Raw genomic sequence first — 57201 nt, forward strand, 5'->3', positions numbered from 1 at the left:
GGAGACCGGAGCGCTCAAGGCGATGAGCAGTCCGGCCAGACCCAGCGACCAGCCGAGCCACGAACTGGCGGAGACGCCGCCGGGGAGGTCGTCGCCGACGGCGTCGGTGAGATAGACGGAGAAGACGAACGTCAGGATGACCGCCTGGAAGGCGGCGCCGCCCCAATCCCACAGGCCCCACGCCGCGATCTGCTTCCTGGACACCGTGCCGGGACCACCGACCACCACCATGCTCGCAGCATAGGTCGCGACGGGGACGGCTCGATTCCGGTCCGGCGCCGCGCCTCGTCCCTAGACTCGGCGACCGTGACCGACACCTCGCAGGCGCACCGGTATCCGACGCTGCTCACCCCGATCACGATCGGCTCGGTGACCCTGCGCAATCGCGTCGTGATGGGCTCGATGCACACCGGGCTCGAGGACCGTGCGCACGACGCCGGCAAGCTCGCCGCGTACTTCGCCGAGCGAGCCCGCGGCGGGGTCGGCCTCATCGTGACGGGCGGGTACGCCCCGAACCGGCGCGGATGGCTCCTCCCCTTCGCGGCCAAGCTGACCAACCGTATCGAGGCGCGCCGGCACCGCCGCATCACCGCCGCGGTGCACGACGAGGGCGCCCGTATCGTGCTGCAGATCCTGCACGCGGGCCGCTACGCCTATCACCCCGGCGCCGCGTCGGCGTCGTCCCGGAAGTCCCCCATCTCCCCGTTCCGTCCGTGGCGGCTCACGGACCGCGGCATCGAGCGGCAGATCGACGCCTACGTGCGGTGTGCACGCCTGGCACAACGAGCCGGCTACGACGGCGTCGAGATCATGGGCGGCGAGGGCTACCTGATCAATCAGTTCCTCGCCCCGGCGACGAACCGCCGCACGGACCGCTGGGGCGGCTCGGCCGCGCACCGCCGTCGGCTGCCGGTGGAGATCGTGCGCCGCACGCGGGCGGCCGTGGGTCCCGACTTCCTGCTGATGTTCCGCCTGTCGATCGCGGACCTCGTGGCGCACGGGCAGACCTGGCCGGAAGTGGTGGCCCTGGCCCGCGATCTGGAGGACGCGGGCGTCGATCTGCTCGACTCCGACATCGGCTGGCACGAGTCCCGCGTCCCCACCATCGTCACGTCGGTCCCGCGCGCCGCGTTCGCCGACGAGATCCGTCGCCTCACCGACGTCGCTCGCGTCCCGGTGGTGGCCACCAACCGCATCTCCATGCCCGAGGTCGCCGAACAGTTGCTCGCCGACGGCGACGCGGACCTGATCTCGATGGCCCGTCCCATGCTGGCGGACCCGAACTGGGTGACCAAGGCGGCCGAGGGCCGGCGCGACGAGATCAACACCTGCATCGCCTGCAATCAGGCGTGCCTCGACCACGTCTTCGTCCACCGCAAGGCCTCGTGCCTGCTCAACCCGCGGGCCGGCCGGGAGACCGAACTCGTTCTCGCGCCGACCCGGCGAGCCCGAGACGTCGCCGTCGTCGGGGCCGGACCGGCCGGGTTGGCCGCCGCCGTCGAACTGGGTCGACGCGGCCACCGCGTGACGCTTTTCGAGTCCACCGACCGCATCGGCGGCCAGTTCGAGATCGCTCGCCGCATCCCCGGCAAGGAGGAGTTCACGGAGACCATCCGCTACTTCACTCACTCGCTGGAGCGCGCCGGCGTCGACGTCCGCCTCGGCGTCACCGCCACCGTCGACGACCTCGTCGGCGCCGACCACGTCGTCCTCGCGACGGGCGTCGTCCCGCGGGTGCCGACGATTCCCGGAATCGACCACCCCAGCGTGGTCAGCTACGCCGACGCGGTCCTCGGCCGCGCCCCGATCGGCGATCGCGTCGCGGTGCTCGGGGCGGGCGGCATCGGTGTCGACGTCTGCACGTTCCTCACCACGACGTCCTCGCCGACCCTCGACGTCGCACGGTGGCGACGTCAGTGGGGCGTGACCGACGACCCGGCCGCGCGCGGCGGGCTGACCGAACGACGACCCGAGAGCCCGCGACGGCAGGTGTACCTGCTCCAGCGGACCGAAGGACGCATCGGCACCCGGCTCGGCAAGACCACCGGATGGGTCCACCGCGCGCATCTCGTCGACGGCGGCGTCGAGCAACTCTCCGGCGTGACCTACCACCGTATCGACGACGCCGGCGTGCACATCTCCGTCGACGGCCGACCGCGCACCCTGGCCGTCGACACCGTCGTCGTCTGCGCCGGTCAGGAACCCGTTCGGACGCTGCTCGACGCCGTGACGACGGCCGGGATCGGTGTCGACGTCATCGGTGGGGCCGAGCGCGCCGCGGAAATCGACGCGAAGCGGGCCATCGAGCAGGGGACGCGGGTGGCCGCACGTTTGTGACCTCTCCCGGTGCCGGACCTCCGCCGGCTTCGCTAGCCTGAGCGGTCGTGAGCCTCCCCGCACCCACCGTCGATGCCCGTGCCGTCGTGACCGGAGCGTCGTCCGGCATCGGCGAAGCCCTCGCCGCCGAGCTCGCCGCTCGCGGTCACTCGCTGATCGTCGTCGCGCGGCGCGGTGACCTGCTGAACGCCCTCGCCGACCGCCTCACTCGTGAGCACGGTGTGGCCGTCGAGGTGCGGGTCAGCGACCTGTCCGACCCCGGGCAGCGCCAAACCCTCGCCGACGAGCTCGCCGACCGCGACGTCTCGATCCTCTGCAACAACGCCGGCATCGCCACCTTCGGCCCGGTGGCGAAACTCGATCCCGACTACGAGCGCGCCCAGGTCCAGCTCAACGCGGTGGCCGTGCACGACCTCACCCTCGCCGTCCTCCCCGGCATGATCGCGCGCGGCGCCGGCGGTATCCTGATCACCGGCTCCGCCGCGGGCAACATGGCCATCCCGAACAACGCGACGTACGCCGCCACCAAGGCCTTCGTGAACACCTTCTCGGAGTCCCTGCGCGCCGAACTCGCCAGCACCGGCGTGCACTGCACCCTGCTCGCGCCCGGCCCCGTCCGCACCGAGACCCCCGACCCGGCCGACGCGTCGATCGTCGACAAGCTCGTCCCCGACTTCCTCTGGATCGACAGCGCCTACACCGCGCGACTGTCCCTCGACGGGCTCGAGAAGAACAAGATGCGCATCGTACCCGGCATCCTCAGCAAGGGCATGTCCGTTGCGGGACAGTACAGTCCGCGTTTCATCACCGCGCCGATCGTGGGCAGCTTCTACAAGAAGCTCGGCGGCGAGTGATCACCGCGGACGTCGCTATCTCCGGCTGACCCGACTGCCGTCACCGCCGGCGGCGCCCCGTCCCGAAGATGCTCCGCGAGATCTCCCGCCCGGCCGCGCTGGCGGCCGACCGCAGGAAACTCTTCACCGCCGGATTGCTCATGATCCGCTCCGCGGCGGACGGGCCGGCCGGCTCGGGAGCCGGCAGCGGCGGCAGGTCGTACGTCTGTGGCAGCGGCGGAAATTCGGGCTCGGCCGTCGGCTCCACCGGAGCGGGCGCGGGGGCGAGCCGGGCGGACAGGCGCTCGTACGCCGAGTCGCGATCGACGGTCTCCGCGTACGTCGCGTGCAGCGAACTCGCCGTCGCCGTGGCGGCGATCGCCTCGGTGCCGATGGTGTCCATGAGCGACTGCGGCGGCCGAATCCTGGTCCACGCCACGGGAGTCGGCGCGCCACGCTCGGACAGCACGGTGACCACGGCCTCGCCGGTCCCGAGCGTCGTCAACGCCTCCTCGAGGTCGTAGTCCTCGCTCGTGGGGTACGTCCGCACCGTCTTGGTCAGCGCCTTCTGATCGTCCGGGGTGAACGCACGCAGCGCGTGCTGGACGCGCGCCCCGAGCTGGGAGAGCACCGGCCCGGGAACGTCGGTGGGCAGCTGCGTGCAGAAGAAGATGCCCACCCCCTTCGAGCGGATGAGCTTGACCGTCTGTTCCACCTGTTGCAGAAAGGCTTTCGACGCGTCCGCGAACAGCAGGTGCGCCTCGTCGAAGACGAACACGAGCTTCGGCTTGTCCAGGTCGCCTTCCTCCGGCAGCGTCTGGAACAGGTCCGCGAGGATCCACATGAGGAACGTCGAGAAGAGAGCGGGCCGGGCCGCGAGCGGGCCGAGCTCGAACAGCGACAGCACGCCGCGCCCGTCCGGCGTCACCCGCAGCAGGTCCTCGGTGCGGATCTCCGGCTCGCCGAAGAACGTGTCACCACCGTCCGCCTCCAGATTGACCAGCGCCCGCAGGATCACGCCGGCCGTGGACGACGACACTCCGCCGATGCCCTTCAGATCCGCCTTGCCCTCGTCACTGGTCAGGTGCGTGATCACCGAACGCAGATCCTTCAGATCGAGCAACGCCAGACCCTGCGTGTCCGCCCAGTGGAAGATCAACCCCAGCGTGGACTCCTGGGTAGCGTTCAGTCCCAACACCTTCGAGAGCAGAATGGGACCGAACGAGGTGATCGTGGCGCGGACCGGAATCGCGCCGCCCTCGGTGCCGAGGGAGAGGAACTCCACCGGGAAGGCGCCCGGCTGCCACCCCTCGGCGGCGGTCTCGGCGGCGCGAGCCCGGATCTTCTCCGAGTCTGCGCCCACCTGCGACAGACCGGACAGATCACCCTTGACGTCCGCGAGCACCACGGGAACGCCTGCGAGCGAGAGCTGTTCGGCGATCACCTGCACCGTCTTGGTCTTGCCGGTACCGGTGGCGCCGGCGACGAGGCCGTGCCGATTCATCGTCGCCAACGGCAGCCGCACCCGCGCCGACGGGTCCGCCGCGCCGCCGAGCACCACGCTCCCGAGTTCGACGGCCGCGCCCTCCGTGGCGTAACCGGCGGCGATGGCAGCGGAGCGGGATGCGGCATCGGTCATGGGACGACCCTAGCGCCGAGGTCTAGGGTGAGCGGGACAACGGCACCGAACGTGAGGCACGACGTGAGCAAGGATTTTCTGGTCTGGATCGACTGCGAGATGACGGGTCTCGACTTGGCCTCGGACAAGCTGATCGAGATCGCCGCGCTGGTGACGGACAGCGACCTGAACGTTCTCGGCGACGGGGTCGACATCGTGATCCACGCCGACGACGACGCGCTCGCCGCCATGCCCGACGTGGTCACCGAGATGCACGCCAAGTCGGGACTGACCGAGGAGGTCCGCCGCTCGACGGTCACCCTCGAGCAGGCGCAGGAGCAGGTCCTGGCGTACATCCGGGCCCACGTGCCGGAGAAGGCCGCCCCGCTCGCGGGCAACTCCATCGCCACCGACCGGGGATTCCTGGCCCGCGACATGCCCGAGCTCGACGGCTACCTGCACTATCGGATGATCGACGTCAGCTCCATCAAGGAACTCTGCCGCCGGTGGTACCCCCGAATCTACTTCGGTCAGCCGCAGAAGGGCCTCGCGCATCGAGCCCTCGCGGACATCGAGGAATCGATCCGGGAGCTGAAGTACTACCGGCAGACGGCGTTCGTGGCCCCGCCCGGCCCCAGCACCGAGCAGATCGGGGCGGTCACGCGATCCCTCACCGACGGGGACGCCTGACATCGGCCGGCGGCGGGGACCGATTGGCTTCCGGCCGCCGGGTCAGGCTAGTATCGAACGCGCTGCGCGCCCGGTGGGTGCGTCGCGATGGTGGGCGTAGTTCAGTTGGTAGAGCACCAGGTTGTGATCCTGGCTGTCGCGGGTTCGAGTCCCGTCGTCCACCCCATACGCGAAGGGCCCCGTTCATCCGACCGGGGCCCTTCGTCGTGTTCGGCTAGTTCTTGTTCAGCGTCTGCGCCTGCGCCGACTCCTCGAACTCCGGCGTGTCGAAGGTTTCGTCGCCGAGGGGATCGGTCGGTTCGGCGTCCGCGACGTACTGCGCCTCGCCCGTCTCGGCGTCGACGTCGACAGCCGACTGCGGCACGTCGTGCACCGCCAGCAGGACGTGGTCGTTCCCAGCCGGGGATGCCACCCCGTCCGTCGACGGTCGGAGGCCGGCGAAGGTGGCGGAGAAGCCTCCCGACCCGGTGCGCGTCGATCCGGGCTGTGCCACGGCCTCGCCGCCCGCCTGGGTCACGCGGATGTAGCGCGGGGTGGTCGCGACGTCGTAGCGGAATGCCTTCAGCATCGACACACAGGCGAGCACCAGCACGATCGAGAACGGCACGGCCGTGGCGATGGACGCCGTCTGCAGGGCTGTCAACGATCCCGCCCCGCCGATCAGCAGGAGCACCGCGGCCGCCACACCTTCGAGCACGGTCCAGAACACCCGGGTGATCTTCGGCGTCTCGAGATTGCCGCCGCTGGAGAGGATGTCGATGACCAGCGACCCCGAGTCGGACGAGGTGACGAAGAAGAAGACCACCACCAGGATCGCGAGCACGCTGGTGAAGGTCGCGAGCGGAAACCCGTCGAGCAGCTGGAACAACGAGGTGTCCGTGCCCACCGTTCCGTCGGGGAGCAACATATCGCCTTGTTCGCGCTGACGGAGAATCGCGGCGTCGCCGAAGAACGTGAACCACAGCGAGCCGATCACGGTCGGGGCCAGCAGAACACCGAAGACGAACTCACGAATGGTGCGGCCGCGGGAGATCCGGGCGATGAACATGCCCACGAACGGCGCCCAGCTCATCCACCATCCCCAGTAGAAGATGGTCCACGCGCCGGCCCAGCCGTCGTCGGCGAACGGGGACGTCCGCAACATCAGGCCGGGGAACGCCTGGATGTAGCCGCCCAGGTTCTGGACCCAGGTCTGCATGAGGAAGAGCGTCGGACCAGCGATCAGCACGAACAGCGCCAACATCGCCGCAAGTCCCATGTTGATGTTCGACAACCACTTCAGGCCCTTGGACACACCGGAGACGACCGAGAACGTCGCGAGTCCGGTGACGAACACGATGAGGGCGACGACGAGCCAGTTGGTGGTCTCGATCCATCCCAGGAAGTCGAGGCCCGCGGAGATCTGCTGGACTCCGAAACCGAGGGACGTCGCGACACCGAAGAGAGTGCCCACGATTGCGACGACGTCGATCGCGTGGCCGATGGGGCCTTCGATGCGCTGCCGTCCCAGCAGAGGTTCGAGCAACCACCGCACCGAGAGCGGTCGGCCCTTGCGGTAGGTCATGTAGGCCAGACCCAGGCCGACGACGACGTAGATTGCCCAGGCGTGCAGACCCCAGTGATACAGCGTCAGCTGCATCGCCTGGTTGGCGGCGGCATCGGTGGCACCGGCGACACCGCCGGCCTCGGGCGGATCGATGTAGTGCGACAGGGGTTCGGCCACCCCGTAGAACACGAGGCCGATACCCATACCGGCGCTGAACAGCATCGCGAACCACGAGAGCACTCCGAATTCGGGAGACTCGTCGTCGCGACCGAGCTTGATGTTGCCGATTCGACTGGCACCGCAGTAGATCGCGAACGCCACGAACAGGGTGGCCACGAGGATGTACCACCAACCGACGCCGTTGGTGATGGCGGCGTTCAGTTCCTCGAAGGCTCCCTCGGCCGTGGACGCGAACACGACGGAGAACAGGATCATCGCGACGATGATGACGGCGGCCGGGACGAACACCGGTTTCGTCAGACCTCGCCACGCGGACCTGATGGACGACATGGTGATGGGACCTCGGTTCTTCTCGCAGGAGCGGGCGCGTTGGGACCCGATGGGCAGGGGAACGCTATCCGTTCACCCGACCGAGTCACCAATCCGGCCGTTTTCCAAACCGGTCGGTCACGCCGTCACCTGCGTGACGTCACCGCAGCGCGTCGAGATCCGTTTCGAGCAGAAGAACTTGGTAGGACGAGTACTGGGACGCGGTGAAGTACAGCTTGTCACCCGAGGACCGCGGGTGGACGAAGGGCGCGTACAGGCCGCCGCCCGGGTAATTGCCGATGTCGTTGTTGGTCACCAGGGTGGTCGGCGCCGACCACGGACCCTGCGGCGACGGGGCGGTGCGGGCGAGGATGCGGCCCTCGACGTCGTTGCCGTAGAGCATGACGAACCGACCGAGGTAGTCGTTCCACGTCACCGACAGCTCGCCGACGGGCTGCTCGACGACGGGAGCCGCCGCGGCGACGTCCGGGGACCACCCGGATCCGTTCCAGTACTCGAAGCGCTGCAGGTTCAGGATCTCGTTGGGCGCGACCCGGCCGAGGTAGGCCGCGCCGAGGCGACCGTTCGGAGTGCCGTACTGGTAGACCATGCCGTCCCGTCCGCGCACGAAGGCGGACTGCTGGAACTTGCCGTCGAGCTGCTCGGCGCCCGGCAGCGTGACCCCGGTGTTGTATCGGGTGGTGCTCGGCTCCGGCGTCCACGTCTGGCCGTTGTCCCGCGACGTCGCGGTGAAGGCGTAGTTGGTGGACCAGACCGATCCGTTCCAGCCGCGGACGGACATGAACTGCAGGTACTGCACCCCGTCCACGGCGATACCGGCCGTCGGCACCACCGTTTGCTCCACCGGCGCGAGTCCCAGCGCCGGAACGGCCTGCTGGGCGAACCGCGGTTCCGAGCCCGTCACCACCGCACCCGAGCGCACGTCGCCGGGTGCGGCGTCGTGCACGGTCAGACCGTCGGCGAGATTCGCGTCGTCACTGCGCAGCACGACGTTGTGCCGCCACTGTCCGCCGGGAACGACGCAGCTGCCGAAGGTGTCACCGAAGGCGAGCAACGTCTGTCCGGCGCCGTTGTCCCAGGAGACGCCGAGATCGGTTCCGGTGACGCCGAAGCGGTCGAAGGTGCGGTTCGGCCCGGCCTGTCCGCTGACCCAGTCGACGATGCGGGTGTTGGGGCCGTCGTATCGCGGGGGTGCGCCCTGCGGTCCCGCGGCCTGCTGTCCGAGCCCACCGATCCCGGTGATGCCCGTGCCGGAGATGCCGCCGCACGGTTCTGCGGAGGCGACCGCCGGTCCGACCACCGCCCCCGTGATCAGCGTGCCGACCACGATTGCCGTCGTCGTCAGAGCAGCGGCCAGCCTGAAGTTTCCGCGCACGTTCGGTCGTCCCCCACGTCATCCCCGGCCGCGCCTCGGTCCGAGACGCGGTTCTGCCGCTCAGATGATGGCACGACATTCGCCGCATCACGTCGTCGACCCCGTTTCGCGAGACGGTCTCGGATCGACTGCCGGTTACGAGCGCATCACGCCGACCGCGCGAATTACGGTGATGTAATTGGGCATTGGTGTGACCGCGAGATACTTCTGTGACGTAAAGTGGCCGCTGGCGCTCTTGGGGAAGGTGCGCCGCACAGATACTCGTGTTGTTCGTGAGACCTGTCGAGTGTGGATGTCGAGGGAAGGACATCGACGTCGACCGGCCTCGTGCGTCCGTCGGACCTCACGGTCCCGACGGTCGTCGGCGACGTCTGCTCGGCTCACCTCCTCCGTCTGCGCCGGTCGTATCGACGACGCCCGCATGCGGGCGCAACCGGAGGTAGCACGTGCATCACGAAATCGACACGTCCACTCGGGAATCGGGGTCCCGTTCCGTCACCACCCGCCGGGGAAGGCGGGCGATCGGGGGCGCCGTGCTCGGCGCAGCGCTCACGGGAAGCCTCGTCCTGGGGGCCGCCCCGGCCACCGCGGCACCCGCTCTGCCGCCCCTGCCCGCGATCCCCGGCCTGCCGGCGATTCCGGGTCTGCCCCTCACCGCGAAGCAGCAGGCCGCGATCCTGGCCGCCGTCTTCGACGCGACGGGCGTGTTGGTCCAGGAGGTCGCGGGGCTGGTGCTCGGCGATCAGTTCCTGACGCCGCCCAGCGGATCGGCCGGGCCCGGCGCCGCGCCGGCGGTACCGCCGTTCACGTCCACCCCGGGCATCGGGGGCTCGCGCCTTCCGCTCGCGCCGGGATCGTTCGAGGTGTCGTCGGGCTTCGGAGGACGGGGCAACCCGACGGGCGGCGGCTGGCAGAACCACCAGGGCATCGACTTCGCGGCGCCGTCGGGCACCACGATCTTCGCCGTCACCGGTGGAACCGTCACCCGAGCCGGCGACAACGGCGACGGCTACGGCAACCTCGTGATCGTCAAGAAGGGTGACACCGAGGTGCTCTACGGCCACCAGAGCCGCATCGACGTCTCGGTGGGCGACACCGTCGCTCCCGGCCAGGCCATCGGCGCGGTCGGCAGCACCGGCGATTCCACGGGTCCGCACCTGCACTTCGAGGTACGGCGCGGCGGTGAGGCGGTCGATCCCGTCGGCTACCTGACGGCGCTCGGCCTTCGGGTCTAGACGACGTCCGCGATTCGAGTTCAGACGGACTGGGCGTTACCGGCTTTCCATTCCTCCCACGGAATGTTCCAGTCGCCCAGTCCGTCCGTGCCCGGCAGCGTTCCGCCCACCGTGTTCTTCACGATGGTGATGTCCCCGCGCTTCATGTTGTCGTAGACCCACTTGGCATTGGCCGGGCTGAGATTCAGGCACCCGTGGCTGACGTTCGTGTATCCCTGCGACCCCACGGACCACGGTGCGGAGTGAAAGAAGATGCCGGAGTAGGACATTCGGGTCGCCCAGTCCACGGGAGTGCGGTAGCCCTGGGCCGAGTCGACCGGCACGCCGTAGGTCGACGAGTCCATCACCATCGAGGCGAACTTGTCGCCGATCGTGTAGACCCCGTTCGGGGTCGGGCTGCTGTTCTTGCCCATCGACGTCGGCATGGTCATGACCTGCTCGCCGTTGACGGTGAAGGTGACCTGCTTGGTGGCGTCGTCCGCCACCGCGATCACCGCGTCTCCGATGGTGAACGACGACCGGGCGTTCTCCTGGCCGAACAGTCCGTCGCCGAGGTCACGACCGAACACGTCGACGGCCACGTCGACGGTGGTTCCGGGCACCCAGTAGTTCTGCGGCCGCCAGCGCACCTCCTTCTGGTTCACCCAGTAGAAGGCACCCTCGACGGGCGGATTCGTGGTCACCGTGATGGCGTTCTGCGCCGCGACCTTGTCCGGCACCGGCTCGTCGAACTGCACGGCGACGGGCTGACCCACACCGACCACCTCGCCTTCCGAGGGCAGCAGGTACGGCTTGGTGAGATTCCCGGGTGAGGTGGTGGTGAACGAGGTCGTCGACGTCGCCTCACCGCCCAGCCCGTAGGCGCGCGTGTCGACCGTGTAGGTCTCGTTGTAGTCCAGGGGTGCCGTGGCGGTCCACGAGGCACGGTCGGCGGCGAGGGTGCCGTCGACGGCTTGCCCGGCGGAATCGGTGAGAGTGACGCGCGACAGGCTGCCGTCGACCACGGACACCGTCACGGGAGCGGAAGGAGAGAAGCCGACCGACGCGTCGGGGGCCGGCAGCGTGACCTTCGGCTTCATGAGTTCCGACAACGGATTCGAATCGATCGGCGCGGGCGGCGCAGCGGCGTCGTCACCGGCGCCGGCGGTGCATCCCGCCACGACGAGCGACATCACGGCGGCCGACGCCACCAGCACGACACGCCCGCGAGCAGCAGCGACGGACGGGAACACCTTCACGAGAACCCCACTTCGACACGCACGACCACCGACCCGCTGCACATGATGCCAGCCACCAGCGGAGAGTCACCACTCCCGCGGCGGAATCGGGGGTCACGGTCCGGTACCGAACCGGCAGTGGCACGTCACAGCGGCCACTCGACCGGCCGAGTGAGAGAAGGGTGACGGCGCCGGCCGTGCGCCTCTCGGCAGAAGGCCGCTCGCAGCGGCGAAAGGGGTGGTACCCGGGGCATGGATCCGGCGCCGTCGACTTCCACAACGCACCGTCCCCACCGATCATTCCCGCGCCCGCGATCGTCACTAGTGTGGGTCGGGTGAGAGCACGAGCGGCGTGGGGACCGTGAGGACACTGCCCCGGTGGGTCCTCCTGCCCGCTGCGGTGGGCCTCGCGCTGGTGGCCCTGCCTCTGGTCGCGATCGTGCTCTCGGTCGAGTGGTCTCGCTTCCCGTCTCTCGTCACCAGCGAGTCCTCGCGCGAGGCGATCCTGCTGAGTCTCCGCACGTCCGCGGCCGCGACCGGACTCTGCGTCCTGCTCGGCGTTCCGTTGGCGCTGGTGCTCGCCCGGTCGCGGGGGCGTGCCGCCGCGATCACGCGCGCGGTGGTGCTGCTGCCCCTGGTCCTGCCGCCGGTGGTGGGCGGACTCGCACTGCTCTACGCGTTCGGCCGGCGTGGTCTGCTGGGGGACCGCCTGCAGGCGCTGGGAATCGAGATCGCCTTCTCCACCACGGCGGTGGTGCTCGCCCAGACCTTCGTCGCGCTGCCGTTCCTGGTGGTCGGACTCGAGGGTGCGCTACGCACCGCCGGAACCCGATACGAGAAGGTGGCATCCACTCTGGGTGCCCCACCCACCACGGTCCTGCTGCGGATCACCCTTCCGTTGGTCCTCCCGGGACTCGCGTCCGGGGCCGTGCTCGCCTTTGCCCGGGCGCTCGGAGAATTCGGCGCGACCCTGACCTTCGCGGGGTCGCTGCAAGGCGTCACGCGCACCCTCCCGCTGGAGATCTACCTGCAGCGCGAGACCGACCCGGACGCTGCGGTGGCCCTGTCGGTCGTCCTCATCGTGGTCGCGGTCGCGGTGGTTTTGGCCACCGGCGCCGGGCGACCCCGGAAGGTCCGGTGAGTGCCGTGACCGGGGACACGGGGACCGACACCGCGATCAGCGTCCGTGCTCGCGTGCCCGTTCGCGGACTGGACCTGTCCGTCACCGCGCCGGCCGGGTCGGTTCTCGCCCTCCTCGGACCCAACGGTGCGGGAAAGTCCACTCTGGTACATGTCGTCGCCGGGCTCGTGCGGCCCGACGACGGGACGGTGCGGGTGGGCACCCGCACCCTCACCGACACCGCGAGCCGCGTTCACGTCCCGCCGCATCGCCGCGGGGTCGCGCTGCTCGCCCAGGACCCACTGTTGTTCCCGCACCTCACCGTTCGCGAGAACGTCGCCTTCGCGCCGCGCGTCCGGCACGATCGCCGGCGTGCGCGAGCGATCGCGGACGACTGGCTGGCGCGGGTCGAGGCCCACGATCTCGCGGATCGTCTGCCCCGACAGCTGTCGGGCGGTCAGGCCCAGCGGGTGGCCCTGGCCCGCGCGCTCGCGGCGGACCCGGACGTGCTGCTACTGGACGAGCCGTTCGCCGCGATGGACGCCGACGCGACACCGGCCTTGCGCCGACTGGTCCGGGACGTGGTGAGCGGAAGCCGATGTACGACGATGGTGGTCACCCACGACCGCGTGGATGCGCTCTCCCTCGCGGACGACGTGGTGGTCCTCGACGGCGGGCGGGTGGTCGAGGAGGGGCCGGTGGCCGACGTCCTCGCGACCCCGCGCAGCGCCTTCGCCGCGGCGCTCGCCGGAACCACGGTGATCCACGGCGTCTTCGGCGACGGGGACACCCTTCGTGCCGAGGGCGACGTCGTGGTGCACGGGAACGCGATCGATCACCCCGGTCACGGCCGGCCGGGGATCGCGTCGATCGCGCCGACCACCGTCTCGGTGTTCGCCGTGCGACCGGTCGGCAGTCCCCGCAACGTCATTCCCGCTCGGATCGTGGAGGTGGACGCCGTCGGGTCGGGCGTGCGGGTGACGGCTCGGGCAGCCCCGGGCGTCCTCGCGGCCCACATCACCTCGGCCGCGGCCACCGAACTGGACCTGCGGCCGGGATCCGAGGTGTTCCTCGTCGTGAAAGCGACCGAGGTACGGCTGTACCCGACGCGGCGGTGACGATTGACAGCCGATTCGCGGGGTACGCGACAGACATGACCACACCCGAGAACGACCACGACACACCGACTCTCGACGACGTCATCGTTCCGACGGAGACTCCGCACCCCGATCGGCACGAGCACGGCAAGATGCCGCACCCCGTCGACGACGCCGAACTCGAGGAGCGCACCGCACACGAGCGCGAGGAAACCGGCAGCGCCTGACGCACCGACCGGAAGGCGGGCCGGGAGCACTCCTGCTCCCGGCCCGCCTTTCTGCGTCCGACGTCAGACGCTCTGCAGGAGCGTGAAGGAGCGGTCTCGCACCAGCAACGTGGCGGGCTTCTCCCCCACCTGCTGGTCGGGGTCGCTCGAGATGGCGAGCGTCCACGACTCGTCCGGCAGCGTGAACTCGACGGGCGTCTCTGCGGCGTTGAGCAACCACAGGAACACGGTGTCCTCGGCGGAGGACTTGTAGAGCACGGCGAGGGACTTGCTCGCGCCGTCGTTCCAGTCCTCGTCGCCCATCGCCGCGCCGTCGGCACGTTGGAAGTCGACGGTGTCGCGATCACCGTCGGACTCGGCGTGGCGGTACCACACCGGACGCAGCCCGGGGTGGTCACGACGCAGGGTGATCAGCTCCGTGGTGAAGGCGACCAAAGCGTCGTCGGCCTTGGCCCAGTCGTACCAGGAGATCTCGTTGTCCTGGCAGTACGCGTTGTTGTTGCCGCCCTGGCTGCGGGCGAGCTCGTCGCCGCCGAGGATCATGGGGACGCCCGCCGAGAGCAGGAGGGTGCCGAGGAAGTTCCGGCGCTGACGATCACGCAACGCGTTGATCTCCGGATCGTCGGTGGGACCCTCCGCACCGCAGCCCCAGGATCGGTTGTCGGACTCGCCGTCCTGGCTGTCCTCGCCGTTCTCCTCGTTGTGCTTCTCGTCGTACATCGTGAGGTCGGCAAGGGTGAAGCCGTCGTGCGCGGTGACGAAGTTGACGCTGGCCAGGGTGGGACGCCGGTCGTTCTCGTAGACGTCGGGACTGCCCGAGACGCGTTGTGCGAGAGCGGGAAGCGCACCGTCGGTGCCGCGCCAGAAGTCACGGACGTCGTCCCGGAACTTGCCGTTCCATTCCGACCACCGTGCCGGGAAGCCGCCCACCTGGTAGCCGGCGGTGTCCCAGGGCTCGGCGATGAGCTTGACCGGCGCCAGAACCGGATCCTGGTGCACCATGTCGAGGAACGCCGAATGCCGGTCGAGGTCCTCGTCCTGCCGGGTGAGGGTGCTGGCGAGGTCGAAGCGGAAGCCGTCGACGTGCATCTCGGTGACCCAGTAGCGCAGCGAGTCCATGATCAGGGCCAGCGCGGCGGGGTGACCCACGTTGAGGCTGTTGCCGGTGCCCGTGGTGTCGAAGTAGGCGCTGCGCTCGTCCGGCACCAACCGGTAGTGCGAGCCGTTGTCGATTCCCTTGAGCGACAACGTCGGTCCCAGGTGGTTGCCCTCGGCCGTGTGGTTGTAGACCACGTCCAGGATCACCTCGAGACCGGCGGCGTGGAGCGCCTTGACCATGGCCTTGAATTCGGTGACCTGACCACCGGTGTCGCCGGCCGAGCTGTACTCGTTGTGGGGTGCGAGGAACCCGATGCTGTTGTAGCCCCAGTAGTTCCTTCGCCCTTCCTCGAGAAGGTGCGAGTCCTGCACGAACTGGTGGATCGGCAGCAGTTCGACCGAGGTGATGCCCAGCCGGGTGAGCTTCTCGATCGCCGCGGGGTGCGCCAGTCCGGCGTAGGTCCCGCGGATGGCCTCGTCGACGTCCGGGTCGAGGGCGGTGAACCCCTTGACGTGCGTCTCGTACACGACGGTCTCGGACAGGGGAACACGCGGCGGTTCGTCGTCACCCCAGTCGAAGTCGTCGTCCACCACCACCGACCGAGGCATGAACGGTGCGGAGTCCGCGTCGTTGCGCGTCTCGGGCTCGTCGTGGTGGTGACCGAAGACCGCCTCGTCCCACTCCACGGCGCCCGTGATCGCCTTCGCGTACGGGTCCAGGAGCAACTTGGCGGGGTTGTGCCGCAGACCCTCGGCGGGATTCCAGGGCCCGTCGACGCGCAACCCGTAGCGAGTGCCGACGGTCATCGGGACCAGACCGTGGAACACGTGGCCGGTGTACTCGGGAAGTGCGGTCGACTCGAGCTCGGATCCCGACTCGTCGAACGTCACCACCGTGACGGTCTCCGCCGTCTCGGAGTACACCGCCACGTTGGCCGTGCCGTCGGCACGAAGGGAAACGCCGAGCGGGTACGGGGTGGACGCGTGGGAGGGGCGATCGGCGGAACTCACGAATGTCTCTCGATTCGTCGGCGAAGCTGCAGGGACGGACCGCAGGCTTCTACCCGCGTCCGTCGGACTCGAAACGATTGGCCGACCGTACGGGCGGGTAACGACAGGCCATGCCGCACGCCCTGACCTTCGCGAGCGTGTGGCCGGCACTGGTGCGGTCCCGCGTCGCGATCCGGTCCGGCATGCGTCGCCGGATGGCGTCGCGGGACACCGCCCTCGTCGCGGCGGGCGTCACGTTCTACGGCGGAATCGCCGTCGTGCCGATGCTGCTGCTCGGCCTGAAGGCGACCGCGGTTCTTCTCGGCACCCCGACGGTCCTGCGGTACGGCGATGCGATCGCCTCGATTCTCCCCGACCCGGCGGGGGCGCCGGAGGCCGTCCGCGCCCTGTTCCTCGCCGGGACGTCGATCGGGTGGATCGGTGTCGCGGTGGCGATTCTCCCGGCCACCTTCTACGGGGAGGGCATGCGCCGCGCCCTGCTCGTCTACGCACCGCACGAGGAGACCTACATCGGGTGGCGGGGCCGCGCGTTGTCGCTGCCGGTGCTGGTGATCACTCCCCTGCTGACCGTGCCGGTGCTCGTGGTCGGGAACGCGCTGGCCTCGATCGACGGCGGTGTCGCAGGGGGCCTGTTCCGGGTGTGGCTGGGCTTCGTGACCGTCTGGCTCGTGCTGTCCGTGCCCCTCGGGTGGACGTTCCGCGTGGTCGCCCCGATCGCCCTGTCCCGGCTGGCCGTGGTGGTGGGCACCCTGACCACGGCGTCGTTCGTCGCCGGCTTCCTCCAGGGCTACGTTCTGTTCCTCGCGATCCCGATCGACTGGTCCGGCCCGTTCGGGGGCCTGGAACCGGTGGGCGCCGCCGTCGCGACGGTGTTGTGGCTGTTCCTTCTGCACGTCATCGTGCTGATCGGCTGGGTCTTCACGCTCGAGTGCGACCGACTCGTGGTGCGTCGTGACCCCGCAGCCGCCGCCGCACGGTGACCACGAGCTGACCGAACCCGATCAGCGCCAGCGCGGCGGAGACGGCGGTGCCGACGGCGGCGAAGAGTGCGGTGTCGCCGACGAAGGCGCAGCCGATCAGCGTCACGGTCACCGCGATGACCCGCGAGGGCCGCTCCCAGACCGTGACCACCCCGATGTCGTCCAGTCCGGCGGACACGGCCCGCGCGCGCAGGGTCTCGTGGAGCAAGGTGAGCGCGGCGACCGCGAGGACGGCGGCCACGGGCCCGCCGAGCACGAGGAGGACGCCGAGGGCAGCGAGATCGGAGATGCGGTCGGCCACCGAGTCGGCCACGTAGCCCAGGGCGCTCGACCGTCCGCGCAGGAGCGCGACCGCCCCGTCGAGGCTGTCGGTCAACGCGCTGAGGATCAGAAGGACGGCCGCGAACCCCGCCGACCACGGCCCACCGAGCGCGGCGACGCCGAGTGCGGCCAGCGCCATCAGAACCCCGGCGGTGGTCACGGCGCCGGGTGTGACGCGGCCACGCACGAGAGGCCGCGCCACCCGGTACGTCAGACCGAGCCAGCCGCGCACCAGCACCGAGGACTCGACGACGTAGTCGCCGTGCAGCGCCGACCAGGCCCGAAGGTAGGAGTCCCGGTCCGTCGGGACGGGCTCGACGGGACGGCGACGGCGACGGCCGGAGAGAGGATCGGACCCCGGCGCGCCGGGGCCCGAGATCGCATCGTGGTCAGTGACCACCGGGGTCCAGGAGGGACTTGCCCTCGGAGGCCTTGACACGCTTGCGTTCGAGCAGCACCACGGCGAGTCCGGCCAGCAGCAGGACCGGCGAAGCGATGCCCGTGATCAGCACCCAGCCCTCGAAACCACCGCCCGCCGCCGTCAGGGCCAGGCCCAACGCCGCCAGACCCAGGGCCATCAACACGTACCCCGGCCAGTTGCGGCTGTCGGTGATGGCCTCACCGGCGTGCGCGCGGATGGTGCGCACATCGTCCTGGGGGTGCTCGTTCTCGCGCTCGTAGTCGGGCACGACACTGTCCCTTCGTCTGGTGATCACCGCAACGCCGTCGGCTGCGGGGTGCCCCGGCCTCGGTGCCGGGAAACTCCGCATCGTGGGGAGTTCACCGGCGTCGGGAGGGACGCACACGCTGTATTCGGATCCGGTCCGGTTGCGGTCGCCGTTGGCCCGTGGCGTGTGACACCGACGACAGGCCACGAGCCGCCCACACCCGTGGGTTAGGGTCGGCTAATGGCGATCAGCGGCGGAGGGGTTCTGCGCCGCGCGCTCGTCCGACATCGCGCCCGCATGGTCGGGTCGTCGCTGCTGTTCTGCCTCCACCAGTTCTGCGAGACCATGGTCCCGGTCGCGATCGGCATCATCGTCTCCCGCGCCGTCGAAACGGGTGACGTCACGGCGATGCTCCTCTCGCTCGTCGGGCTCGCGGCGTTGTTCGTCGTCCTGTCCTTCGCGTACCGCATCGGCGCCCGCATCATCGTCGTCGCGATAGAGCGCGAGGCGCACCTGCTGCGCGTCGAGGTCGCCCGCACCGTGCTCGACCCGCGCGGGATCGACACCGAATTGTCCGCGGGAGAACTGCTGACGGTGGGCACCTCGGACGCGGAGAAGACGTCGTGGATTCTCGACGTCGTGGCCCGCTCGGCGTCGGCCACCACGGCGCTGGTGGTCACCGCCGTGGCGCTCCTCGTCGTCGACGTTCCCCTGGGCCTGGCCGTGGTGATCGGCACCCCCCTGCTGCTGCTCGTTCTGCAGTGGTGCGCCCCCGTGCTGACCCGCGCGGCGACCGCCTCGCAGACCGAGATCGCCCGCGTGTCCGGGCTCGCGACCGACCTCGTCGGCGGCGTGCGGCCCCTGCGGGGCATCGGCGGCGAGGGCGCGGCCGCTCGGCGCTACGCCGAGGCGAGCCGACGCGCGCTGGACGCCACCCTGCGCCTGGCCCGCGGCAACAGCGCCTACCTCGGCCTGTCGGCGACCGTCGGGTCCCTGCTCGCGGCGGGGGTCGCGGGCGGCGCCGGTTATCTGGCCCTCACCGGACGGCTCACGCTCGGCGAACTCGTCACCGTCGTCGGCCTCGCCCAGTTCTTGGTCGAGCCGCTGTCGTCGCTCTCCCGGCTGCCCGGTGTCACGGCCGTCGTGCGCGGGTCCGCCGACCGTGTCGCCACGGTCCTCGGGGCACCGCCTCTCGTCGAGGGCGCAGTGCCCGACCCCGACGCCGCTGCCACCGACGCCCGCCCGTCGGTCCGCGCGCCCCGGCTCGATCTCCACGCCGTCGCGCACGGCTCGCTCCGCGGTATCGATCTCGACGTGGCGCCGGGCGAGACCGTGGGAGTGGTCGCCTACCGCCCGGCCGACGCGGAGTCCCTCGTCTCGGTGCTTTCCGGTCAGGTTCCGCTGGACCCGTCGGCGGGCCGTGTCGGCGTCGGCGGCACCGACGTGCGCGAACTCCCGTTGACCGAGGTCCGTCGCACCGTGCTGGTCGAGCCGCACGCCGCCGACCTCTTCGCCGGAACCGTGCGGACCAACATCGTCACCCGCGCGGCGGACGAGGCCCGACTGGACGCCGCCGTGACCGCCTCCGCGGTGACCGACCTGATCGACCTGCACGAGGCCGGCCTCGACCATCCCGTCACCGACCGCGGTGCGAGCCTGTCCGGGGGCCAGCGCCAACGCGTCGCCCTCGCCCGCGCCCTCGCCGCCGATCCCCCGCTCCTGGTGCTGCACGATCCCACCACCGCCGTCGATTCGGTGACCGAGCACGCCATCGCCGACGGCATCCGCACCCTGCGAGCGGGACCCGACCGCGCCACCGTCGTCGTCTCCACCAGTCCGGCTCTGCTCGCGGTGACCGATCGCGTCGTCGTGATCGACGACGGTCGGGTCGTGGCGCGCGGCACCCACCGCTCGTTGTCGACGACGGACCCGACCTACCGCGAGCGGGTGTTGCGATGACCGGGACCGAGTTGCTCCCCATTGCGTCCGGCGCCCGCTCGGGCCGATTCCTGCTCCGCGAATTGGCTGGACATCGCGCCGCGACGCTCGGCGCCGTCGTCCTCGGCATCGTCGCCGCGGCCGCGACGGTGGTCCCGGTGTACGTGTTCGGCGTTCTCGTCGACCGGGTGACCGAGGGTGCACCGGCGTCGACGATCGTCGGTGTCGTGGCGGTGATCGTGGTCGCCGCCGTCGTCGGCGGCGTGTTCACCGGCCTCGGGGCGTACACCGTCGCACTGCTGGGCGAGCGGATCCTGGCCTCGCTGCGCGAACGCGTCGTCGCCCGTGCGCTCACCCTGCCCGTCGACCGGCTCGACCGCGCCGGCCGCGGCGATCTGCTCTCCCGCGTGGGTGACGACGTCGCGGTGATGGCCAAGTCCCTCGGCGAGGTGGTTCCGCAGATCCTCGCCGCCGTCCTCCTGGTGGCGGTCAGCATCGCCGCGATGCTGGGGGTGGACTGGCGACTCGGGCTGGCCGGGATGGTGGCGATCCCGCTCTACGTGATGGCGCTGCGCTGGTATCTGCCCCGATCCGCACCGCTGTACGCGAGCGAGCGCGTCGCCATGGGCGAGCGGGCGCAGGCTCTGGTCAGCAGCATGCAGGGCGCGCGCACCGTCCGCGCCTACGGCGTCGAGTCCGAACACCTCGCGCGCATCGACGCGGCGTCGGCCGGCGCCCGCGACATCGCCGTCACGGTGTTCCGGCTGTTCACGCGGTTCGGCTCGAGAAGCAATCGCGCCGAGTGCGTCGGACTGTCGGTGGTTCTCCTCGCCGGGTTCCTGCTGGTGCGCGACGGGTCGGTGACCGTCGGCGAGACCACCGCCGCTGCGTTGCTCTTCCATCGCCTGTTCAACCCGATCGGCATGCTCATGTACTCGTTCGACGACGTGCAGTCCGCGGGCGCGTCGCTGGCCCGCCTGGTCGGCGTCCTCGACCTGCCCGACGAGCGGCGCGCCGTCACCGGCCGCGAACCCGAATCCGGCCGAATCGAACTCGTGGGCATCCGCCATTCCTACGACGGCGTGCACGAGGTGATCCACGGGCTCGACCTCACCGTCGCCGACGGCGACTCCGTCGCCCTCGTCGGATCCACGGGCGCGGGCAAGTCGACGCTCGCCGCGATCGTCGCCGGTTCGACCGAGCCCACCGCCGGGACCGTCCGAATCGGTGGGGTCCCGCTCACCGAGCTCGCCGCGGACCGGGTCCGCCGGCACGTCGCCGTCGTCAGCCAGGAAGTCCACGTCTTCGCCGGTCCGCTGATCGACGACCTGCGTCTGGCCGCGCCCGACGCCTCGGACGACGACGTGCAAGCCGCCCTGAACCTGGTCGGCGCCGGGTGGGTGGCCGACCTGCCCGACGGCGTCCACACCGTGGTCGGTGAGGGCGGTCTCGCCCTCACCGCCGCGCGGGCCCAGCACGTGGCGTTGGCCCGGCTGGTTCTGGTCGATCCGGCCGTCGCGGTGCTCGACGAAGCCACCGCCGAGGCCGGGAGCGCCGGCGCCCGCGATCTCGAGGACGCGGCCCGCGCGGCCACCCGCGGTCGCACCACCGTCGTCGTCGCCCACCGACTCACTCAGGCCGCGGCGGCGGACCGAGTCGTGGTGCTCGAGCACGGACGCATCGTCGAGCAGGGGTCGCACGACGACCTCGTGCATGCCGGGGGCCGCTACCACGACCTGTGGTCGGCGTGGAGCGAGTCCCTCGCGGACCGTTAGCCTGTCGCACGCTCGCCGGGTCGAGCGGACCGCAGGATCGGGACCGACGCGAGCGTGTCGGGCACGGGCGCCCCGTCGGTGACCACCAGCGCCACGTCGGCCGCATCGGGTTCGTCGCCGCGCCGGAACCAGCCGAAGCGTGACGACGACGCCGCCTCCTCGCCCATCGCGGTGACGTCCGCGTCGGTCGGCGTTCTGGCGATCGAGCCCGACACCGAGCCACGCGGCTCGGCCGGTGGCGGGAGGGGCTCGTCGGGCGCGAGTGCGGGCCGGTCGAGCAGCACGGCGACGCGGCCGGGCACGACGAGGGCGCACGCCAGCAGCGCCCACCGATCCGGCGGGTCGGGGGCGTCGTCGCCGAGTCCGCGCGCCAGTCGGCGCAGAGTCGACCATTCGGCCGCACCCGGGTCGAACCGGTCGGCGGGCATACCCCACTCCCCGAGCAGCGAGACCGCCGCGCTCGGGGTCACCGGGTCCGGCGGCAGGGGCAGGGGCCAGCGCGGGTGGATCGAGCCGGGCCACACGTAGCCGATGGGTCCCCGCCACTCGGCCGGGTAGAGGTCGGGGCCCTTGTCGGCCAGCGCATGTCGGTGGCTCGCGTGGACGGCGTCGTCGCCGAGCCACGGCGGCAGCAGGCCGGCCCGCCGCAGCCGGTCCACGTCGGGTCGGGCACCGCCGGTGTAGTCGAGCAGTTGCGCCTCGAGCGCGTCGGCGTGACCCCGGGCGGCCCATTCGCGGCACGTCGCCACGCCGTACGCCACCAGCGCGGGGGTGAATCCCCGCCACATCACCACCGCCGGGTGGTTCTTCCAGCCGTAACTCGGCCAGATCAACGCACGCAGAATCTGGAAAGTCTCGACCCGCTGCTTGCCCAGGCGGCGGTCGTCGAGAAGCCGGGCGCTCCGACTGAATCCGGGGTCGGGGAGGAAGGTCTGCATCCTCCCCGACTACCCGTCCTCGGGCTCGTCGATCAGGACGGCAGGGCGCCGGGCGTGCGCACCACGATGGGCACACCCGGGAAGACCGCGGCCATCTCGGACCGCGACTTGCGCAGCGCCGCAGTCCCGTAACCCTTCTTGCGGTGGTCCGGGTGGATCCAGACCCGCAGGTCGATCTCCCCGTTCTTCAGCTCGCCGAAGACCAGCCCGACGCTGTCCTCGCCCTCGCGTGCGACGAACCACGCGGCCTGCTCCGAATCGGAGCGATCCCGCGCGGAGGCGATCTCGGCGTCCAGGTCGCCGGCCGCGCCGCCGGAGCCGTCCCCGGCACTGCCGACGTCGGCGAGGCGGGCCGCGAACAGCTCCCGGTCGCTCTCGTCGGAGAACGCCCGCAGGGTCAGTCCGTCACCGGCGCTCGCGGGCCGCTCGGCGAGCGTGAACGTCAGACGAGCGTCCAGGTCCTCGAGCTCGGCGGCGTTGTTGCGGCGGGCGTCCTTGGTGAGCTGGTCGAACGCCATCCCCATGACGGCTTCCCCGCCCAGACGGGACGTCTCGAGCAGACCGGAGATGGCGGCCACCGCCTGGTCGCGGTCGTCGGCCTCGACGATGGCGTCCAGGACGTCGTGGCGGCGGTCGAAGGCAGCCAGCAGGGCCGCGGTGATCTCGCGGCGGGCGGCGGCACGGTCGTGATCGGTCACGGCGTGATCGTATGCGCTACCGCGCCCAGTTCCACCAGAAGCACGCCCACCACGATCAGTCCGATACCCGCGAGCATGCGGCGGGTGAGCGGCTCGGCGAACAGAAAGCGCGACGCGACCGCGGTGAGCGCCACGCCCGCCGCCGCCCAGATGCCGTACGCGACCCCGAGCGCGAGCCCGGCGCGCAGCGCTCCGAGCAGCGACGCGAACGCCACGGCATAGCCGACGGCCACCACCGCGTAGAGCGCCCGTCGTCCGCCCACCGCACCGCGCAGGGACAGGGTCGCGGTCACCTCGAACAGGATCGCCGCGACGAGGTAGACGTACTGCATCAGGAGTCCGCCTCCGCCGCAGGGTGCGAGCCCGTCTCGACCAGCAGCACTCCCGCGATGATGAGCGCGATGCCGCCCGCCATCACGAGCGTGAAGGTCTCGCCGAAGATCGCCCATGCCAGCACTGCGGTCAGGGCGACCCCGCTCGCCCCCCAGATGCCGTACGCGACACCGATTCCCATGCCCCGCTTCAACACCTGCACCAGCATCACGAACGCCGTCGCGTAGCCGATCACCACCACCGCGTAGAGGGCAGGGGCGTTCTCCGACCCCTTCATCGACAACGTCGCCGCGACCTCTGCCACGATCGCACCCACCAGGAACCACCACGCCATGCGCGGAACGCTAGCCGGTCGAGGCGGCCCGGTGTCGTACCCACACGTTCGCTTCGACGTACACGGCCGTGCCGTGGACGACGTCGCAGAGCACCGGGGCGAGAGCGCCCGGCACCTCGATCGGGCCGGATCGATCGAACGGCAGTCCGGTCCACCGGCGCCACTCGTCGAGCGTGCCGGCGATCACCATCGACCGTGGAGCGATACCGGCGATGTGTCCGCCCGCACGGATGTGAACCCGAAGCCAGGGATCGACCGGCAGGCCGTCGTCACGCACACGCGACGCGTACTCGCTCATCGGAACGCCGGGATCGACGGGCCCGCTCGGCCGAACGGGGACGATCACCTCCGACAGGCCCGTCCGTGCGGCGCATCGCCGGACCTCGGCCAGGAGGAGGGACGACAGTCCGTCTCCCTGCCGGTCCGGCCGCACCGCGATCTCGAGCGCGCAGAGCACCGTCGGGGCCACTCCCGCGAAGGACTGGGTGACGCCGAGTCGGATCGCGGCGTCCCAGCCGTCGGCGGGGAGGGCGTCCGGGTCGAGGCGCAGCGGAAGCGCGTACCCCTTTCCCACGACCTCGTCGCCGTCGAGCGCGATCACCACGTGATCGGCGACGCGGGTCACGACGTCGGGCCGGTAGAAGAACGACGACACGGGGTCCTGCAGCATGAACTCGGGCCAGGAATCGGGCATCGACCACATCGAGTCGAACAGGTCGGGACGATCGGCCAGGGTCACCACCGAAACGGTCATCGCATCATTGTCGACGGCGCCGATTGGGGGCGAACGCCGTGGGTATGTCGCTCCGATGAGCGAGGAGCGACGTGGCCCTGACCGCGACGACGCCGTGTCGGCGGACCGATCCGGTGTGCTACCGCCGGTGCTCCCCGCCGACCCGATCCGGGCGCGCGGGCGACGGTTGGTCGAGGTGTCACGACTCGGCGATCGCCGCGTGGTGGAGGTGCGCACCGAGGACGGCGTGGACCTCGCGGTCGGCATGCTGCCCGACGGCACACCCTTCGCCGTGGGCAACGTCTGCCGGCATCAATTGGCCAAGCTCGGACGGGGCCGGGTCACGGACCGCGGTTGTCTCGAATGTCCCTGGCACCGAGCCGAATACGATGTTCGAACCGGAAAGATGGTCACCGGTCCGCAGGGAATGATCTTCGGCTTCCCGCCCTACTCCGCGGCGGTGCGGGCGATCGGGTCGCTGGTTCCGCTGTCGACGCGGCGGGTCTCGCTGCTGGACGGGTGGATCTGTCTGGTCGACGGCTGAGGCCCCGACCGGGTGCGTGCGCGGGCGACGAGAGCCGCCGGCGCACGCACCGCGTCGGGTCGCGATCAGGACGCGATCTCGAGGAAATCCGTCAACGGCAGCAGGTTGCCGAAGTCGAAGTTGAGGAAGCTCAGGCCATTGAGGAAGCTGAACACGAATGTCTCCTTCTGGTGATGTCGCGATCGGTCTCGCGTGCGCCCAGTAAGGACGGAATCCATTGCGTGGCTTCATTGTTCCGCATTGTGAGTGATCACCGACTCCATTGTGGGCCTGCACATCGACCGGCCGACGCGGGATGCGGGGCCATCGCTACCCGACGTTCGGCGGCGTGACGTCGAACCACGGCATCGCCTCCTCCAGCTCACGGGCCAGACGCAGGAGTTGCGTCTCCCCGCCGGGCGGGGCGACGAAGTGCGATCCCACCGGCAGCCCGGACGCGGTGCGGAACAACGGCACACTCAGGGCGGGCCGCCCGGTCAGGTTGGCCGCCTGCGTGAAGGGCACCACGGACAGATTTCTCATCACGCCCGCCTCGACGGCCCCCACGCGGGCCAGCACCGACCCGAGACGCAGGGCGAGTGCGGCACGCGCCCCGAGCCGTTCGAGCCGGGACGTCGCCAACTCGCCGATCCGCGGCGCGGGCGTCGCGGTGGTCGGGGTCAGCAGGAGGTCGAAACGACGGTGGAAGTCCGACAGAGCGCGAACGTGGTCGTGCCACCGGGCCAGCGCCGCGTCATGGTCGACGGCCGTGGTGCGTCGGCCCAGTTCGGCCATCACCATCGTGTCCAGCTCGACGTCGGCGGACCGCGGCGATCCGATGGCGGCGACCTCGCTCGCGACGTTCACGAACCAGGGCAGCAGGAAATCCCGCGCGAGGGCCTGCTCGTCGACCGGCGGCGGCACGTCCTCGACGACGTGCCCCAGGTCGACCAGCAGCGTGCGAGTGCGCCGGAGAGCGTCCACCACCTCGGGGTCCGGAGCGTCGCAGAGGGCCGACGTGCTCTGCATGCCGATACGCAGGCGTGGCCCCGGGGTGTCCAGCGCGGACAGATGAGTTTCCGGGAGGGTCGGCGTGACGTACGGCGCCGCCGGGTCCGAGCCGCGCAGGACGTCCAGCATGGCCGCGGCGTCCCGGACCGAGCGGGTGAGCACCCCGGTCACCGCACCGCCGTGGAAGAACTCGCTCGAGCGCGGTCCGCAGGGGACGACCCCGCGACCGGGCTTGAGCCCGACGAGACCCGAATAGGCGGCCGGGATGCGAATGGACCCGCCGCCGTCGTTCGCGCCGGCGGCGGGCACCACACCGGCGGCCACCGCCGCCGCGGAGCCACCCGACGACCCACCTGGCGAGCGGGAGGTGTCCCACGGGTTGCGGGTGGGCCCGAAGAGATCGGATTCCGTCACACCCTTCGCCCCGAATTCCGGGACCGCGGTCCGTCCGATGACCACCAGACCCGAGTCCAGCCACCGCTGCACCACGGTGTCCGTCTCCGCGGCCCGCGCGTCCCGGTAGGCGCGTGATCCCGCCGTCTCGACCACGCCGGCCTGGGCCTGCGCCAGATCCTTGAGCAGGAACGGCACTCCGGCGAACGGCCCGGACAGCGCGGTCCGTGAGCGGGACCGGGCATCGTCGTCCTGCCACTGCACGACGGCGTTCAGCGCGGCGTGAGTGCGGTGCGCGCGATCGAGAGCGACCTCGACCAACTCGCCCGAGGTCACCTCACCGTCCCGCACCAGCGCGGCGAGACCCAGGGCGTCGTACCGGCGGTACTCCTCGAAGTGCACGCGGCCGACCCTAGGGGTTCGCGGACGATCACGAGGCCGCCTCGCCGCCGCCCGGGATCCGTCCCGGTCCAGCCGGACAGTTCTGTGACGGCAACATTCCGACCGCGGCCGCACCTTGCTACCGTGCCGGGCGTCGGTCGGGGGCGGCCGACCTTCATCGTCTCGGGGGGCGACCATGACACACGACGACTCGACGAGCGGACGACCGTCCGACGCGCTCCGCATCGGCCGGCGTCGGCTCGTCCAGGCGATCGCGGCGGGCGGGGCGCTCGCGCTGTCCGGCGGTGGGACGGCAGGGGCGACTCCCTCCGGCGCGACCGGGCGACGAATCGACCTGCACGGACACATGATCCCGCCCGACTACCGCGCCGCCGTCCTGCGCGCCGGCCTCCTCGCTCCCGGTGGTCTTCCGTTCCCCGCCTGGTCGCCGGAGGGCGCCCTCGACTTCATGGACCGGTTCGGCATCGCCGCGCAGGTGCTCTCGGTGTCCGATCCCGGTGTGCGCTTCGCCTCGGGCGGGGACGCAATACGGCTGGCGCGCTCGTGCAACGACTATGCCGGTGATCTTCAGCGTCGATGGCCCCGGCGTTTCGGATCCTTCGCCACGGTCCCTCTCCCGGACGTCGCGGCGACGCTGACGGAGATCGCCTACGCGCTCGACGTGGTGGGGATGGACGGGGTCACGCTGCTGTCGTCGTACGACGGTGTGTACTTGGGCGACCCGCGGTTCGAGCCGGTGATGGCACTGCTGGACGCACGCTCGGCCACCGTGTTCGTCCACCCCGGCGAGATGCCGGCGCCGTCGAAACCCGAAGTGCCCCTGCCGGACTTCCTACTGGAATTCCCGTTCGACACCACGCGGACCGCGACGAGTCTCATCCTGTCCGGCACGCTGGACCGGTATCCGCGCATCCGATTCGTCCTCGCCCACGCCGGCGGGTGCCTGCCGTTCCTCGCGACTCGCTTGTCGACGCCGCGCACGGTGGTTCCCGACGCCGTGCCGTCGGTTTCCCTGCTCGGGATCGGTGAGGCGTTGCGCCGCTTCTACTACGACACCGCGTTGTCGGCCTCGGCGTCCTCGATGCGGAGCGTTCTCGAGGTCGCGGACGTCGGTCAGGTGGTCTTCGGCACCGATTGGCCGTTCAGCGGCGCCACCTTCGCGGTGGCCGAGACGGCCGATCCGGCGCCGGGACTGTCCGACGTGTTCGACGGGCCGCAACGGGGGCTGATCGAGAACGCCACACCGCTGTCGCTCGTCCCGCGGCTCGCCGCAGCGATCGGGTAGATCCGCGGCCGGCCGTGGTGATCGGGTGGCTCAGCCGCCGATGCGCTGCGCGAACATCACGATGATGCCACTGGGACCGCGCAGATAGGTCAGGCGGTAGATGCCGTCGTACTCCGCGATACCGCGGAGAGGGTGACACCCGTGCTGCGCCGCGATGGCCAGCGAGGCCTCGATGTCGTCGACCTCGAACGCGACTCGATGCATCCCGATCTCGTTGGGGCGGGTCGGTTCCGTCTCGATCGGCTCCGGGTGCCGGTAGTGGAACAGCTCGAGACGGCTGTGACCGTCCGGCGTCTGCAGCATCGCGATGTCGGAGTGGTTCCCGTCCAGACCCACCGCCGTGTCGGTCCACTCGCCCTGCACGGTGTCACGACCGACCACCTCGAGGCCGAGGTCGGTGAAGAATGCGACAGCGGCGTCGAGGTCCCGCACCGCGATCCCGACGTTGTCCATACGGATCGGCATGACCGACACGGTAGTCGGCTTCCGCCGTGTCGTCAGCGGAGTCGTGCGTAGGACTCGACGGCGTCGGCCGCGGTGTCGACACCGCCGTGCGCCCGGACGTCCGCGCGGATCTCGGCCGCGCGGGGTTCCAGATCGACTGCCCGCTCCACGGCGGCCCGGAGTGTCTCCGCCGTCACCTCGTCGAACGGGAGGTGGACGCCCGTTCCGATCTCGTCGAGCATCGCCGCGTTGGCGAATTGATCCACCCCCTGCGGAATGGCGACCGTCGGCACGCCGAACCACAGTGATTCGGTGCATCCGCCCATGCCGGCGTGGGTGACGAACACGCGCGCCGACTCGAGCACCGCCAGCTGCGGAACGTGCTCGTGCACCTGGACATTGGGTGGAATCGGTCCCAGGGCGGCAGGGTCGACACGACGCCCCATCGACATCACCACCTGCCACGGCGTGTTCCCGAAGGTCTCGATGCACAGCCGGTAGAAGTCCGGTCGATCGTTGTAGCCGGTGCCGAAGGACACGTAGAGCACGGGTCCCACCGGAGCCGACCACGTCCGATCCGCCAGGCGGGCGGGATCCAGGCAGGGTCCGACGAAGCGCACGGACTCACGGACGCGATCCGCGTGCGGCTGCATGATTCTCGGTACCAGGGACAGACAGTGCTCGGGATACGTGTTCCAGTCCCACGGGTCGGCCTCGATCCCGTTGTCGCGCAACCATTCCGCGTACGCCTCGCGGTAGGCGACCCCGGTCGCCGACGTCCGCATCGGGGTGAGGACGTCGGCAAGATCGTCCTCGTAGCCGTCCCAGGCGACGTACGCGGGCGACAGCTGGACCGCGGGGACGCCGTAGCGGACGCCGAGTATCGGTGCGGCCAGTCCGCCGATGTCGTAGAGCAGCAGGTCCGGACGATCGCCGTCGTACGCCGTCGTCAGCACGGGAAACGCGGCGATCGCCTCGTCGAGGAACACGTGCATCGCCGCAGCCGGGTCGTCCGGCCAGGTCTCCTCGCCTTGCGGGAGAAGCGAATCGAACGGCACCACCCGAGCACCGGTCGGCTCGACGAAAGAGGCCAACGACTCCCCGACCGCGTAGGTGACTCGGTGACCCCGCCGCACGAGCTCCGCGATCACGGCGAGCGACGGATAGATGTGACTCGGGGCCGTGGTGCCGATCATGGCGATGTGCAGCGTCGCCGCCTCGGCCGGGCGGGCGGGGTGGACGACCATCGGGCACCTCGCGGGGTGGGGGGGAACGGACGCGTCGACCCTAGAGGCGACCCCGTGGCGCGTGCACGCGAATAATCGGGCGCACACGGACGATCGGACCGCTCACGACCCTTCGGCGCGACGGCGCTCCCGCTCCACCCGGCGCTGTTCCTCGGCCCGCGCGCGGCACTGGCGCAGGAACTCGGCGTCGGCCTCCGGACTCTGCGCAACGGCGCGGCCGGGCCGGACGTCGTATTCCGCGAAGCCCGAGCGGGGCCGGGACGGCTCGCTGCCACCCCAGATTCCGGCACCGATGGGCCTGCCGACCGTCAGCCACAGCAGCGATCCGATCAGCGGAAGGAGCAGAACGACGAAGAGCCATGCCATCTTCGGGATGTGGCGCACACCCCCGTCGTCGGCGGTGATCACGTCGATCAGACAGAAGACCAGCAAGGCCATCGTCAGCAGACCGAGATACGGCACGGAAGTCACCTCGTCGATTCGGAACGTTCGGTACGGAACCGCTCGCACTATACGGGCCTGCCGTGAACTCGGGGCGTCCTTCGCGACGTCGTCAGGCTTCGTCGAGCCTCTCGGCAACCAGGACGAGCGCGGACGCGACACGCCGCAACCGATCGAGCACGCGCGGTGACGTGAAGACTTCCCACGGCACGGGCGGACCCGACTGCGACGCGACGTACCCGGCGAGGTCGGCGACCGCACCGGCCACCGCCGCAGCGACGACGGCGCTCTCCGAGAGTGCACTGTCGCAGGTGCAGTCGGAGACGGCCACGACCTCGCGAATCTCGGCAGCCACGGCGTGCGCCTCGCGGCGAGCGTCGTCGACGGTGAACCCGAGCTCGTCGTACCAGGACGCCGCGGCGCAGTCCGCGGCCTCTCTGGCCGTCGAGATCGTGGTCGTCAGTGGCGACGAGTCCTCCGTCGTTCGCCGCACCAGACCCAAAGCCGCCGCGAGGGTGAGCAGGTCGCGCGGGCCGGGATCGTGCCACGGTATCGACAGCAACAACGCCGACGCGGCCGCCAACGGCACCGTCGCGCACGCCGGGGAGGCGCGGCAGCCGTCGGAACGTCGAGCAGTCACCGCAGCATTCGTGGGTGCCAAAAGAATGGATGGGTACCGTTGTTCGGGTCACATTCCTTTCCTGATCCGGCGGAACGGAACCGAGCCCGAGTCCACGAGTGGCGGCGCACGGGTTCTGACCTAGGCTCACGGGCGTGACCGCGCCCGACTTCTACTCCGAACTGCGGGCCCTGCGACTCGAACGGGTTCTCGACGCCTCGGTGGAGATCATCACCGAACGGGGCTGGGACGCTCTCAGCATGACCGAGGTCGCCAAGCGCTCCGGAGTCCCCCGCCAGAGCCTCTACAAGGAGGTGGGCACCCGCACCGAGCTCGGACGCGCCGTGGTCGATCGGGAGGTCGGCCGTTTCCTCGAACAGGTCAGCAGCGGTTTCGCCGCACACCCCGACAGCTTCGAGGACGGCATCTCGGCGGCGGTGCGAGGCGTCCTCGACCACGGCCGATCCAACGCCGCCCTGGCCGCCGTCCTGCGTCCGGGACACGATTCCGGCCTGCTCGCGATGGTCACCGTCAACCCCGATGCCGTGCTGGGTCAAGCGAGCGCTGCCGTACGCGCACTCGTCGGCGACCGGGCGTCCGAGGCACTGGTCGACTGCGTGGTCCGGCTGACGCTGAGCCATCTCGTGCAGCCGACCGTGGACGTCGACGAGGCGGTCGACCGCATCGATCGGGTGGTCCGCAGCTTCGAGTGATTCGCCCCAGAGCCACTGCTGCGCATCCCGTTTCGGTGTCCTAGAGGTCGAGAACCAGCTTGGGCGACAGCGATCGCGACACGCACGTCATCACGGTGTCTCCGCGCTCGCGCTCGGCGCGGGACAGCACGGAATCGCGGTGGTCGGGGGTCCCGCTCAGGACATCGGCCTCGCAGGTGCCGCAGATGCCTTCCATGCAGGATCCGATGACGTCGGCGCCGGCCTGCTCGACCGCGTCGAAGATCGTCGTGCCGTCGGCGACGGTGACGGTCACGCCCGTCCGCGCGCACTCCACCTCGAACGAGTCCAGGGCGCCGTCGGGCGCAGCGACGGTTCGGGCCGCGAAACGCTCGAGGTGCAGGACCTCCCCCGGCCACGGGGTGCACCGCGTCTCGACGGCGTCGAGAAGAGCAGCCGGTCCGCAGCAGTAGACGAGGGTGGCCGGGCGCGGCTCGCCCAGCACCGTGTCCAGATCGAGGCGTCCGCCGCGCTCGTCCTTGGCCCAGACGGTCACCCGATCGTCGCCGTCGAACTCGTCGAGAAACGCCATCGACGACCGAGACCGGCCGACGTACACCAGGTTCCACTCGGCCCCGGCGGACCGCGCTGCGGCGATCATCGCGCGGATCGGCGTGATGCCGATACCGCCGGCGAGGAAGAGGTAGCGCGGCGCGGGAACGAGCGCGAAGTTGTCGATCGGACCACGAGCCCGGAGGGTGGAGCCCTCGACGAGCTCGTCGTGCACGTGGGCCGATCCGCCGCGGCCGTCCGGTTCCCGCAGAACGGCCACCGTCCACGACGACCGATCGGTGAGATCTCCGCACAGCGAGTAGTGCCGGATCAGGCCGGGCTTCAGCGTCAATTCGACGTGGGCGCCGGGGGTCCAGGGCGGGAGCGAGCCGCCGGCGGTGTCGGTGAGCGTGAGTTCGACGACGCCCTCCGCGACCGTTCGCCGTCCCGTCACGCGCAGGTCGAGTTGCGTCCGTTCGGCGCTGCGCCCGCCGCGCGGGACCTCCGGTGCGGGTGCGCTCGCCGTGGACCCACCCGCGTCGGGCGTGGTGCTGGTGCGGTCGGCCTTCGTGGCATTGCGTTCACGCCAGGTGCCGTACTGCCGGCGCTCGCCACCCTTCGGAGTGAGCACCACCGACATCGAGCCGTAGCCGCGGACGAAGTTCGACTGCACCCGCGTCGGCTCCTCCACCACCTCGATGTCGTCGAAGCGCGTCAGCAATTCCTCCCACAGGATGCGCAGCTGCATCTCGGCCAGGCGACTTCCCATGCACCGGTGCGTCCCGATGCCGAACGCGAGGTGATGGCGGGCGTTGCGCCGGTCGATGACGAAGTCGTCGGGGTTCTCGAACGTGCGCTCGTCCCGGTTGGCCGAGGCGTACCACATGACGACCTTGTCGCCCTTGCGAATGAATTGCCCGTTCAGGACGGTGTCGCGGGTGGCGACGCGACGCATGTACGCCAGCGGCGTTTGCCACCGCAGGATCTCGTGCACCATCTTCGGGACGAGTGCGGGGTTCTCACGGAGGCGGTCGAACTGCTCGGGGAACCGGTTCAGGGCCAGCAGTCCGCCGGTCATCGAGTTGCGGGTGGTGTCGTTGCCGCCGACCACGAGCAGCACGATGTTGCCCAGGAACTCCATCGGTCGGTCGATGAGGTCCTTTGTGTCCTCGGACAGTTGCATGAGAGTGATGAGGTCGTACCCCGGCGCCTCCCCCGCGGCCAGCCGTGCGGCCTTGTCGTGCCAGAGCGCACTGAAGCTGCGGGCCGCCTCCGCCGCCGCCCGGTACGACGCATCGGTGTCCGTGGACCCGCCCGTCGCGGACGCGCTCGCCGCCACCAGGTCGGTCCACTCCACCAGCTTGCGACGCTCGTCGTACGGGAAGTCCAGCAGCGTCGCGAGCATACGGGACGTCAGCTCGATACTGACGCGGTCGACCCAGTCGAAGGGCTCACCCACCGGGAGCTCGTCGAGGACCTCCGCGACGCGTGAGCGGATGAGCCCTTCCATCTCCTCCAGGTTCTGGGGTGCGACCACTCCCTGGACCGCGGCGCGCTGCTGATCGTGACGCGGCGGATCCATGGCGATGAACATCTCGATGTCCAGACCGTCCGGCGGCGCACCGAGGATGATCTGCGGTTCGGCCGAGAACGTCTCGAAATCCTTGTCGACGCGGACGATGTCGTCGTACCGGGTCACCGACCAGAACGGCCCGAACGCACTGTCGGCCCGGTAGTGGACGGGCGATTCGTCGCGCAGACGACGGAAGTAGGACTCCCACGCTCCCTGACGCCACAGGAACGGGTCACTGACGTCGATGTCGGTCAGATCGAGGTCCGCGACGTCGGGAATCGGCGATTCGGTGAAGTGCGGTTGCCCGTCGTCGACCACGAGTCGCTTGGCGCGCTGCCACAGATGCAGTCCCTGGATCTGGCGTTCCATCGGGACCACGGCCTGAGCCTTCGTGATGATCGTGTCGCGAACGCGCATGACGACTACCGCCTCGGTGATGAGTTCCGTTCCTGGTGACAGAACTAAACCACGCGTATCCGAAGATGACAATAGGTGCTGATTTGTCGCACCCTTTCGATCCCGGCGCGCAGCGCGCCTGGCTACGCGCAGGTTGCAGCATGCGTACGTCGAGGTGCGCTGCGCCGCCTCGCTGCCCTCGATCGTCGACCACTCGGGCCGAGCCCAGCACCCGTTGACTTCGAGTCAACGACTTGCGACGATGACGGTCCGGTTTCGGGGCGTGTGGAGGTGTGCAGTGGGGGGCGGCGCTGACGTGTGGGACGGATACGGCGAACGCCTTCCCGGTGCGTTGCCGGCGAGCCGGTGGGAGGACCACGTTCGCGTCGTGGAGACGGCCTCCACCCCGGTGAGCTGCGTCGACCTCCCACGCGACAATGCGCCGACGCTCGTTCTCCTGCACGGCATCTCGGCCGGATGGCGGTGGTTCGCGCACCTCTTCCCGGCGCTGTCGGAGCATTACCGTGTGATCGCGGTCGACCTTCCGGGGTTCGGCGCATCGCAGTTCTCGCGTCGTCACGTCACGTTCGACGGACTGGGCGACTCGGTCGTCGATCTGTGCGACGCACTCGACGTTCACGCACCCGTGGTGGTGGGCCATTCGATGGGCTCCCTGGTGGGAACGCGCGCGGCCGTGCGGCACCCGTCGCGGCTGGGTGGACTGATCATCACCGGCGGACCGATTCTCACGCTGGTCCACCTCGGCCGGCACCCGGTTGCCACGTTCCGGCGGAACCCGCGCTCGGTCGCCACCCTGGTCGCCGAATCCGCGATGGTGGGATTCCCGGTGCCCTCGTCGGCCTCCCGGTTGGTCGCCGAGTCGGAGCGCCTGCGCCGAGCGTTGTTGGGCGGCTTCGTCGCTCGGCCGGACCTGCTCGACACCGAGGTCGTGCGCGCCACGATGCACGATCTGGGCGCGCCCGCCACGTTCCCGGCCCTGGTCTCGGCCGTGACTCGCGATCCCGGCCGCGACCTCGAGCAGGTGCAGTGTCGCACTCGGATCTTGCGGGGCGACGGCGACGCCCTGTCCCCACCGGAGGACGTCGAGACCTTCCTGTCCCGCGTCCCGTCGGCGGACGAGGTGCGGTTCGCCCACACCGGTCACTGGCCGCACATCGAGCGCCCGCGCCGTTTCGTCGAGGAAGTTCATCGTTTCGTCTCCTCCGACGACGTTGCCCTCGGCCCGGATCCGAGCCCTCGACGATGATGGACTGGCTCGACACCGCGGAGGCTCTCGTGCTGTCCCCGTGGCTCTACGTGATTCTGCTCGTCGTGTCGTTCCTGGATTCGTTCCTGCCCGCGATTCCCAGTGAACCGTTCCTCGTCGTCGCCGGGGTCGCCGCGGCGAACGGGGATGCGAACGTAATGCTCGTCGTCGCCGCGACGGCACTCGGGGCGTTCGGCGGGGATCTCGTTCCCTACTTCGCCGGTCGCGCGCTCGCCGATCCCGTGTTGCGACGCCTACCACCCGGCACGCGTCGTCGACAAACTCTCGACTGGGTGGGCACACAACTCGCCGACCGCCCCGGGCTGATACTCGTCACGTCGCGATACATTCCGGTCGGGCGCTACGTCGTCACGCTGAGCGCCGGGATCAGCAGGCTGCCGTGGCGCATCTTCGGTCCCTACACCGCGATCGCGGTGCTCACCTGGAGCATCTACATCGTCATGGCCGGCTATCTCGGCGGACAAGCGCTGCAGGACAACGTGATCCTGGCTTTCTTCGTGGGACTCGCGGTGGCGCTCGCCGTCACGCCGCTCACGCAACTGGCCCTGCGGCGGACATGGGGTCGACCCAGGCGTCTCAGGGCCGGGGGGCGTCCACGGTGACCACGTGATTTCGATACGCCCACACCGCCGCCTGCAATCGCGACCGCACGCCCAGTTTCGGAAGTAGCCGGGCGAGATGGGATTTGACCGTGCCCACCTCGACGACCAACGCGGCGGCAATCTCCTCGTTCGACATCCCTTCGGCCAGAAGGAGCAGAATCTCCCGCTCCCGCGCGGTGAGGAGATCGAGTGCCCGTCCCGCGACGCCGGCTTCGAGCGCACGGAAGACGTAGTCGTCGGTGTCAAAGGTGGTCAGGATCAGCACCGGAATCCGCGGGTTCCCCGGCGACCGGAGCAACCCCACCAATCGCCGCAGGTCCTCGAGGACGGACGTGCTCTGAGCGCGGATGAACAGTGCGTGCCGACGGGCGGCATCTTGGCATCGGCCGTCGCCAAACAGGTCGGCACCGTCGGGGCAGAGCGAAGTCACGCCACCCCGGTTCCTCAGCGAGCCCCGTGGTGACCATCTGGAACGCCAGCACCGGTGCGAAGGCCACCAATGCTGCCGTGCTGGGAGCGGCGATCGCACCGCCCGAGAGCGCCAGACCGGTCAGCAGCATCGCAGCGGGAACCCCCAGCACCGTGATGGCATACCAGCGCGGCGCGACCTCCCAGTGCCACAGCCTCCTCCCCCATGCACGCAGACCGGCGCGGCCGTCGACCACGGCGGTCACCAGGAACGCCGCAGTGATCGGCCCGAGGTAGGCCCCGGGCAGTACATCGAGAATCTGGCTCGAAGGGTGCAACCCGGTGCGCACGATTCTCCGACGGACGAGGTGGTCGCTCGACCTCCTGTGCGCCGATTCCCACCTCACCGGTCGGCGTCGACCGCTCCCGGGAACCTCACAGCGGAGGGTCAGGGTCCTCCATGGTCACCCCGGAAGTATCGATCGCACCGACGAGATCGACCGCGACGAACAGGAGCAACCGGGATGACCACCGTTCCCACACCCACGAACACCCCTGATGGACCCGCCTACGACGGGCGCCTGCTTCCCCGACCGAGCGAAGACGTCGTGGACCAGGGCGCCGGATTCGACGTCACCACCCTGATCAGCCGCCGCCGCGTGCTGAGCATCCTCGGCGCCGGCGTCGGCGCGCTGGCCCTGGCCGCGTGCTCGAATTCGTCCGGCGCCACCACCGGGACCGCCACATCGTCGGCCGCGACAACCGCTGCCGCCGGCACGGAGATTCCCGACGAGACCAACGGCCCCTACCCCGCCGACGGCAGCAACGGCGTCAACATCCTCGAGGAATCGGGGATCGTGCGGTCCGACGTCACCTCGAGTCTCGACGGCGGCACCACCGTCGCCGGGGTACCGCTGTCGATGACGTTCACCGTCACCGACCTCGCGAACGACAACCGGCCGTTCGAGGGCGTGGCCGTGTATCTCTGGCAGTGCGACGCCGCCGGTCTGTACTCGATGTATTCCGAAGGTGCGGAGGACGAAACGTACCTGCGCGGCGTGCAGGTCGCCGACGCTGCCGGGAGCGTCACCTTCGACACCATCGTTCCCGGTTGCTATTCCGGCCGGTGGACGCACATCCATTTCGAGGTCTACCCGGACGTCGCCTCCGCCACCACGGCCGACACCGCGATCGCCACCTCGCAGGTCGCCTTCCCCCGGGACATGCTCGACACCGTCTACCAGCTCGACACCTACCCGGGATCGGCGTCCAACCTCGCTCGGATCGGAACCCTCGACGACGACAACGTGTTCGGCGACGGATACGACCTGCAGATGGGCACTTTCATCGGCGACCCCGCCTCCGGCTACGTCGGGTCCCTCGCCGTCGCCGTCGACACCACCACGGAACCGACCGCCGGCGCAGCGCCCGGCGGCGGTGGACCCGGCGGCGGAATGCCTCCGATGGGCGGTGGCACTCCCCCCGCCGGCGGCCCGCCCGCCGCCCCGACCTACTGACCCCACCCCACGACACCCGAAGGAAACGCCATGTTGCACAACCTGACCGGCTGGCACGCGCTGATCGTCCTTGCGGTCCTGTTACTCGTCTTCGGCTCGACCAAGCTCCCCTCGCTCGCCAAGGGCGTCGGCCAGTCCCTGCGCATACTCAAAGACGAGGCACGCGTCACGTCCGCCGCCCCAACGGAGCGCGTGGCATCGGCCGACCCGACCGCCGACGACGGTGCGCCGGTTCCGATCCGACACGCGTCGTGACCACAGCCACCGCCGCGCGCGGCACCATGCCGCTCGCCGGGCACGTCACCGAGGCACGCCGTCGCGCGACCCGCGCGGCGGTGGCCTTCACGGTCGCTCTCATCCTCGGCTTCGTTCTCGCCGATCAGGTACTGGACGTTCTCCGCGCCCCCGTGGAGGAACTCGCACAGTCCCGTCAGGCCAGCTTGAACTACGACACCGTCACCGGCGCCTTCGATCTGCACGTGCGGATCGCACTCGTTGCCGGCGTCGTCCTCTCCAGCCCGATCTGGTTGCGGGAACTCCTCGCCTATCTGACCCCCGGTTTCACCCGGCGGGAGAAGAAGTACGTCCTGGGGTTCTCCGCGGCCGCGGTGCCGCTGTTCGGCGCGGGGTGCACGTTCGGGCTGCTGCTCTTCCCACGCATGGTTACCGTCCTGGCGGGGTTCTCCTCCGACCAGGACAGCACCATCCTCGACGCGTCGTACTACGTCGATTTCGTCATGAAGATCGTCCTCGCCACCGGGATCGCTTTCGTACTGCCGGTGATCGTGGTGATGCTCAACTGCCTCGGCTTCCTGTCTGCACACAGGCTTCGACGCAGTTGGCGCATATTCGTCCTCGTCATCGTCGTGTTCAGCGCACTCGTCACCCCTGCCGCGGACGTGATGTCGATGTTCCTCGTCGCGCTCCCCATGTCGGCACTCTTCGGCGCCGCCGTCGCCGTCACCACTCTGCGCGACAACCGAGTCCAACGACGCACCCGCGCCGTGACACCCACCGACCCGACACCCGTAGGAGATCCGGCATGTTCGGTCTGACCCTCGAGAAGCTGTTCCTCGTCGCTGTCATCGCCGGCGTCGTCCTCGGGCCGGCCCGCCTACCGGGCTACGCCCGGCACCTCGCCCGAGGTGTCCGCAGCCTGAGACAGTTCGTCGACGCCACCCGCGCCGCGGCGGAGCAGGACCTCGGCATGCCCCTGCGGCGCTCGGAGTGGGAGTCGGTGAATCTGCGCCAGTACGACCCGCGCAGAATCGTGCGCGACGCCCTCGAGGAACCGTCGCCGGTCGAGACCACCGAGGGGGCAGCTTCGGCGCGGCCCGGGCAGAAGTATGTCGTCACCGGAACGTCGTCGCACCCGGTACGTGTCCCCATCGACGCCCTCGACGCGGACGACCCCCGACGCATCGCAGCACGACCCAACGCGAGCACCTCGACTGCCGAGTCCCCACCCCCGGTGGCGGCGGATCGCCGCTGACCCCGTCCTCACCGGCGGTGTGCACCTCGCGTCAGGGGGCCTCGAGAGTCGATGCAGCTCGTCCTGCCGAGTCCCTCGGAACCAGCCGAGTGAGCTGCGTGACGTGCTCGGGGGTCAGGTCGGCGAGCGAGTTCACCTGCAACAGCTGCATGGTGCGCACGATCTGCTCGCGCAGGATGTCGATCATGCGGTCGACGCCCGCGCGGCCGCCTGCCATCAGGCCGTACAGGTAGGCCCGACCGACCAGCGTGAACGACGCCCCCATCGCGATCGAGGCGACGATGTCGGCGCCGTGCATGATGCCCGTGTCGACGGCGACCTCGAAGTCCGGCCCGACCTCCCGCACCACCGACGGCAGGAGATGGAAGGGCACGGGCGCTCGATCGAGCTGGCGCCCACCGTGGTTCGACAGAATGATGCCGTCGACCCCGCGCTCGGCGAGCTCGACCGAATCCGCCACGGACTGAACGCCCTTCACGACGATCTTGCCGGGCCAGATGCTGCGGATCACGTCGAGATCGGCGAAGGAGATGCTCGGGTCCATGGCCGAGTTCACGAGCTCGCCCACCGTTCCCCCGGTCGAGGACAGGGACGCGAACTCCAGCTTGGCGGTGGTGAGGAAATCCCACCACCACCACGGCCGCGGGATCGCGTCGGCGATGATCGACGCCGTCAGTTGCGGAGGGATGGAGAACCCGTTGCGCTTGTCGCGCAGCCGCGCTCCGGCGACGGGGGTGTCGACGGTGAACAGCAGCGTGTCGAAACCGGCGCGGGCGGCTCGCTCGACGAGCCCGAAAGAGATATCGCGTTCCCTCATCACGTAGAGCTGGAACCAGTTCCGGCCCATCGGGTTGGCTGCGCGCACGTCCTCGATCGAGGTGGTTCCGAGAGTGGACAGGCAGAAGGGGATGCCGGCGGCGCCCGCGGCACCGGCACCCGCGACTTCGCCCTCGGTCTGCATGAGGCGGGTGAACCCGGTCGGTGCGATACCGAACGGGAGGGACGACGGACCGCCGAAGACGGTGGTCGAGGTGTCGACTCGGGAGACGTCACGCAGGATCGACGGGTGGAACTCGATGTCGCGGAATGCTTGTCGTGCTCGGAACAACGAGATCTCAGCGTCGGCGGCGCCGTCGGTGTAGTCGAAGGCGGCCCGCGGAGTACGCCACTTGGCAATCTTGCGGAGGTCCTCGATGGTGAGAGCAGCATTCAGCCGACGGCGGCGCGGGTGCAGATCCGGCTTCTTGAAGGACAGCAGCTCGCGCAGTTCGGCGGGGTTGGGCAGTTGGCGTTCGACGGGCATGGGCTCGATCTTCCCTCGTAGTGGAGCGGCGTGTCTGCGTACGAGTGGGGGTGTCGATGGAATCGTTGCCCCTGCGTTGCGAACAGGTCATTGATCGTCGGAGCTGACGCCCCCTGACAAGTGAACGTGTCGGAAGCCTGGATCGAGTCGGAGCCGCACCGCACGTGCTCGACGACGTCAGGTGTGGGCACGCTCGTCGACACCTCGTATGGCACGCAGTGGGGCCACCGAACGCGTGATTGGAACGAAGACCGGCGCCTAGAATCGGGTCGACAACGAGGTCAATGATCCGGCCGGTACCCACAACGGTCGAACCGATATCACCGCGAAGGCCAGGAGGCGCAGATTCGATGGCTGGTCTCGTGATCGCTGGAGTTCTCCTCGCACTCGGGGTGACGCTAACCGTGCGCTCGAATGTCGAGATTTCACGGTCGAATCGGGGCTTCCGGCTGCCGGTCCTGTTCGGCCGATTCGCCGTGCGTCCGTCGCGGGCCGTCTTACGACGCCGGCTGCTGGGGACTGTCGCGATTCTTGCTGGGGCCTGGCAGATCTTGGACGTCATATGGAACGTACGACCAGGTTGGGCCATCGCAGCTTTTGCAGCTTTCGCGATTGGCGGCTGCTTGCTACCCCCTCTTGTCGTGACCCTGCGCCACAACCGACACCACCCGGCGGCCGAGAGTCGGCTGTAGCATTCGAACAGTCGCAATAGCATCACCGTCATCGTGCGCGAGGGCCACGGACAGCACTACTCCGCGCCTGCCCGAACCGTCACGTACCCGTTCAACGTTTGTTGCAGCATCCGCTATTCATCTCGAGTTCCAGTCGCCTGCCGAGAACGTACCGATAGCCTGTTCTCGTGCCGTCGACCATCCTCGCCGAGTCCGGCCTGAGTGAATGCCACCTCAGCCCGGACTGCGTCGAGTCTTTCAATCAGCTCTTCGTAGATGTCGCCGTCGGTGTCGTCGTCATCTCGGCGTGGTTCATCGTGGGAGCGTTCGTCTCGATCGCGGCACAGGGTCGGCTGACGGGGTCGACCAAAGCGTTCGCTATCGCGTCCGCGTGGGTCCTGCCCGTCGTCGGATCGGCGGTGTACGTCATGCTCCGGAGGCGTCGGAGCACCCGGCATCCCCCCGCTGCCGCATCCGATGGGCGAAGTGCGGACCGGCCTCGGTAAACCCTTCGAAGAACCTGCGTGCTGGACGCCGCACGGGCGGCGGGTCGTCCACGAGCAGGGGATTGTCTTGCTGGGTGCGCCCGTCGACCCGAAGGACCGGCAGCCACGTCGATAGCGTGACGGCCAGTGTGCCCACCAGTCTCGGGCCGAACACACACAGCGACTGCTCCCACGGGTGGCCGAACGTCCCCTCGCTGAAGTCGGGCAGCACGAAGGTGTAGTAATCGCCGTCCGGGTAGACCGGCACCCCCCACACGGCGTCAGGGGCTGACGCATGCTCGGACAGGTCGAGGCGGTAACCAGGATGCTGCCAATCCAGCACCACGACTTCGGAAGGATCCGCGATGCCGAGCAAGCAGCGGACAGTCTCCGCGTTGATCGCCTCCATGCGAGCAGCCCATATCGCGGGCACCGCGGTCGCGTCGAACCGCAGGTCGAACGTGACCGACGGCGCCGGCTCGGTGATCGCCGGCCAGGCGTCGGCGTGCAGACCCGGCCGGAGGGCGCCGAACGCGGCCCGGAACCGTGACCACGCCTCGTCGACCTGCTCCCTGTCGAGGTACGTCCACCCGGGCGGTAGAAGATCACCGTGGTCGACGGTGCAGGGCGTCATGGGCTCGATCGTGCCGCACCGGCCTGTTGTCGGGCCCCGTCACCGTTCGACCGCGCGCGCCGCGCGGCGACCGATCACGAACGAGACCAACGCTGCGGTCACGCACGTCAGCGCAGCGAGGGTGATCGCACCCGAGCTCGCCGCGATGACGGTGCCGGCCTCGGGAAGCTCGATCGGTTCACCCGTGACCCACATCAGCACACCGCTCGGCCGCCTCCCCAATGCCGAGAAGCCCAGGACAGCAATCATCACCGGCAGCAGGATCCCCAGGGTCATGACAGAACGGTCCGTTACCGGCGTCGACAGGAAGGAGTAGGCGGCGGCTGCGGGGAGAACTGCGGCGTAGGCGATCGTGGAAACAGGGTTGTCCCAGAGCAGTCCGGAAACGCACACTGCCGCCAAGATGCAGCACCCCGCCACCGTCGACGGAAGTCGGCGGGCCATGACGAAACCCGCGGCGATTCCCACCAGCGCGAGCGGCCCCAACCACCACCCACTCCAAATCACGTCGTTGACCGCCGTGGCGGCGACTGCCAGGCCTGCGCAGAGGAATCGGCCGTCCGCACCGGACCGCAGCGCGACAACTGCCACGACGACCACAGTCACAGCGACGGCAGCCACCCATTGCCCTGGGGACGAGGCGCTGTCACCGAACGACACGTAGACACCCCAGATGACCACCGCTGCAATCGGTGCTGCGGCCGACCGCGATAGTGGCGGCCGTGCAGGCAACGGCGGCAACCACTTCGACGTCGCTAGGATGACCACACCGACCAGAACGAGCACCGCGATCGGAACCAGCGTGGTCGCGGAATTGCCTCCGAGGCTGATCGACCAGTCCCGCGGTGAACCCAGGCGCGCATCGACTTCTCGCCGTGCGAGGTCAGCGGACGCCGCACCGAGAACCAGAGCGGTCAGACAGGATCGTTCCGATCCAGCAGCGGACACCGCGAAACTCAGGAGCAGACCGGCCGCCACCCCCGTTGTCGTCGGTGCCAGACCCGTGGGCACCGAGACCACCGACGGCGCCGCAAGCACCGCGAGTCCGACAACAGCGACGACAACCGGGGCAGCCCGGTTACCCCCGCTGAACCGGATTGCTACCACGGCCACCACGAGGGCAACGCCCGCAGCCCACGACGGATTCAAGAACAGGTCGGACCAATTGTTGCCGAACGCATACTCGGAGCGAGTGGCGGTCTCGGCCTGGTACAGGTCGATCGGCCAGGCATTGCTCAGAGCCCATACGGCCACCAGTGCAGTCCCGGCAATTGCACTCGAGCGGAGGAGGATTGGGAACGAGAACGACACGTGGTCACCCTACGGCCCCGTGTCTCGTCAGCGCGCCGTCATCCACAGAAGGCCGTTCGTGCGCGGATCGACGGTGATGTAGAAGCCCGCTGCGCAATGGGACGGCCAGCAGAGGCTCACCCGCCCGTGGGTTCCGAGCCAGAGCAGCGGACCGCACTGTCGTTCACGTGCGCACACCCCGGCTCGCGCTTACGCTCATCACCATGGGCAATCCGCGCACCGCCGCCATCGGTCTGTACCTACTGGCCGTGATCGTGCGCGTCCTGACGTGGTCGGGGACCTCAGCGGTTCAACGCAGCGCGGATGTCGTCCTGCTTCTCCTGGCCGGCGCCGTCGTCGCGGCGATTCTCTCCGTCGGGTACCGAAAGAGTGAATCGTGACCGAATGGGTGGAAGTCCTGCGTGCCCTCACCACACCGAACGACGCACCGCTGCACGGGACCATCCGAGAAGACCCCAATTCCCAGCGTGACCCGGTCACGTTCAAGACCGCCGGGTATCGGCCTATGTTCGTCCGAGCTGTGGACGACTGCATCGTCTGGCTCCACGGTCCCGCAACGCGCGTGGAGTACGACGGTGCCCCCGTGTTCATCACCGACGGCACCACCGCCTGGGACTTCACCCCCGACCCGCAGCGCCCGTTGATGGGGCCGTCGGATCGGGTGCACTACTTCGGCAAGAATCAGTTCCTGATCAAGCGACGCTCGGCCGCGGAATGGGCCGGTGACGACTTCACCAGACCGACCGGGCCCATCACCGAGGAGACGTTTCTCGACCGTCGCTGTTGGACAGTCGAACTCGCCCCGCCCGAACGCAAGCCGCACCCGATGCGCATCTGGGTCGACATCGAGACAGGCCGGATACTCGGCTACCGAATCGACGCGGTCGGCGTCGGCGCGCACTATGTCGACCTGACGGTCGGCCAACCGGTCGATTCCTCGATGTTCGCCTGGAATGGTCCCACACAGACGCAACAAGAGCGTCAGGACGAACTCCGTCGCCGCAGCGACGACATGAAAAGGCATCAGGCGCAGTGGTTTGCGGACACCGTGACCGCCGAGCGGCTCATCGCGCGCGTCCCCGTCGACTTCACCCCCACCACCGTGCCGGTTGCGGACGAAGCAACAGGCGCATTCGAGGGGCACAACGAGCACACCATGCTAGCCCGGAACCCACGGTCCCCCGACGGGAGCTGGGCACCCAGATGGGGCCCGCTGCACTACGTGTGGTCCACACCCGACTGGGACTGGGCGGCCGCGATGAACGAGGTCGACATCGACGACGACACCGTGCACGCGTTGCAGAACGCCCTCCACCCGGGCGTCCCCGTCGACCGCCAGCGACGCATCGATCCACCCCGCCGCGGCCGAGTCGATTGAGCCTCCCGATAAGCCCCTACGAGCTACCGTTCGTCTCGTTTGGGCCGACGGACCTGCCCAACAGCGTTCCCAGAGGAACCTCGATCTCGCCGACGTGAATGCTGCGTCTCCTCGAGGTGTGCCACCCCTGCGCCGCGGCCAGGACCGCACCCAACAGCGCCACCGCCACCACAGAGAATCCGATGCGGCCCAACATGATCAGTGATCCGACGCCGAGTAGCACCAGTGCCGCCACGCTCCCCCAGCGCGCGGCCGGGCGCGGCCACAACGCCGGCACCGCACACAGCAACGCAGCGCCCACGACGACCGCGGTCGCACCCCACCCGACGATGTCGAGGGTGGACATCATGCAGGTGGCGGTGGCGTCGATGATCTCGCACGAGCTCACCTGGTACTCGCGAATCGACCCGGCGACGACACCCACCGCGGCGACAATGGCCACGATCGAGGCCAGCACCAACCACGCCCACCGCGCCGGTGCCCCGGCAGTTGACCTTTCGCCGTGCATCGCCGCTGTCATCGCCTCAGCCTAAGCCGGTGGCTGGTCGTCCTCGACCCAGTCGAGCCGCTCCCCGTTTGACTCACTCACCCACAGGCGGACATCGTCGGCGACGATCCTCGCCGCGTCGGTGAACCAGTACGTCTCGTCCGGTGCCCACCCGGCGATGACGCTCGCACAGTCGTCGTCGACCGGAATCTCCGTCGTCGCAGCGGACAGGTATCCCGCTGCGGTGAGGTGGACGCCGTCGTACACTTCGCCCACCCGCAACCAGTCCGGGATGACCCACCTGCCCGCCCGACCGGTGGTGCGGTACCACTCGTGTCGCTTCTGCGCCGTCACCTCGAGCGAAAATCGCCGGCACAACTGCGCCCACGCCTGTGGCCTGTGGCCCGTCGACCTCGAACACCCGAGCACCCTCCGCGACGGTGACGCGCCGCGACACCGCTCGCGGCGGGTCCGAGCTGTCCTCGACGAACCACAACCCCGCAGGCGTCCCATCGGCCAACAGACGAGACGAACACAGCGTCGGCGGCGTCGACCACCACTCACCCCCAACGCTGGCGGTGGGATCCGTGGGCCGCTCCCGCAGGGCGCGCTCCTCCTCCACTGCGGTGCGAACGGACCACTCGGACAACACCTCCGCCGCCGGCCGCCCCACCGCGGAATCGTCGAGAAGGTCCGCGTCACCGAAGCTCCATCCCACCGCCCACTGCTCGTTCAGCGCCGCATCCGCCGACCACCACTCGGTCCACGGGGACTGCGCGACGTGCTCGGCGACCCGCCGCAGCGCTCCCCGCACGGCATCGGTCGCGGCGAGAACGTCCGCGCCATCCGGTTCCTGCCAGTACCGCGCTAAGTCCATCGAGAACTCCATCGCTTGCCGCACCGCGGTCGCGGTCATCTCCGGCAACACCACGCGGGTGAGTCGGTCCGCTACTTATTCGGCGGTCACTACCGTCCGCCGCACCTCCTCCGCACCGGGACCGAACATGACCACCCCGGAGCCCCGATCGACGTCGAGGCGATACGCCGCCAGGAACACCGCCCTGTGAAACGAGTTGTCCGACTGCACCTCCGACAACCGTTCCGCCGCATCTGCATATTCGAGCAGCAACCGTCGAGCACGCGGACCCGCCAACAACGTCTCGACCACACTCATCGCTTCACCATCCCAGACAGACGACGACGGCCCCCACCGATTGCCGTGTCACACGAGTCGCGCAGCGATACCCGCCACGTCGATCACCTCGGGGTCGGCCATCACGGGGCTGTCCGTGCGGAACCGGCGCACCGCACCGTCGATGACGAACACCTCTCCGTCGGCGCCGGCAGCGACCCGTGCCGTGTGTGTAGAGACCGGCACACTCGTCACCGGCTCGAGGCTGGCCGAATCGTGCACGGTCAGCACCCAGGACGCCCGCGTCCGATCCACCACGACAGGTCCTGGCAACGGCCACCACCCGGCCGACGTGCCGTTCGGGGTGGGCGTCACGGTCCAGGACAACTCGTCCGTTCGACCTCCTCCGACGGGGTGTCTCGCGAAGATGCGTTCTCTGCGAACGCTCAGGTCGGACTCCACCACCCCGACGTCTGCACCGTGCACCAAGCGCAGCGCATCGCCCATCAGAAAGGGCTTCCGGTGCCGGTTTCGCACCAGCGGGATCGCCGATCCGACCGTGCATTCGCCCGAAGACGACACCCGCACCAGATGCAGCTCCGACCTCCCCCGTGGAAGCACCGCCGCGTAGACGTAATCATCCACCACCACGATCGAACTGACATGACCGGCGACGGCGGCAAGGTCGACCGGTTCGCGACTGGGCGAATACTGCCGCCACACCGCCGTGCCCGTGCTCGCGACCAGACTCTCACCGGCCGCGGCACCGGCGACCACTGGCTGATCGTCCACCCGCACCGGATCCGCACCCTCGGTCACCCAGAACGTGCCGTCCTGGCCGGTGACCCAGCATCCCGACGGGGTCGCGTACACCCTCCGCGGTGTTCCGATCGCCCCCGGCAGTACCACGCGAGTGGCGCGGTCGTCGGCGTCGATGCGCAGCACCACCGGCAACGCGGAATCCACCACCCACAACACACCACCCGCGACACTCACGTCACCGGGCACCAGCTCCGGCCGAACCGGCAGCGCCGGAACGTTGTCCAGGTCCAGATCGACCACGACACTGGTCTCCATATCGGCGCTGTCTCCGTCGTGCTCGGTGTCCCCCAAGCCGAAGAACCGCGGAGCCGTGTCCACCTCACGCAGCCGGTAGTGACCGGGGACGGAATACCAACCCCCGGCGCCCCGGCGCTCGTACCGTTCGGACGCCATCCGCACTCGCGTCACCCGGCCGCGGAACCGACCTCGCATGTCGGGCCCGAACGACCCCCAGAACACCCCGGTCAGGTCGACCTGCCCGGTCCGCGGAACGGCACCCCGCCACGACGCCGTCCACCCGTCCCCACGCAGCAACCCCGACCACTCCCACCGGCGCGAAGTCTCCTCGCCGGTGTACTGCCAAACCGGGGGCCGGTCCGATGCCACCAACTCCGCCCGCACCCGCACCGCATGCGGTGCATCGGCACCGGCTTCGATGAACTGCAATGGCCCGGCCAACACTTCGCCGCGGCGCGGCACCGCGATCTCACCGTCGCCAATCACCCACGAGTCGATCCGAACAACCAAAGTACGAGGACCGGTCACGACCGCTCACCCCGCACGGACTCGGCGTTCCCATCGGCGGGACTGTCGGGTTCCGGATCGTCGTCGGTGTCGGGGGCTTCGGCGAACCAGGCACCAACGGTGATATTGGCCAACACGGCCGCAGTCGCCGGGTCGTCCTCGGGCCGCCGCTGCACCCACACCGCCGTCCCGACCGCCGCATCACCGACGTCGACGGCGGTCGTCTCGTTGCCCGTGCGGCGCAGGAACCCGCGGCGCCCCGACATCCACTGGACACCGTCGGCGTCGGTCACCATAGCCGGCCGCCGACGATGTCGTTGCACCTCGAACACGGTCTGCCAATCGGTCACCTCCCGCAACGACTGCGTCGCGGGGTCGCACACCCACAACGCCACCGCATCGGCCGGCCGACGAATGATTCCGTGCCGTCGATCAGCCATAAGTCGATCCGACGTCGACCCGACCACACACACCTGCCCGTCGACGAGGACACTGGGCTGAGCGCCGCCGGCGCACACACGCTCGTCGGTGACCGTATCGGCACCGTCGACGACGACGCGATGCACGTCGTGCATTCCGACGATCCAGCATCCGTCGTCAGCAGCGTGTACGCGGCGGGTGAAGTCGCCGCTCGGCTCCTCGATCGGCAACGGCAGCAGGACCTCTCGCACCACCGGCGGATCCTGACGCGGGTCGATGCGCAGCACGGTCGGGTCCGATCGGTGCATCACCCACACCACCCCGGCACCGGCATCGATCGCGCCCGGGTCGAACGGGGTCCGATCTGTCGGAGGGTCGCCCAACTCGAGGTCGACGAGCACGCCTGTCACCCCGCGGTGGGGCAGGCCGTCGTTCGGGAAGGAGAACGGCTCGAACTCGACGGGAACCTCGTCCACCGCGTTCAGCGACTCGGTACCACCGACTTCTCGCCGCCCACCACCCTCGATCGGATCCAGGCGGACCTGCACCGACTGCAAGGACGACACACGGCCGCTCACCGCGACCGGGCCGTTGGGATCGTTACCCAGAGTCGCCACGAAGTACCCCTGGACCGCCACCCGACCGGAACGCGGCGCATCCGACCGCCACCCGGCGCTCCACCCCTCGCGGTAGAGCAGATGCCACCAATGTCGCCTGCCGTCACCGCTCTCGCGTGGCGCCATCCCGTAGGCAGGAACCGCGAACGCGGTCAGCGAATGGTTCAGTCGCGACGACGTCCCGGTGATCAGCTCGGCGAACACCTCGACGTCGTCACCGACGGACGCCCGCGGAAAAGACCCGTCCCCGATCACCCACCACGGCACGAGAATGCGGAACGGTGGGAGTGGTGGCGAAGATGCTGCCGCTGATAAGGATTCGGACGGTACGAAGTCGTACATGTCGAAGCCCCGAGTAGTAGGAGGAACGCCGCACGACGGCGGCGGACTCGGGGTCACCTTAGATGAGGGTATCTCACGGGTACCGGCGACGACCATAGCTGAACCTCGTGCGAGCGGGACGTGGCCATATCGGATCACCGCTGATCTCGCCGTACACGATATGTTCCAGGCGCTCTCCTGCTGTTTGACTACGAGAATGGTCCTGCAAGTTCCGAAAGACCCCGCGCCGGCCGCGTGGCTCACCCGTTCAGGAATCGCGTGGGACGTGCTCGCTACCTTCGGACCGCACACCCTGTACCCGGCGCACGCCCGCCTGCGATACATCCCCGACGACGGCGACGCCCCGAGGCCGGAGATTCCGCCGCGGCCCCTCGGCGAGCAGGGCGACGGCCCCGTCATGGCCGAGCTCTGCGACATGCTGGCCGCGGACACCACCACGCCGCAACTCTGCTACTTCTGCCTGTGGGAGGGGTGGCCGGAGATCGACGAGACCATCACCACGGGTCCACCCGTCGTAGCCATCCCGAATCGCACCTACCACCTGTTCTCCGGCCCTCTGAGCGACGTCGGACAGTGGTGCGCCCAGCCCACTCCCGACATGCCGCCGGCGGCGTTCATCTGGCCGGCCGACCGTGCCTGGTGTGTGGCATCGGACGTCGACCCGACCTGGGCCTTCATCAACGGATCCGGGGCGACGATCTCCCGACTCGTCGCCCAGACCCGACTCGACATCGTTGCGGCCGATCCGCCACGAACTTGCTAAGAATGGGGGCATGGAGCAGCAGCGCACAGAGCTCGCCGAAGAAGACGTTGTGAAAGGTCAGTGTGTTGTGTACGTCGGACCTGACAACGCAGAAGAGATATACGAGGACTGGTCGCGTCCTCGAATCCTGACTGCGGGTCATCCCGGGAAGATTTACGATCCGTCTGTTCAGCACATTCGTGTCGAGTGGGTTGGTCTAGAGCATGAGCCGATCAGCTACGCCACCGGCTTCTGCACCAACCGATCGGAAGTCGGGCCAGAAGGCCGGGCGTTCATACGTGGTCTAGCGAAAGTATCTGCCGAGGAGTACGAGGAACTAGCGTCGAAGGTTGTGCGAGGAACCCCGCGGGGAGGAGTTTGATTCTTACGCTACCGGCGCTATGAAGCAGACCTCTCGTGGAGCGCCCTAGTGGTCACCTCGTACGTCCCAATGTGACAGGGTGCGAAGCGCGCAATCGAGGCGACGATCGCACATTCTCGGCAATGTTCCGTGCGCCGCACACACATCGAGGACGATCCCGTCCGGTCGAACGACAGAGCGGAATCCGAAGCCTACGTCCCGGTCGGCGTCGTCGACGGCGGTCGTGTTGCGGCCGTCGCGGATAGGGTGAGTCGATGGGCACGTCGCCGTTTTCGCACGAGCGCGTCTACGCCGCGCTGACCGCCCCGCCGACACCTGCGGGCCAGCGTCCTGACGCCCCGTCGTGGTGGGAAGCCTCCGTCGTCGTGATCACTGCCGTTGCTGCGGCAGCCTGCGCCGTCCTGCTGTACTCGCTCACCCCACCAGCGGCCATGATTTGGCTTCTCGCCGCATCCGGTTGGCTACTGCTCGTCCTCGGTGCAGTGTGGCTCGTGCTGACGATTGTGGGATGGGTTCGGTTCCGAGCGTGGAAACTGTCGTCGATTGCCGTCGTTGTCGTGGCTGCGACTGTGGTCCTGGCCGGCATGTCGGTGCCGTTCACCGTCGGGTTCGCGATGTCGAGAAGCTCACTTGCCGAGGTCGCAGTGGACTGCGCCGCACCCGGCGGCGGCCGTATCGGGGTGTACGTCTTCGAGGGCCTCGAGGCAGCCGACGGTGGATGCCTGATCTACGTCGAGGGCGGAGTCGTCGACCAGGTCGGATTCGCCTACCTCCCAGACGGTGCACCCCGCCTCGGCCCACCCGCCGGCGAACAGGAGATCGGCTACGCCGAACTCGACGGCGATTGGTACACCTTCCTGCGCCGATTCTGAGCACTACGACGTCAGGAGTGAATGCCGCTCCCGCAGGCGTTCATCAGCCGTCGGCCTTGGGTGACTCCGGTCGGGCGACGGTGCGGAAGACGACTCCCGGGTGGCGGTCGCTGCCGTACTCCCATCGGATGGTTGTCGTGGGCCCGCTGCGGCGAGGCCGCACGCTGACGGCGCGATAGTCCTAACCGTCCTGCCGCACTCGCTCCCACTCGAAGTCCACGGTCTATCCCACGATCGGACCGTGAACGCCAGTGCGGGAGATGTGAACGGACTCGTTCCTGCGTGTGGGAGGCAGGGTGATCGCCCACAGGTGGCCGACGTGGACCCAACACCCGCCGGGTGTGTCGGGCGACTCCACCACGCCCCATCCCTCGTCCCCCCACATTGCGATGACACCGGTGCTGGTCATGACCTCACCCTAGGTTCTGAACCCGACGAAACGGACCGCATGGCATCCTTGGTGCATGGTCGACCGAGACGAGACCGATGTGTCGGTTGACACGAGCGACGCCGGAACCGTCGACATGTTCGTCTGCGACGCGCAACGCCGTTCACGCGATGCTTCTCGGGTGCAGTGGGTTTCGTTGTCTCCGTTGCTTCTCGTCGGCCTGTGTCTCCCGGTCGGTCTCGTCGTCGCCAACTCGCGAACGGTCATCGGTGACGCGGTCGCCTGGTGGATGCTCCTCGGCGTGTTCTCGCTCGTGGTGTTCATTCCACTCGCCGTGGTGGGATCTCTCGGGGCATCCGCACTTCGCCGCGCTCGTCCGTGGCTCGGGCGGTGGCTCGGTTCGATCGGCGCGACCGCGGCGATTCTGACGTATGCCTCGTTCGTGTTCTCGGTTGTAGAAACCGTTGTCGCCCCCGAAATCCGTGATCCGAACAGCTGGGGCCCTGTACTCACACCCGGCGCTGCGGCGCTCGTCGTCCTTCCCTACGCGATCGGGGTCGCCGCCAATACCTCTGTGCTCGTTCGCTTGTGGCGACGTACGGGCACGTTCACCGATCGCGTCCACAACGGCACGAGGGGAGCAGCACCCTGACTGCGGTCACCGCGCGCTTCGGACACGATCAACACCCGACCGACAAGGAGCCTCGATGAAACGCGTTCTGCCCCTCGCGCTTGTCGTTCTCGGCTCGATCGCATCACTGATCGCCTATTTTGCGAAAGACACGTTCCTGCTGTGTGATCGAAATCCCCGTCCGACTCGACCTCACCCCGTTCTGGGTCGAGGTGCCGGAGAGAAACACGGGCGAATTCGTCGCATCTCTCGGGCCCCCCGACAAGCGTAGGACGGGGCGGCTCATGCGCCGCCGACGCTCGCCCGAGCCGTGGGCGGTGAGATCTCCCCAGGAGCAACGGGCATGGTCGACACCGGATTTCGACTGGATGTGCGAGGTGACAGTGGGCAGGATCGACGACGCCGGCCTCGCCACGTTGCAGCAGCGGCTGCACCCCGGTGTGCCCGTGACCGGGGCACCCGAGCTCGTCGCACCGCCGGAGACGTCATGGTGAACCACGCCGGGGACAGCATGGGAGCCCGCCGCGAACCGCGGATGCTGCGGCCACGATTCGTGTTTCATGTCGCCGGCCGTGTGTGGGTCGTCGACGAGACGCAGCCGGTGGCGGCACTGTTCGACCCACGCACCGCGGAGTTCGAGACGCTGACCTCGTGGACGGAACTCCCGGCCGCTCCACCCGGCGGGCGCCCCTCGTACCTCGCCGCCGACGACACCGGCCTCTGGGTGCAGAACGACCGAGGTGGTCCGCTCGCACGCGTCACCGCCGACGGCATCGACCGCGCCGAATACACCGACGGACGCGCCCTTCTGGGAGCGGGCCGGTCCGGCGCATGGTGTTTCACGACGCACCGGAGGCGACAACCCGCCCTCGCGCGGACGGCGGACACACCGCCACCGCCGTTCCCACGGCAGTCGTTCCTCGTCGCGCTCCCCGGCGGCGGAACCCGGACCGTCCCCGTCGTCGATGCCGGTGTCGTCTCCGTCGAATCGGACGAGAGTCACCTGCACATCGGACTCGAGCACCACCCGTGGTCGCGAACCCGGTAGCCGGCCGCGCACCCGACAGCCCTGGCTTCGAGGCAGCATTCGCGTCGTCGGTGTCGAGCATTCCGCTGCACGGCCCCGTTCCCGCACGCATCGAACCGGGCACAGCACATCGGAACGAACGCACGGTGGGATACACGAGCGAATACGCCAATCTGACCTACAACGAAGCGCACTACCGCAAACGCGCGTCCGACGGCGACGTGCGGTGGTACTGGGGCCTCGAATCCCGGAGGAGCGCCACCACCGTCATCAACGCCTACCGCGGCGACACCGTGGTGTTCACGACGAAATGGACCGAACTTCGGGTTGTGGACGGTACGGCAGCCGGCGGACGATTGTGGGCGATCACCCGCCCCGACCAGGCCGGCGCCCGCGGCGTCACCGTCCTCGACCCCAACGGCGACACGACACCGATACCCGCCACCGCGATCGACGTCACCGATCACCGTTGGCCCCTCGGCCCGCGACCCCTCGACCATGCCTCCTACGTCCGACATTGTCTCGGCCAATCGGGCGCACTCTCGTGCCCCGACGGCATTACCGATTTCACTGCGACCTACGAAGGGGAATGGCCGCACGGGCAGGTACATGTCTCCTACCGCCACGCCGACTATCCCGGCCTCACGCTGACAGCCCGACGCAACATCTACGACGAGAACGGCGCCCGGCTGGATCGCGCACCCGACTACATCGCCCATTCGCTCGTCGAACAAGCCGGCACCGGCGCCTATCCCCCGGTCGATCGTGCCGTCGACGGCGTTCTGTGGATCTGAGCCCCCACCGCCGCGGCAGTCGACGGCATCGGCCGGATCTCCAGATCCGCTCACTGCCGAATGAATAGTGCGGTTTTCACCGAACGATGGCTGGGTCGAACGCCTTCCGGCCCGGTCGGCGGTGTGTGCGATGGTGGACCTATGAAGCGGCACGCGTTGTGGACGTTCGCAGGAGCTGCGGTTGGTCTTGTCCTGGCAGCGCTTCTCGCGCTGCTGATCCCGGCAGGGAGAGTCGACTACGCTTTCGTCGGCGACGACGAGGGGTCGGCGCTCCTCGATTTCGCGGGCCCGATCGTTCCAATGGTCGGAGTCGTGGCGGGGGCGGTGGCCGGCCTTTTGGTGAGCAGGCGGCGGTCTCGGCGTAGCTGAACCAGCGGCCAGGCACCAGGCAGGTCCGCTCCCACACAACGCACACCCATGGAACGATGCCGGGTGTGTTGCACCGTGTGCGTTAACGCTCCTTTTACTATTCTTGAGAGTCCTATGCTGATTCGATGGTGTCGACAGGTGTAGTCCGCGAATGGCATTTCGCCGACCAGTGGGGCGTCATCGACTCGGACGACACCTTGGGCGGCGCCTACGCAATGTCACACGCAGTGCGCGTCGAGGGCGTCGCCGACCTCGATCGGTCGCCGGCTCTCGGCCTTCGCCCCGGCACGGAGGTCGACTTCGAATGGAGCACCTCGGACGAGCCCATCAACGGCATGCACTACCTCGTCGAGCGCGTCTGGCCGCGCGGTACGACCGCGCCAGCATCAGAGGGGGCGTTTCATACGAGCCTCTGGCTCAGCGTCGACGGCCCCGGCCCTGACGGGCTGACCGTGATGCAGGAAGAATTGGATCGCGACAGCGCGAAGTCTCCCCCACTCGAACCGCTGCGGTTCTTCACCGCCACAGGTGCGGTGCGTACGTGGCACGACGAACACGGCTGGGGCGTACTCGATTCCGACGCAACTCCGGGCGGGGTGTGGGCGCATTTCTCCGCGATAGTCGGTGAAGGTTTTCTGACTCTGAAGCCCGGTCAGCGGGTCGAGTTCGACTACGAGCCAGCGATCCAGGACGGGTTCTACTTTCGAGCCGTGACGGTCCGGACGCTATGAGCAGATGGCTCTGGAGCCGAGCGGCCATGGAAAGGCGTCGGCGCATTCAGCGACTCTGCGCGTCGCGTTCGACGCGCTCGGCACTCGCCGGGTCACTCGTCGTTATGACGGCGGCGGGGTGTTCGAATCCGTTCGTCGACCGGATCGCCTTTCGGCCACCCACGGCGGTGGTCACGTCGTCTCCGACGTGTCTCGCGGAGAACATCGTCACCGATTTGACCGGACTGGGGCCGTGGGATCCGGCACTTGCCGGCAACGCACCCGAGCCGGGCTACCCGCCCGCCGACTTCCGCGTGGTCGGAGCGCTGCGTTGTGAACGCGGAACCGACGCCAGCGGAATGAGGACCATCGACTCGGTGCGTTTGGAGGGCGACGTGCTCTCCGTCTTCTCGGCGTTCAGTGCCGACTCGTTCCGGTTCCCCGACGGGACTTATGCAAGCTGCATCAATTTCGGCGTGGCCCCGGTGGGCTTGTGGCTGGTCGACGACACAGGCGCAGCGTTCCGTCCGGCGTGGCCGGCGGACCCGTGCAACCTGCAAAACGCCCCGTATCTCGCCCTTCGACACCTCACCGAAGTCGGACGGTCCTCGCACCCCAACGGACTCGACGACCGGTTCGCCACAAGCTGCGAACAGGATTCCCACGCGGCATCATTCGAGCCGACAACGGCGGACGACGTGGCCGCCGCCGAAGAGCCGAGCGAGAATACGGCCGCGTAACCGCTCCCACACTGACGCTCCCCGTCGACGACGTCGACGCACTTGTCGTGTGTACCTACGAGCCGCCCGACAGCGAACCCTCACCGGACGGAGGGGACGTGGTCGCCGGCACGCGCACTGTCCTCGACCGAGGCAGCAGTGCGGGACTCGTCCGATCGATCGTCGATGCTCCCTTGGCCCCGGCCTGCAACCTGTTCAGCACCCGCGTCGCCTCCACCGAACTGGTACGCCCGGACGGGTCGGGATCAACCCCCGTGTCGTTCGAACTCGACGGATGCCGCCGGGTCGCCGGACTCGGGGACTACCGCGTGACACCGCCGGCCGCGCTCACCGCCCTATCCAGCGCCTCGTGATCACGAACGTTCGATCGGGGCATGCGTTTTCGACACCCTGTCCTGGCGCGCGTCCAGGTCCGACGCGGACGCCGATCTCGTACCGGTCCGCCGGTGACCCTGCGCTCCCTTGCACTACGGTGACCCGATGACGGCATCCGGGACACCGAAATTCACCTGGCGCGGTGAGGTCATTGGACCCCTTGCCGCCATTGCGGCGGTACTCGGGACGCTCGTCCTCGGCTTCTACGCGGCGATGTGCGCGGCCGGCTTTGCTCCGGACTTGCACCCGGGTTACGCCGTCCCCTCCCACCTTCGGCGAGGCACCGACCTCCCGCCGCCGCCGACCAGTTACTGGGTCATTTTGTGCGC

57 protein-coding genes and 1 tRNA gene (2 of these 58 cut by a window edge) are annotated in these 57201 nt (G+C 69.2%); 30 read left to right on the forward strand and 28 right to left on the reverse strand.

The genetic code is table 11. The features are described from left to right. A protein-coding gene (locus tag BMZ18_RS01880; protein WP_068365995.1) for an MFS transporter crosses the window boundary here: on the reverse strand, positions 1–231 show its start. Its footprint begins 1101 nt before the window's first position; the window shows 231 of its 1332 coding nt (coding positions 1–231); it begins with the start codon at positions 229–231; the stop codon falls past the left edge of the window. Between the two features lie 75 nt (positions 232–306). Here BMZ18_RS01880 and BMZ18_RS01885 point away from each other — a divergent pair, with 75 nt between their 5' ends. Both BMZ18_RS01885 and cmrA read left to right on the forward strand, forming a co-directional pair. Beyond that, complete coding sequence (locus tag BMZ18_RS01885; RefSeq protein WP_068365993.1) at positions 307–2337, forward strand: NADPH-dependent 2,4-dienoyl-CoA reductase; 2031 nt, start codon at positions 307–309, stop codon at positions 2335–2337. A 47-nt stretch (positions 2338–2384) separates the two neighbouring features. After that, positions 2385–3191 (forward strand): mycolate reductase, encoded by an 807-nt coding sequence (cmrA, locus tag BMZ18_RS01890; protein WP_068365990.1) that lies wholly within the window; start codon positions 2385–2387, stop codon positions 3189–3191. A gap of 40 nt (positions 3192–3231) precedes the next feature. Here cmrA and BMZ18_RS01895 read toward each other — a convergent pair whose 3' ends face one another. Continuing rightward, on the reverse strand, positions 3232–4809 hold the full coding sequence (locus BMZ18_RS01895; protein WP_068365988.1) for a helicase HerA-like domain-containing protein: 1578 nt from the start codon (positions 4807–4809) through the stop codon (positions 3232–3234). A 63-nt stretch (positions 4810–4872) separates the two neighbouring features. Here BMZ18_RS01895 and orn point away from each other — a divergent pair, with 63 nt between their 5' ends. Beyond that, a complete protein-coding gene (gene orn, locus BMZ18_RS01900) occupies positions 4873–5478 on the forward strand; it encodes an oligoribonuclease (protein ID WP_074921695.1) in 606 nt (201 codons plus the stop codon). Between the two features lie 90 nt (positions 5479–5568). After that, positions 5569–5644 (forward strand) — tRNA-His (locus BMZ18_RS01905). Between the two features lie 48 nt (positions 5645–5692). Here BMZ18_RS01905 and BMZ18_RS01910 read toward each other — a convergent pair. Next, a complete protein-coding gene (locus BMZ18_RS01910) occupies positions 5693–7534 on the reverse strand; it encodes a BCCT family transporter (RefSeq protein WP_068365986.1) in 1842 nt (613 codons plus the stop codon). Between the two features lie 139 nt (positions 7535–7673). Next, complete coding sequence (locus tag BMZ18_RS01915) at positions 7674–8909, reverse strand: glycoside hydrolase family 183 protein (RefSeq protein ID WP_235606450.1); 1236 nt, start codon at positions 8907–8909, stop codon at positions 7674–7676. Positions 8910–9355: 446 nt separating this feature from the next. On the opposite strand from BMZ18_RS01915, the gene BMZ18_RS01920 reads away from it, so the two are divergent. Then, a complete protein-coding gene (locus BMZ18_RS01920; RefSeq protein ID WP_235606449.1) occupies positions 9356–10144 on the forward strand; it encodes a M23 family metallopeptidase in 789 nt (262 codons plus the stop codon). A gap of 20 nt (positions 10145–10164) precedes the next feature. On the opposite strand, the gene BMZ18_RS01925 is transcribed toward BMZ18_RS01920, so the two are convergent. Next, positions 10165–11316, reverse strand: coding sequence for a L,D-transpeptidase (locus tag BMZ18_RS01925; RefSeq protein ID WP_082895252.1), 1152 nt, complete (start codon positions 11314–11316; stop codon positions 10165–10167). 397 nt (positions 11317–11713) lie between these two features. Between BMZ18_RS01925 and BMZ18_RS01930 the strand changes: the two genes are divergently transcribed. The 3 genes from BMZ18_RS01930 to BMZ18_RS19560 are packed head-to-tail and all read left to right on the forward strand — an operon-like array spanning position 11714 to position 13805. Beyond that, positions 11714–12502 (forward strand): ABC transporter permease, encoded by a 789-nt coding sequence (locus BMZ18_RS01930; RefSeq protein WP_068100023.1) that lies wholly within the window; start codon positions 11714–11716, stop codon positions 12500–12502. 5 nt (positions 12503–12507) lie between these two features. Further along, positions 12508–13599 (forward strand): sulfate/molybdate ABC transporter ATP-binding protein, encoded by a 1092-nt coding sequence (locus tag BMZ18_RS01935; protein ID WP_068366018.1) that lies wholly within the window; start codon positions 12508–12510, stop codon positions 13597–13599. A 35-nt stretch (positions 13600–13634) separates the two neighbouring features. Then, on the forward strand, positions 13635–13805 hold the full coding sequence (locus tag BMZ18_RS19560) for a hypothetical protein (protein WP_156511659.1): 171 nt from the start codon (positions 13635–13637) through the stop codon (positions 13803–13805). 63 nt (positions 13806–13868) lie between these two features. Here BMZ18_RS19560 and glgX read toward each other — a convergent pair whose 3' ends face one another. Further along, the gene (gene glgX / locus BMZ18_RS01940; RefSeq protein WP_068365984.1) at positions 13869–15914 is read right to left on the reverse strand and encodes a glycogen debranching protein GlgX; all 2046 of its coding nucleotides are present in this window, start codon (positions 15912–15914) and stop codon (positions 13869–13871) included. Positions 15915–16024: 110 nt separating this feature from the next. Here glgX and BMZ18_RS01945 point away from each other — a divergent pair, with 110 nt between their 5' ends. Beyond that, a complete protein-coding gene (locus tag BMZ18_RS01945; protein ID WP_082895248.1) occupies positions 16025–16894 on the forward strand; it encodes a YhjD/YihY/BrkB family envelope integrity protein in 870 nt (289 codons plus the stop codon). Here BMZ18_RS01945 and BMZ18_RS01950 read toward each other — a convergent pair. Both BMZ18_RS01950 and BMZ18_RS01955 read right to left on the reverse strand, forming a co-directional pair. Next, entirely contained in the window at positions 16833–17615 is a 783-nt protein-coding gene (locus BMZ18_RS01950; RefSeq protein WP_211267518.1) for a CDP-alcohol phosphatidyltransferase family protein, read from the reverse strand. The genes BMZ18_RS01945 and BMZ18_RS01950 overlap by 62 nt on opposite strands. Beyond that, positions 17605–17904, reverse strand: coding sequence for a hypothetical protein (locus tag BMZ18_RS01955; protein ID WP_139203723.1), 300 nt, complete (start codon positions 17902–17904; stop codon positions 17605–17607). The genes BMZ18_RS01950 and BMZ18_RS01955 overlap by 11 nt, the downstream gene beginning before the upstream one ends. A gap of 219 nt (positions 17905–18123) precedes the next feature. Between BMZ18_RS01955 and BMZ18_RS01960 the strand changes: the two genes are divergently transcribed. Together BMZ18_RS01960 and BMZ18_RS01965 are read left to right on the forward strand one after the other, a co-directional pair. Continuing rightward, positions 18124–19842, forward strand: a complete 1719-nt coding sequence (locus tag BMZ18_RS01960; RefSeq protein ID WP_068365983.1) for an ABC transporter ATP-binding protein — start codon at positions 18124–18126, stop codon at positions 19840–19842. Further along, the gene (locus tag BMZ18_RS01965) at positions 19839–21596 is read left to right on the forward strand and encodes an ABC transporter ATP-binding protein (RefSeq protein ID WP_068365982.1); all 1758 of its coding nucleotides are present in this window, start codon (positions 19839–19841) and stop codon (positions 21594–21596) included. The genes BMZ18_RS01960 and BMZ18_RS01965 overlap by 4 nt, the downstream gene beginning before the upstream one ends. Here the strand turns inward: BMZ18_RS01965 and BMZ18_RS19565 are convergent. From BMZ18_RS19565 to BMZ18_RS01990, 5 genes are read right to left on the reverse strand one after another with little or no spacing between them, the layout of a single operon-like run. Further along, positions 21593–22534 carry an MSMEG_6728 family protein gene (locus BMZ18_RS19565; RefSeq protein WP_068365981.1) on the reverse strand — a complete coding sequence of 314 codons (942 nt, stop codon included), beginning with the start codon at positions 22532–22534 and terminating at the stop codon, positions 21593–21595. The two genes, BMZ18_RS01965 and BMZ18_RS19565, sit on opposite strands and share 4 nt — an antisense overlap. 32 nt (positions 22535–22566) lie before the next feature. After that, positions 22567–23232: a GNAT family N-acetyltransferase gene (locus BMZ18_RS01975; RefSeq protein WP_068365979.1), complete on the reverse strand. Its 666-nt coding sequence runs from the start codon at positions 23230–23232 to the stop codon at positions 22567–22569. Further along, positions 23229–23564 carry a DMT family transporter gene (locus BMZ18_RS01980; RefSeq protein ID WP_068365977.1) on the reverse strand — a complete coding sequence of 112 codons (336 nt, stop codon included), beginning with the start codon at positions 23562–23564 and terminating at the stop codon, positions 23229–23231. The genes BMZ18_RS01975 and BMZ18_RS01980 overlap by 4 nt, the downstream gene beginning before the upstream one ends. Then, complete coding sequence (locus tag BMZ18_RS01985; RefSeq protein ID WP_068365973.1) at positions 23564–23899, reverse strand: DMT family transporter; 336 nt, start codon at positions 23897–23899, stop codon at positions 23564–23566. The genes BMZ18_RS01980 and BMZ18_RS01985 overlap by 1 nt, the downstream gene beginning before the upstream one ends. A 10-nt stretch (positions 23900–23909) precedes the next feature. Further along, positions 23910–24653: an acetyltransferase-like protein gene (locus BMZ18_RS01990; protein WP_068100007.1), complete on the reverse strand. Its 744-nt coding sequence runs from the start codon at positions 24651–24653 to the stop codon at positions 23910–23912. 55 nt (positions 24654–24708) lie between these two features. Here BMZ18_RS01990 and BMZ18_RS01995 point away from each other — a divergent pair, with 55 nt between their 5' ends. Beyond that, the gene (locus BMZ18_RS01995) at positions 24709–25176 is read left to right on the forward strand and encodes a Rieske (2Fe-2S) protein (RefSeq protein ID WP_068365971.1); all 468 of its coding nucleotides are present in this window, start codon (positions 24709–24711) and stop codon (positions 25174–25176) included. 309 nt (positions 25177–25485) lie between these two features. Here the strand turns inward: BMZ18_RS01995 and BMZ18_RS02000 are convergent, their stop codons facing one another. Beyond that, positions 25486–26961 carry an amidase gene (locus BMZ18_RS02000; RefSeq protein ID WP_068365970.1) on the reverse strand — a complete coding sequence of 492 codons (1476 nt, stop codon included), beginning with the start codon at positions 26959–26961 and terminating at the stop codon, positions 25486–25488. Positions 26962–27136: 175 nt separating this feature from the next. On the opposite strand from BMZ18_RS02000, the gene BMZ18_RS02005 reads away from it, so the two are divergent. After that, on the forward strand, positions 27137–28246 hold the full coding sequence (locus tag BMZ18_RS02005) for an amidohydrolase family protein (protein WP_068365968.1): 1110 nt from the start codon (positions 27137–27139) through the stop codon (positions 28244–28246). Between the two features lie 30 nt (positions 28247–28276). Here the strand turns inward: BMZ18_RS02005 and BMZ18_RS02010 are convergent, their stop codons facing one another. The 4 genes from BMZ18_RS02010 to BMZ18_RS02025 all read right to left on the reverse strand — a co-directional run bounded on the left by BMZ18_RS02010 (position 28277) and on the right by BMZ18_RS02025 (position 31018). Then, complete coding sequence (locus tag BMZ18_RS02010; RefSeq protein WP_068366004.1) at positions 28277–28711, reverse strand: VOC family protein; 435 nt, start codon at positions 28709–28711, stop codon at positions 28277–28279. Between the two features lie 32 nt (positions 28712–28743). Then, positions 28744–29937: a macrolide family glycosyltransferase gene (locus BMZ18_RS02015; RefSeq protein WP_068365964.1), complete on the reverse strand. Its 1194-nt coding sequence runs from the start codon at positions 29935–29937 to the stop codon at positions 28744–28746. Between the two features lie 102 nt (positions 29938–30039). Next, positions 30040–30408, reverse strand: coding sequence for a PLDc N-terminal domain-containing protein (locus BMZ18_RS02020; RefSeq protein ID WP_371828471.1), 369 nt, complete (start codon positions 30406–30408; stop codon positions 30040–30042). Between the two features lie 82 nt (positions 30409–30490). Continuing rightward, on the reverse strand, positions 30491–31018 hold the full coding sequence (locus tag BMZ18_RS02025; protein ID WP_139203725.1) for a hypothetical protein: 528 nt from the start codon (positions 31016–31018) through the stop codon (positions 30491–30493). Between the two features lie 134 nt (positions 31019–31152). Here BMZ18_RS02025 and BMZ18_RS02030 point away from each other — a divergent pair, with 134 nt between their 5' ends. Further along, positions 31153–31710, forward strand: coding sequence for a TetR/AcrR family transcriptional regulator (locus BMZ18_RS02030; protein WP_068366672.1), 558 nt, complete (start codon positions 31153–31155; stop codon positions 31708–31710). 40 nt (positions 31711–31750) lie between these two features. Here BMZ18_RS02030 and BMZ18_RS02035 read toward each other — a convergent pair whose 3' ends face one another. Further along, positions 31751–34210 (reverse strand): cytochrome P450/oxidoreductase, encoded by a 2460-nt coding sequence (locus tag BMZ18_RS02035; protein ID WP_068366669.1) that lies wholly within the window; start codon positions 34208–34210, stop codon positions 31751–31753. Between the two features lie 277 nt (positions 34211–34487). On the opposite strand from BMZ18_RS02035, the gene BMZ18_RS02040 reads away from it, so the two are divergent. Together BMZ18_RS02040 and BMZ18_RS02045 are read left to right on the forward strand one after the other, a co-directional pair. Continuing rightward, positions 34488–35456 carry an alpha/beta fold hydrolase gene (locus BMZ18_RS02040; protein ID WP_068366667.1) on the forward strand — a complete coding sequence of 323 codons (969 nt, stop codon included), beginning with the start codon at positions 34488–34490 and terminating at the stop codon, positions 35454–35456. Further along, a complete protein-coding gene (locus tag BMZ18_RS02045) occupies positions 35453–36079 on the forward strand; it encodes a DedA family protein (RefSeq protein WP_068366664.1) in 627 nt (208 codons plus the stop codon). The genes BMZ18_RS02040 and BMZ18_RS02045 overlap by 4 nt, the downstream gene beginning before the upstream one ends. Here the strand turns inward: BMZ18_RS02045 and BMZ18_RS19870 are convergent. Next, a complete protein-coding gene (locus BMZ18_RS19870) occupies positions 36054–36509 on the reverse strand; it encodes a helix-turn-helix transcriptional regulator (protein ID WP_068366663.1) in 456 nt (151 codons plus the stop codon). The two genes, BMZ18_RS02045 and BMZ18_RS19870, sit on opposite strands and share 26 nt — an antisense overlap. Positions 36510–37011: 502 nt before the next feature. Here BMZ18_RS19870 and BMZ18_RS02060 point away from each other — a divergent pair. Genes BMZ18_RS02060 through BMZ18_RS02075 form a run of 4 tightly spaced genes read left to right on the forward strand, consistent with a single transcriptional unit; the run spans position 37012 to position 39496 of the window. Beyond that, positions 37012–38004: a dioxygenase family protein gene (locus tag BMZ18_RS02060; RefSeq protein WP_074921698.1), complete on the forward strand. Its 993-nt coding sequence runs from the start codon at positions 37012–37014 to the stop codon at positions 38002–38004. Positions 38005–38034: 30 nt separating this feature from the next. After that, positions 38035–38259, forward strand: a complete 225-nt coding sequence (locus BMZ18_RS02065) for a twin-arginine translocase TatA/TatE family subunit (RefSeq protein WP_074921700.1) — start codon at positions 38035–38037, stop codon at positions 38257–38259. Then, positions 38256–39059: a twin-arginine translocase subunit TatC gene (tatC, locus tag BMZ18_RS02070; protein WP_244516373.1), complete on the forward strand. Its 804-nt coding sequence runs from the start codon at positions 38256–38258 to the stop codon at positions 39057–39059. The genes BMZ18_RS02065 and tatC overlap by 4 nt, the downstream gene beginning before the upstream one ends. Further along, entirely contained in the window at positions 39047–39496 is a 450-nt protein-coding gene (locus BMZ18_RS02075; protein WP_068362833.1) for a twin-arginine translocase TatA/TatE family subunit, read from the forward strand. Before tatC ends, BMZ18_RS02075 begins: the two co-directional genes overlap by 13 nt. Positions 39497–39527: 31 nt before the next feature. On the opposite strand, the gene BMZ18_RS02080 is transcribed toward BMZ18_RS02075, so the two are convergent. From BMZ18_RS02080 to BMZ18_RS19230, 3 genes are all read right to left on the reverse strand, one after another. After that, positions 39528–40799 (reverse strand): alpha-hydroxy acid oxidase, encoded by a 1272-nt coding sequence (locus BMZ18_RS02080; protein WP_068362830.1) that lies wholly within the window; start codon positions 40797–40799, stop codon positions 39528–39530. Positions 40800–41896: 1097 nt separating this feature from the next. Continuing rightward, positions 41897–42589, reverse strand: a complete 693-nt coding sequence (locus BMZ18_RS02085) for a DUF2716 domain-containing protein (protein WP_068362827.1) — start codon at positions 42587–42589, stop codon at positions 41897–41899. Between the two features lie 39 nt (positions 42590–42628). Next, positions 42629–43375 carry a hypothetical protein gene (locus BMZ18_RS19230; protein ID WP_139203727.1) on the reverse strand — a complete coding sequence of 249 codons (747 nt, stop codon included), beginning with the start codon at positions 43373–43375 and terminating at the stop codon, positions 42629–42631. Between the two features lie 692 nt (positions 43376–44067). On the opposite strand from BMZ18_RS19230, the gene BMZ18_RS02095 reads away from it, so the two are divergent. After that, positions 44068–44280 carry a hypothetical protein gene (locus BMZ18_RS02095; RefSeq protein ID WP_068362821.1) on the forward strand — a complete coding sequence of 71 codons (213 nt, stop codon included), beginning with the start codon at positions 44068–44070 and terminating at the stop codon, positions 44278–44280. Continuing rightward, a complete protein-coding gene (locus BMZ18_RS19875) occupies positions 44277–45278 on the forward strand; it encodes a hypothetical protein (RefSeq protein WP_068362818.1) in 1002 nt (333 codons plus the stop codon). The genes BMZ18_RS02095 and BMZ18_RS19875 overlap by 4 nt, the downstream gene beginning before the upstream one ends. Positions 45279–45294: 16 nt before the next feature. Here the strand turns inward: BMZ18_RS19875 and BMZ18_RS19240 are convergent, their stop codons facing one another. The 5 genes from BMZ18_RS19240 to BMZ18_RS02120 all read right to left on the reverse strand — a co-directional run bounded on the left by BMZ18_RS19240 (position 45295) and on the right by BMZ18_RS02120 (position 49755). After that, on the reverse strand, positions 45295–45798 hold the full coding sequence (locus BMZ18_RS19240) for a hypothetical protein (protein WP_139203729.1): 504 nt from the start codon (positions 45796–45798) through the stop codon (positions 45295–45297). Positions 45799–45807: 9 nt separating this feature from the next. Continuing rightward, the gene (locus tag BMZ18_RS19955; protein ID WP_244516374.1) at positions 45808–46119 is read right to left on the reverse strand and encodes a hypothetical protein; all 312 of its coding nucleotides are present in this window, start codon (positions 46117–46119) and stop codon (positions 45808–45810) included. 598 nt (positions 46120–46717) lie between these two features. After that, entirely contained in the window at positions 46718–46939 is a 222-nt protein-coding gene (locus tag BMZ18_RS19960) for a hypothetical protein (protein ID WP_244516375.1), read from the reverse strand. A gap of 48 nt (positions 46940–46987) precedes the next feature. Next, positions 46988–48442, reverse strand: a complete 1455-nt coding sequence (locus tag BMZ18_RS02115; RefSeq protein WP_082895010.1) for a hypothetical protein — start codon at positions 48440–48442, stop codon at positions 46988–46990. Positions 48443–48480: 38 nt separating this feature from the next. After that, positions 48481–49755, reverse strand: a complete 1275-nt coding sequence (locus BMZ18_RS02120; protein WP_139203732.1) for a hypothetical protein — start codon at positions 49753–49755, stop codon at positions 48481–48483. A 352-nt stretch (positions 49756–50107) separates the two neighbouring features. On the opposite strand from BMZ18_RS02120, the gene BMZ18_RS19965 reads away from it, so the two are divergent. The 8 genes from BMZ18_RS19965 to BMZ18_RS02175 all read left to right on the forward strand — a co-directional run. Next, a complete protein-coding gene (locus BMZ18_RS19965; protein ID WP_244516376.1) occupies positions 50108–50605 on the forward strand; it encodes a hypothetical protein in 498 nt (165 codons plus the stop codon). A gap of 615 nt (positions 50606–51220) precedes the next feature. After that, positions 51221–51838 carry a hypothetical protein gene (locus tag BMZ18_RS19250; RefSeq protein ID WP_139203734.1) on the forward strand — a complete coding sequence of 206 codons (618 nt, stop codon included), beginning with the start codon at positions 51221–51223 and terminating at the stop codon, positions 51836–51838. Positions 51839–52527: 689 nt separating this feature from the next. After that, positions 52528–52878: a hypothetical protein gene (locus tag BMZ18_RS19255; RefSeq protein WP_139203737.1), complete on the forward strand. Its 351-nt coding sequence runs from the start codon at positions 52528–52530 to the stop codon at positions 52876–52878. Positions 52879–53344: 466 nt separating this feature from the next. After that, complete coding sequence (locus BMZ18_RS02150; RefSeq protein ID WP_068362803.1) at positions 53345–53905, forward strand: NHL repeat-containing protein; 561 nt, start codon at positions 53345–53347, stop codon at positions 53903–53905. A gap of 125 nt (positions 53906–54030) precedes the next feature. Then, positions 54031–54678 carry a hypothetical protein gene (locus BMZ18_RS02155; RefSeq protein WP_139203739.1) on the forward strand — a complete coding sequence of 216 codons (648 nt, stop codon included), beginning with the start codon at positions 54031–54033 and terminating at the stop codon, positions 54676–54678. Positions 54679–55172: 494 nt separating this feature from the next. After that, positions 55173–55778 carry a cold-shock protein gene (locus tag BMZ18_RS20135; RefSeq protein ID WP_068362794.1) on the forward strand — a complete coding sequence of 202 codons (606 nt, stop codon included), beginning with the start codon at positions 55173–55175 and terminating at the stop codon, positions 55776–55778. A gap of 104 nt (positions 55779–55882) precedes the next feature. Further along, positions 55883–56497, forward strand: a complete 615-nt coding sequence (locus BMZ18_RS19975; protein WP_244516377.1) for a hypothetical protein — start codon at positions 55883–55885, stop codon at positions 56495–56497. A 480-nt stretch (positions 56498–56977) separates the two neighbouring features. Beyond that, on the forward strand, positions 56978–57201 hold the 5' portion of the coding sequence (locus tag BMZ18_RS02175) for a hypothetical protein (protein ID WP_068362791.1). The gene runs 160 nt beyond the window's last position; the window shows 224 of its 384 coding nt (coding positions 1–224); it begins with the start codon at positions 56978–56980; the stop codon falls past the right edge of the window.

It is taken from the genome of Rhodococcoides kroppenstedtii, from assembly GCF_900111805.1.
GTDB classification, from domain to species: Bacteria; Actinomycetota; Actinomycetes; order Mycobacteriales; family Mycobacteriaceae; genus Rhodococcoides; species Rhodococcoides kroppenstedtii.

Excerpts from the sequence above, each read along its gene's own strand:
- BMZ18_RS01895 (WP_068365988.1), bottom strand. The coding sequence starts at position 4,809 with ATGACCGATGCCGCATCCCGCTCCGCTGCCATCGCCGCCGGTTACGCC.
- BMZ18_RS01910 (WP_068365986.1), bottom strand. The coding sequence starts at position 7,534 with ATGTCGTCCATCAGGTCCGCGTGGCGAGGTCTGACGAAACCGGTGTTC.
- BMZ18_RS01925 (WP_082895252.1), bottom strand. The coding sequence starts at position 11,316 with ATGTCGCTCGTCGTGGCGGGATGCACCGCCGGCGCCGGTGACGACGCC.
- BMZ18_RS19560 (WP_156511659.1), top strand. The coding sequence starts at position 13,635 with ATGACCACACCCGAGAACGACCACGACACACCGACTCTCGACGACGTC.
- BMZ18_RS01945 (WP_082895248.1), top strand. The coding sequence starts at position 16,025 with ATGCCGCACGCCCTGACCTTCGCGAGCGTGTGGCCGGCACTGGTGCGG.
- BMZ18_RS01960 (WP_068365983.1), top strand. The coding sequence starts at position 18,124 with ATGGCGATCAGCGGCGGAGGGGTTCTGCGCCGCGCGCTCGTCCGACAT.
- BMZ18_RS01965 (WP_068365982.1), top strand. The coding sequence starts at position 19,839 with ATGACCGGGACCGAGTTGCTCCCCATTGCGTCCGGCGCCCGCTCGGGC.
- BMZ18_RS19565 (WP_068365981.1), bottom strand. The coding sequence starts at position 22,534 with ATGCAGACCTTCCTCCCCGACCCCGGATTCAGTCGGAGCGCCCGGCTT.
- BMZ18_RS01980 (WP_068365977.1), bottom strand. The coding sequence starts at position 23,564 with ATGCAGTACGTCTACCTCGTCGCGGCGATCCTGTTCGAGGTGACCGCG.
- BMZ18_RS01985 (WP_068365973.1), bottom strand. The coding sequence starts at position 23,899 with ATGGCGTGGTGGTTCCTGGTGGGTGCGATCGTGGCAGAGGTCGCGGCG.
- BMZ18_RS01990 (WP_068100007.1), bottom strand. The coding sequence starts at position 24,653 with ATGACCGTTTCGGTGGTGACCCTGGCCGATCGTCCCGACCTGTTCGAC.
- BMZ18_RS01995 (WP_068365971.1), top strand. The coding sequence starts at position 24,709 with ATGAGCGAGGAGCGACGTGGCCCTGACCGCGACGACGCCGTGTCGGCG.
- BMZ18_RS02005 (WP_068365968.1), top strand. The coding sequence starts at position 27,137 with ATGACACACGACGACTCGACGAGCGGACGACCGTCCGACGCGCTCCGC.
- BMZ18_RS02010 (WP_068366004.1), bottom strand. The coding sequence starts at position 28,711 with ATGCCGATCCGTATGGACAACGTCGGGATCGCGGTGCGGGACCTCGAC.
- BMZ18_RS02015 (WP_068365964.1), bottom strand. The coding sequence starts at position 29,937 with ATGGTCGTCCACCCCGCCCGCCCGGCCGAGGCGGCGACGCTGCACATC.
- BMZ18_RS02035 (WP_068366669.1), bottom strand. The coding sequence starts at position 34,210 with ATGCGCGTTCGCGACACGATCATCACGAAGGCTCAGGCCGTGGTCCCG.
- BMZ18_RS02045 (WP_068366664.1), top strand. The coding sequence starts at position 35,453 with ATGATGGACTGGCTCGACACCGCGGAGGCTCTCGTGCTGTCCCCGTGG.
- BMZ18_RS02060 (WP_074921698.1), top strand. The coding sequence starts at position 37,012 with ATGACCACCGTTCCCACACCCACGAACACCCCTGATGGACCCGCCTAC.
- BMZ18_RS02065 (WP_074921700.1), top strand. The coding sequence starts at position 38,035 with ATGTTGCACAACCTGACCGGCTGGCACGCGCTGATCGTCCTTGCGGTC.
- BMZ18_RS02075 (WP_068362833.1), top strand. The coding sequence starts at position 39,047 with ATGTTCGGTCTGACCCTCGAGAAGCTGTTCCTCGTCGCTGTCATCGCC.
- BMZ18_RS02080 (WP_068362830.1), bottom strand. The coding sequence starts at position 40,799 with ATGCCCGTCGAACGCCAACTGCCCAACCCCGCCGAACTGCGCGAGCTG.
- BMZ18_RS02085 (WP_068362827.1), bottom strand. The coding sequence starts at position 42,589 with ATGACGCCCTGCACCGTCGACCACGGTGATCTTCTACCGCCCGGGTGG.
- BMZ18_RS19240 (WP_139203729.1), bottom strand. The coding sequence starts at position 45,798 with ATGACAGCGGCGATGCACGGCGAAAGGTCAACTGCCGGGGCACCGGCG.
- BMZ18_RS19960 (WP_244516375.1), bottom strand. The coding sequence starts at position 46,939 with ATGAGTGTGGTCGAGACGTTGTTGGCGGGTCCGCGTGCTCGACGGTTG.
- BMZ18_RS19250 (WP_139203734.1), top strand. The coding sequence starts at position 51,221 with ATGGGCACGTCGCCGTTTTCGCACGAGCGCGTCTACGCCGCGCTGACC.
- BMZ18_RS02150 (WP_068362803.1), top strand. The coding sequence starts at position 53,345 with ATGGTGAACCACGCCGGGGACAGCATGGGAGCCCGCCGCGAACCGCGG.
- BMZ18_RS20135 (WP_068362794.1), top strand. The coding sequence starts at position 55,173 with ATGGTGTCGACAGGTGTAGTCCGCGAATGGCATTTCGCCGACCAGTGG.
- BMZ18_RS19975 (WP_244516377.1), top strand. The coding sequence starts at position 55,883 with ATGACGGCGGCGGGGTGTTCGAATCCGTTCGTCGACCGGATCGCCTTT.